Genomic DNA, 54,880 nt, shown 5'->3' with positions numbered 1-54,880 from the left:
GAGTGTGTGCAATCAGCTTACACCTGAAACCGGGTTGGGGGCCAAATTCTCATATCGTACAGTCATCGCGATGCAGGCTTTGGGATATGATACTGCCTTGCCGGGAAGCTATACGGACAAGGTCTGCGCCGACCCCCGCATAAAGTCCTTACGCGACCGTATCACAGTCGAAGCAGATGATAGTTTGTCAGAGACGCAGGCGCAGCTGGCTTTGCTGCGCCGTGACGGTATCCGCCGCGAGGCAACGCATGACCTGTTGACCCCGATGTCGCTGCCGGACCGAGAGGACCGCGTGCGCGCCAAAGCGGCCAAGCTGATCGGAGCGGAAGAGGCGGACGCGATCTGGTCAATGCTACGCACCGGAGGCCGCGCCCGCGATCTGGCTTCCAAACTGGCGGGTTAAACCACGCGCCAGTGCAGCGGAAAACCGGGATCAAACACGGTGACGGGCCCGTCGTCAGTTTCGATCTTGTCGGGGTACTCGACCGGCGCGCCCTTGGTCAGCGTGATGCTGTCTTCGTTCACAGGCAGGCGATAAAACGCAGGCCCGTTCAGCGAAACGAAGCCTTCCAGTTTGTCCAAAGCGTCTTCACGATCGAACATCTCGGCCACCAGGGACATGGTGTTGGTCGCCGTGAAGCAACCTGCGCAGCCACAGGCCATTTCCTTGTTGTCATCCGTATGCGGTGCGCTGTCGGTTCCAAGGAAAAAACGCGGATCGCCCGAGGTTGCAGCTTTCAACAACTCCAGCCGATGCTCTTCGCGTTTGGCAACAGGCAGGCAGTAGTAATGCGGTTTGATCCCACCGACCAGAATGTGGTTGCGGTTGATGATCAGGTGATGCGCAGTGATCGTCGCGCCCAAGTCCGCCTCATTGGCTTTGACATACTGAACACCGTCGCGGGTGGTGATATGTTCCATCACGACACGCAGGCCTGGAGTGGTCCTGCGGATTGGGTCCAGAACGCGGTCGATGAACACGGCCTCGCGGTCGAAGATGTCGATCTCGGCATCCGTCACTTCGCCATGCACGCACAGGGGCAGGCCGATTTCGGCCATTCTCTCAAGCACGGGTCGAACATTGTCGAAGTTCCTTACGCCGGAATGCGAATTGGTCGTGGCCCCGGCAGGATAAAGTTTGACCGCCTTGACCAGTCCGCTCGCATGGGCGGCGGCCAGATCGTCTGGGTCCGTATCCTCGGTCAGATAGAGGGTCATCAGCGGTTCAAACGTCATCCCTTCGGGCAACGCCGTCATAATGCGGTCCCGATAGGCGGCGGCGTCTGCGCCGGTCACAACCGGAGGCACCAGATTGGGCATTATGATCGCGCGGCCAAAATGGCGCGCGGTTTCGGGCAGGACGGCCTGCAGCATGGCGCCATCGCGCAAGTGCAGATGCCAGTCGTCGGGGCGGCGGATCGTAAGGGTATCGGTCATGGCTTTCCGCTAGCATAGCCGCTGGCAAAGACCAACCACGACCGAGCCTCGTGGTGAAAAAACTTGTCAACCAACCCGAACGTCGTAGCTCTGACGTGGCGCGAGGTCTTGACGCACAGGTCCGCGCGTGACCTGTTTGTCCGCTAAGTAGAGAGGGTTCCATGACGCAACCAAATTCAATCGATGCCGTGCAGCAGATGTTGGGAGCCCAGGGCTATGTCTGCGGACGCGCCCTTGCGACTGTTGTGTTTTTGGCGCTGAAACTGGGCCGACCGCTGTTTCTGGAAGGCGAAGCGGGTGTTGGGAAAACCGAGATCGCCAAAGCCCTTGCCTCCGGCCTGAATCGTCGCCTGATCCGACTGCAATGCTATGAAGGTCTCGATGCGTCCTCGGCCGTCTACGAATGGAATTTTCCGGCGCAGATGGTTGCAATCCGAACGGCTGAGGCGTCGGGTGGGGCAGATCGGGGCGCATTGCAGTCCGAATTGTTCTCGGACGAATACTTGATTGAACGCCCGTTGCTGCAAGCCATGCGGCCTGACGAACACGGCGCACCGGTTCTGCTAATCGATGAACTGGACCGAACGGATGAACCTTTTGAAGCCTTCCTGCTTGAGGCTCTCAGCGATTTTCAGGTTACTATCCCGGAACTGGGTACGATCAAAGCACCTGAGCCGCCCGTTGTCGTCGTCACGTCAAACCGCACGCGCGAGGTGCATGACGCCCTCAAACGCCGCTGCCTTTATCATTGGGTCGACTACCCGGATTTCGAGCGCGAGATTGAAATCCTGCACGCCCGTGCACCAGAAGCAGCCGATGCACTCAGCCGTGAAGTGGTGGCTTTTGTTCAACGTTTACGCACCGAGGATCTGTTCAAGAAACCCGGCGTGGCTGAAACCATTGACTGGGCCAAGTGTTTGCTGGCGCTGGATGTGATGAACCTGAGCCCAGAGGTGATCGGCGACACGCTGGGTGCAATCCTGAAGTACCAGGACGACATTCAGAAACTGCAGGGGTCCGAGGCAAAGCGCATTCTCGACGAGGCCAAGGCCACCCTCGAACCAGCCTGATGCTTCATCTTTTCCCAAATACTCCGGGGGTATGGGGGCAGAGCCCCCATGGTTGCTGATGGCCGAGCAACTGCCACTGGATATCCCGGATAACCCAAAGCTGGCGCAGAATATCACCCATTTTGCCCGTGCGCTCAGAAAGGCGGGGCTGCCAATCGGCCCGGGGCGCGTGATTGATGCGATCCACGCGGTGCAGGTGGCAGGGTTTACCGAGAAACGAGATTTTTACTGGACACTGCACGCCTGTTTCGTGAACCGCCCGGAACACCGCACGGTATTTGCGCAAGTTTTCCGAATGTACTGGCGCGATCCGCGATACATGGAACATATGATGGCCATGATGCTGCCCGCCATTCGTGGCGTTCAGGAAGAGCGCAAGGCCGATGCTGGTGAAAAACGCGCTGCCGAGGCGCTGCTGGACGGTGTCGAACAAGAATTGCCTGAACCAGCCGCGCAAGATGAAGGTGAATCCGAAATCGAGATTGACGCCACTCAGACGGCATCATCAGAGGATCGTCTGCGCAATCTGGATTTCGAACAGATGAGCACGGCTGAAATCGCGCAAGCCAAACGTGTTTTGGCGCGAATGACCCTGCCGGTCAAACCCATCGAGTCGCGCCGGGGGCAGGCCAGCCATCTGGGGCACCGTATCGACCGCGCCCGCACATTGCGTGCAGCGATGCGACAAGGCGGCGAGCTGCGTGACATCGCCAAGCTTCAGCCCAAGCCGCGCTGGCCCAATCTTATCGCGCTTTGTGATATTTCTGGATCGATGAGCCAATACAGCCGGATCATCTTGCATTTCCTGCACACGGTGTCCAACGCCAAGGGTGCGGGTTGGGCCAAGGTTCATGCTTTCACCTTTGGCACGCGCCTGACCAACATCACCCGCCACCTGCATCAACGGGATGTGGATGCAGCACTTGCCGCTGCCGGAGCCGAGGCGCAGGACTGGGAAGGGGGCACGCGCATCGGGGACTGCTTGCACCAGTTCAACCGCGACTGGTCTCGCCGCGTCATGGGGCAAGGGGCGGTTGTTCTGCTGATCACCGACGGACTGGAACGAGGCGACCCGGAGACCCTACAGAAAGAGATTGAGCGCTTGCACCTGTCTTCAAGACGCCTGATCTGGCTGAATCCGCTTTTGCGTTGGGATGGGTTCGCTCCTAAAGCGCAAGGGGTGGCTGCAATGCTGCCGCATGTCGACAGTTTCCGGGCAGGGCATTCGATTGCATCGCTCGAAGATTTGGCCGCCGTGATCTCACACCCCGACGACCAGGGGCAGAAAGCCCGGCTGATGGCCGCGCTTTCCGGTTAAACGCTTACGAAAGCTGCTCTGCGTTGCACTTGCGTGCCATTTCCATGGCCTTGTACGTGCCGGTAAGGTCGACTGTGAACGCATACGCTGTCTCGGGGAACACGATCATCACCTTTTTCTTGGCGAGGTCATCCGCAAATTGGGGATCGTCCGACAGGACATACCCGCCTGAATAGCCCTTTGTGATGTTGCCTTTCATACCGGTGGCTTCACCCAGATAAATATTGTCCCCAATCAGGATAGCGACTTCTTGCGTTTCGCCCCGTTTGATATCGGTGTCGGCTTTGGTGAACACACCGACATAGCCAACACCGCGGTCTTCGGTCAGACCCATCTGAACGACGTTTTCCGCATCGTCCACAGCTTCGATCAGGCAGGATTTCTTCTCATTGTCGATAAAGACTTTCCAGCCTTCAACCTCACCATAGCGTTCGAACGTATCAGCCCACGCTGCGGTCGAGGCCAACATGCCAACCGCCGCGCCCAGTGTAAGAAAAAGTTTCAACTGCTTGTCTCCGATCTATGAATTTCTGGATATGCATTCCGGTCAAACTACCGGTTGTGGGCGCAGGCTAAAGCTCTGATCGCTAACAATCAATGCTATGATTTATTGAATGCCGTGAAGGTGTTCGTGGCTTCAAAAGGGGCCAAATATAGACGTTTTGGCAAGGCAGCCGCGCTTTTCATCCCGGCAATCCTGCTTATGTTGGAAACGGACAACATCTGGAGGGTCTGATGGAGCGATTCGACAACAGCCCGGAAACGGCTTTGGACTGGCACCGCAGCGGGCGGGGCGCGGCCCTGGCGACGGTTGTCGAAACCTGGGGCAGCGCGCCTCGGCGCGTTGGGTCGCAACTGGTGATCGGTGGCGACGGGCGGATCGAAGGATCGGTTTCCGGTGGCTGCGTGGAAGGCGCGGTGATCGTCGAAGCACTTGAAGCCTTGGACGAAGGCGAAGCCCGGCTGTTGGAATTTGGCGTCAGCGATGATGATGCCTTTGCCGTGGGGCTGGCCTGCGGCGGAACGATCCGTGTTCTGGTCGAACCCATTGGGAATGTCCTGCCCGAGCGCATGCTGGCAGAACTCGTCGCGGCCCGCGCCACGCGCGCGCCCGTGGCGTATGAGGTAAACACAAATACCGGACACAGGGCCTTGCGTCGCAACGCCTATGCCGATCGGTTGCGTATGGACCGGTCGGGTTTCGAAGAGGATGGCGAGACCTTTGTGGCCGTTCACAATCCGCCTTTGCGGTTGATCGTTGTGGGGGCCGTCCATATCGCACAGGCCCTTGTGACCATGGCGCGCATTGCGGGCTATGATCCGGCGATCATTGATCCACGCGATGCATTTGCATCCAGCGCACGCTTTCCGGGGGAAACGATCCTGACCGATTGGCCGGATGAAGCGGTCGCCAGGCTGGGGCTGGATGCGCGGACCGCTATCGTCTTGCTGACCCATGATCCCAAGCTGGACGACCCGGCGCTGCAAGCGGCACTTGACGCGGGTGTCTTCTATATTGGCGCTCTGGGCTCGACACGCACCCATGCCAAGCGCGTTGATCGCATGAAAGCCGCAGGTTTCACCGAGTCGCAGATCTCCAGAATTCACGGCCCCATCGGCCTGGATATTGGTGCTGCCGGGCCCTCGGAAATCGCTGTCGCCATTCTGGCTGAGATGACAGCGGTTCTTCGGGGCAAAGCATGAGGTTTGGCCCGGTTCCCGTTTCGCAGGCAGAAGGGGCCATCCTGGCGCATTCGGTGACAGCAGGTGGGCGTAAGCTGCGCAAAGGTTTGGCATTACAGGCCGAGCATATCGCGCAACTGGCGCAATCCGGGCTGAGCGAAGTGATCGTCGCGCGTCTCGAACCTGGTGATTGCCACGAAGACGAAGCCGCGCGTGCCTTGGCGGCAGCTCTTGCGCCTGATGCCGCTGTGGCCAACCTGCGCGTGACCGAGGCGTTTACCGGTCGGGTCAACCTTTTGGCGGATGGACCGGGGGTGGCCGTGCTGGATGTCGCGGCGCTTGAGCGGTTCAACGAAGTCAATCCGATGATCACAGTGGCCACGGTACCGCAGCATCAGCAGATGGGGCCAGGCGGTATGGTGGCGACCATCAAGGTCATCTCTTACGCCGTGCCCGAAGAGGATGTTCGACGTGCTGCCACATTGGCTCAGCGCGCAATCCGTCTGGCGCGTCCGGTTCACCAAACAGCCGGGCTGATCGTAACGGACATTCAGGGTGGTCCGTCGAATGAAAAAGGGATTGCCGCTATTCGCGGTCGGGTCGAGTTGCTGGATATGGAGCTTTGTGATGTGCGGACCGTCCCGCACCGGGTCGAAGCTCTGGCCGAAGCGGTCTCGCAAAGCGATGGTGATGTGCTGATGATCCTGACAGGATCGGCGACGTCGGACACTGAAGATGTGGCGCCCTCGGCTGTGCGTTTGGCCGGCGGGCAGGTGGATCGCTTTGGGATGCCGGTGGATCCGGGAAACCTGCTGTTTTTGGGGGCCTTGCAGGATCGCCCGGTCATTGGATTGCCAGGCTGCGCGCGCTCTCCGGCGTTGAACGGCGCCGATTGGGTTCTGTCCCGTGTTGCGTGTGGAATTGAAACAAACGGAGCTGACATTGCGGCGATGGGTGTTGGTGGGCTGCTCAAGGAAATCCCGACCAGGCCGCAGCCACGTGCCAAACGCAAAAACTGACATCTTGTTCGTGCGCGAACCGCATCGCGGTTTCAGGGTTTCCTCAGCTTTGGTAAAACCCCGGGCTGCCAATATGCCCCCGTGTCCTCCCGCGCTTTTTGGTACTGTTCCACACGTGTCCGGGCCTCTTTACCGCTGGTCTCAAATAGATGCCCCAGTAGACACTCCAGAACCGCCATCGCGCCGGAAAAGCTTGAGAATGGGTGCAACGTGCGGGTGCTGACAGGCAGGACCACATCCGGTTCGACCCCCGGCGCGATCACCTCACTATCCGACAACAGCACGATGCGCATGGATCGATCGCGGGCAAAGCGCATCGATTGGATCGTATCGGCCGAGTAGGGATGGACGGTGATGGCAAACAGGCAATCCTCAGCCGTGGCTTCGACCAAATCGTCAATGGCTGACCCCATGTGACGGGGCACCAGCTGCAACCCGGGATGCGCCATGCGGCCTGCATAGTGAAAGTAATAGGCCAGCGCGTGGCTGGACCGGGTCGCGGTCACGTAACAGCGCCGCGCGGAAACCATGTACCCGATGGCTTGTTGCGTCAGATGCGGATCCATCAAGCGCAGGGATCGCGAAACGACGTTCGTCTCGTTCTGAGCGAACTTGGCCTGTGCCAGAAGGAACGGGTCTTGCCCCGCCGGATTCTCCAACCAGCTTTGCCCCAGCCGGTCTTCACTGTCTGTCGTCAGTGCGCGGCGAAACGGTTGGCGAAACGCATCGAAGCTGTCAAAGCCCATGCGTTGCGCAAGCCGGACCAACACGTTTGAACTGATGCCGATCCTGTCGGCGGTTTGGCGGATCGGGTTCAGTCCAAAGTCACCGGGATGGTCGACGATATACTTCGCCGCGACCTGCATTTGCGTCGGCATCTGATCGATCTCGCGCCTTAATTGATCTGTAAGTGCCGTGAGGGTAGGGGTCATGCGCAAAATAAAACATATGTTTTCTACTGCGTAAATTGAAAACGAATGATGCGAGGTCTAGCTGCAAGTCAGGAAGAGGAACGCATGATGACAACCAACTCCGCTGAAGACAAAAACACCCCCTATATCCTGGTCGCGCCAAATGGCGCGCGGCGGACGGCAGCGGATCATCCTGCCATTCCGGTTACGATGGACGAAATCGTCGAAACCGCGCGGGCCTGCCAACGTGCAGGTGCGCACGGGGTTCATGTTCATGTACGGGACGCGAATGGTCAGCATTCTCTGGACGCCGGATCGTATCGCGAAACGGTGGCCGAGTTGCATCATGTCGTGCCAGCGCTGGATGTTCAAATCACAACCGAAGCGGCGTGGGTATTCGATGTTCCCGCGCAACTTGCCTGCTTGGAGCAGGTGCAACCGGACTGGGCGTCGATTTCGATACGAGAGATTGCGCGCGACCCGGATCTAGCGCCTCGGGTCTATGCTCTCTGCGCCGATCAGGGGACGCGGGTGCAGCATATTCTGTACGATTCAGAAGACGCGCGGCTGTTGGACCAATGGCAGCGGGATGGCATTGTGCAGGCAAATCAGACAGACCGATTGCTGGTTCTGGGACGTTATAGCGAAGGTCAGCAATCGGTACCGGCAGATCTGGATGCCTTCCCGGATTGTCCAAACCGCTGGATGATCTGCGCGTTCGGCACACAGGAACACGCCTGTCTGGCCGAAGCTGCGCGGCGCGGGGGCGATGTGCGGGTCGGATTTGAAAACAGCCTGACGGGGCCGGATGGCACGCCTTGGGCGGATAATGCGGCCTCGGTCGCGGCTTTGGTTGAATTGCTTGGAAAGGCCAAGACATGAGTCACGTATTCCCGCGCCACACCAAATCAAACCTGCCCGTCGCGGCAGGTGGGGATGGCTGTTATCTGATCGACGCGCAAGGCAAGCGGTACCTGGACTGCGGTGACGCGGCCGTGTCTTGCCTGGGACATTCCAACGACGCAGTGATCCGCGCCGTGCAAGAGCAGGTCGAACAGATCGCCTTCGCCCATAGCGGCTTCATGACGTCTGAACCGGCCGAAGCACTGGCGGATCTGTTGATCCAGCACGCGCCCGGCGATTTGGATCGCGTTTATTTTGTATCGGGCGGATCGGAGGCAACCGAGGCGGCAATCAAACTGGCGCGTCAGTACTTTCTTGAAATAGGTCAGCCTGAGCGGCGGCATGTCATCGCGCGCAAACAAAGCTATCACGGCAACACGCTGGGCGCTTTGTCCGCCGGGGGCAACGCCTGGAGACGGGCTCAGTTTGCGCCGATGCTGATCGAGATGACCCATATATCGGCGTGTTATGAATACGCCGAAAAACCCGAAGGCGAGAGCAGCTTTGACTATGGTCAACGCGTTGCCAACGAGCTTGAGGCCGAAATCCTGCGTCTGGGGCCGGACACGGTTATGGCTTTCATGGCAGAGCCAGTTGTTGGCGCAACTCTTGGCGCAGTTCCTGCGGTTGAGGGTTACTTCAATCGTATCCGGGAAATCTGCGATCAATATGGGGTGCTATTGATCCTGGATGAGGTGATGTGCGGTATGGGGCGCACCGGCCACCTGTTTGCTTGCAATCAAGACGGTATAGCGCCGGATATTCTGTGCATCGCCAAAGGGTTGGGGGCCGGATATCAACCGATCGGAGCTATGCTTTGCACCGGCGCTATCTATGATGCAATTCGGGATGGCTCCGGGTTTTTTCAACATGGGCACACCTACATCGGCCATCCAGTTGCCACGGCTGCGGCGCTCGCGGTCGTCCGTGAGCTGACGGATCGGGATTTGCCAGCCCGCGCCGGGGTCATGGGAGACAAAGTGCAATCGGCCCTGGAGGCCGAGATTGGACAGCACCCGAATGTCGGCGATCTGCGCGGGCGTGGCTTGTTCCGGGGGATCGAGCTGGTGTCGGATCGGGGCACCAAAGCACCGTTCGATCCGTCCATGGGCATCGCCGGCAAGGTGAAAAAGGCTGCGATGGCCGAAGGCTTGATCTGTTATCCCATGGCAGGCACGCGGGATGGCCGCAACGGAGATCACATCCTGCTGGCACCTCCGTTTATTGTCGAAGACGCGCAGATTGACGAGCTTGTCGGCAAACTGGAACGGGCGTTGAACGCCGTCATCTAACGGCTGCAGAAACGAAAAGGCTCTCGCCATTCCAGCGAGAGCCTGAGATCTTGCAGCCCTTGTTTGGCTTATTTCTGTGGAAGCGGGCCGATCATCATGATCATCTGACGGCCTTCCATCTTAGGCATGTTTTCGATCTTACCAAGGTCTTTGATGTCCTCAGCAACACGTTCCAGCAATTCGCGGCCCAAGTTCTGGTGCGCCATTTCGCGGCCACGGAAGCGCAGGGTAACTTTGACCTTGTCGCCGTTCTCCAGAAACTTGAACACATTACGCATCTTCACGTCATAGTCATGCGTGTCGGTGTTCGGTCGGAATTTGACCTCTTTCACCTCGATGACTTTTTGCTTTTTGCGGGCTTCGCTTTCACGCTTTTGTTGTTCGTATTTATATTTGCCGAAGTCCATGATCTTGCAGACCGGAGGGTTCGCATTGGGCGAAATCTCAACCAGATCAAGACCGGCATCTGCGGCCATTTGCATGGCTTTGGCGGGATGAACCACCCCGACATTTTCACCTTCGGCGCCAATCAGGCGAATTTCGGGGGCACGGATCTTATCATTGACGCGCGGGCCGGTGTCACGTTGAGGCGGCGCGTTGTGAGGTCTGCGAGCTATGGGTTCATTCCTTTGATGATTGCAGAATTTCGAGCCCGGAATTTAAACCGGGCTGCGCCGCACTTCAAGCGGCATAAATACAGGTTCCTGCGAAAAAACTTGTTTTATCGGGCGTTTTTCGCGTTCGGAGCGTGAAAGCCCCGAACGCGAAGAGGTGTTAACCGACAAAGGCCTTTTCGATCACGAATTCCTTAGGATCGGAGTTCGCCCCTTCGCGCAGGCTGAACCCTTCAAGGATTTCCTTGATATCCAGGTTGAACGCCAGCGATCCGCAGACCATCGCGCGGTCGGTCTCGGGTTTGATGCCACCTTCAATGCCCAGATCACCAAACACAGTGCCATCCTGAAGCAGGGTGGTGATGCGACCCATCTTGGGGCTCTCTTCCCGGGTGGTCGTCGGGTAATAGCGGATTTTGTCAGCGAAGCCTTCACCGATCAGCTCGGCCAGCAACTCGTCCTGAAGGATACTGTCGATCAGCTGACGGCCATATTCCAGTTCCGCCACTTCGCGGCAGGTATGGGTGATGATGATCTCGTCATAATCCTCGTACGTCTGCGGTTCCCGCAGCAGCGAGGCAAAAGGCGCGAAACCGGTGCCGGTGGCAAAGAACCACAGGCGCTTGCCTGGCAGCAGGGCGTCATGAACCAGCGTGCCAACAGGTTTGGGGCGCAAAATGATCTGGTCGCCCGGTTTGATGTGTTGCAGTTTCGAGGTCAACGGGCCGTCCTGCACCTTGATCGAATAGAACTCCAACTCTTCGTCCCAAGACGGTGACGCGATCGAATAGGCACGCAACAAGGGCTTGCCGTTGTCACCCAGCAGGCCGATCATCACGAACTCACCCGAGCGGAATCGCAGCGAGGCAGGGCGCGAGACCTTGAAAGAGAACAGGCTGTCGGTCCAGTGCTTCACCTCGGTGACGGTCTGGGCATCTGGCAGAACGGGGGCCTTGACGGCGGTTGCTTCACTCACGGATTTCATCTCTGTCATCGTTTCACTGCCGGTCAGCTAAACCGACATCTCCGTTTAATCTTTGATCCAAGTCAGGAAAAGTGGACAGATTGCCCCCTCTGTATCACAAGCTGGCGAGTGCGGCCTTATCCACGCAGGCGGGCCTGATAGTTGTTGTCTTGCCAATTGGCGCGAGCCAACCACTGATCTTCGGGCTGACGGTCTGCAAGAGTATGATCGATTTCGACCTCGTCGAACCCGCTGCGGCGGGCCATGGCGTACTGGTCAGCCAATACATGGCCCCGGGCGCGCAGGCGACCGGTATAGCCTTTCAGGCGCAGAACGCGCGCGATTGTAAAGCCGCGTCCATCGGCCGAGGACGGGAAGTCCACGCGTACCATCTTGGCATTGCCCAGACGGTCAATCAGCTCATCGGGGTCAGTGTCCGAAGCCACGTCCAGCGCGACCACGTCATTGGCGGCATCATCCAGAGTGACAAAGCCGTCGGTCCAGTCATCGGGCGAAAAGCCCTCGTCCGTTACGATTACGTTCATGTTTTCTCTCCGATGCGCACCATCTTGCCATCGACAAAATGGATGCCGCATTCTTCCTTGTTCTGATCGCGCCAGCGTCCGGCGCGGGGGTCTTCGCCCTCTTTGACCGGCGAGGTGCAGGGCGCACACCCGATCGAAGGGTATCCTTTGGCCACCAGCGGATGCCGGGGCAAATTGTTTTCTTCCATATAGGCGCGCACATCCTCGGGTGCCCAATGGGCCAACGGGTTGACCTTTATCCGGCCCGTTCCGTCTTCGACTTCAAAAAAATCGAGCGCGGCGCGCGTGCCTGACTGGAACCGTTTGCGCCCTGTAATCCAGCCACAATAGCCCGAAAGAGCTTGCTGCAGTGGAAAGGTCTTGCGCAGGTTGCAGCACGCGTCTGTGTCCCGCATGCGAAGTGCACCATAGGGGTCGTCGCGCTGAACATCCTCGTCATCGGCATGGATGATCTGGACGTTTCTAAGACCGAGACGCTCGCTGACGTCCTGCTGGTATTCCAGTGTCTCAGCAAACAGCATCTGCGTGTCCACAAACAGAACCGGGGTCATCTTGTCGACAACCGCTGCCATGTGCAGCAGCACGACGGATTCCGCACCAAAGCTGGAGACGAGGGCAAGCTCCTCGATCTCATCCAGCGCACCATGCATAACATCATGGGCGCTGTGGTGGCGAAACCGGTCGTTCAGCGCGTCGACCCGTTCGGTCAACGCACGCCGGTCCGCCCCCAGTTCCGTCTGGATCAGATCAAGCGGCATTGGCCTGTGCCTCGGGGTAAAGCGCCGCTTTGAACGGAGCCATGCCGACGCGGCGGTATGCTTCCAGGAAGGTTTCTTCAGCGCTCTCACGCTGTTCCAGGTAGGTGTCTACGATGCGTTCCACGGCGGGCACGATCTCATCATAGGCAAAGCCGGGGCCGGTGCGGTCGCCGATGGCAGCCGTCTCTGTCGCGTCGCCGCCCAGAGTGATCTGGTAGTTCTCGACGCCGGCCCGATCCAGACCCAGAATGCCGATATGGCCCACATGGTGGTGACCACAAGCGTTGATGCAGCCCGAGATCTTGATCTTCAGGTGGCCGATATCATGCTCAAGCTTCATATCTTCAAAGCGTGTCGCAATTTCCTGAGCGACCGGGATCGAACGCGCCGTGGCCAGCGCGCAGTAATCCATGCCGGGGCAGGCGATGATGTCGCTGATCAGGCCGATATTGGCGGTCGCCAATTCGTATTCCTTCAACTTGGCGTGGATCGCGGGCAAGTCCGATTTGTGGACATGCGGCAGGATCACGTTCTGCTCATGGCTGATGCGCAGCTCGTCATAGGCGAACTCTTCAGCCAGATCGGCCATCACGCGCATCTGTTCAGCTGTCGCATCACCCGGTGTCTGGCCATGCTTTTTGATCGAGATCGTGACAATCGCATGGTCTGCGTTCTTATGCGGCGCGATGTTGGTGTCGACCCATGAGCGGAAGACCGGATCGTTGGTATATGCACTTTCGAACGACGCAACCGAACCTTCGCGGAAGGCGGGCGGGGCGAAGTGGCCCTTGATCTCTTCCAGCAGGTTCATGTCGGCACCTTTGAACTGCGGGCGAACCTGCAAAAAGCGCTCGTTGACCTTGGCGCGGATCGTGTCGATGCCGTTTTCGTGCACGGTGATCTTGATACGCGCTTTGTATTTATTGTCACGGCGGCCGATCTGGTTCCACACGGAAACGGTGGCTTCGAGGTAAGCCAGCAGGTCGTCAAAGGCGACGAATTCGGACAGTTCCTTGCCGATCATCGGCGTACGGCCCAGACCACCGCCAACAATCACGCGCGCGCCCAGAACGCCGTCGCGCTCGATCAGTTGAAGGCCGATGTCATGGGCTTTGATCACGGCGCGGTCGTTTTCCGAACCGGTGATGGCAATCTTGAATTTGCGCGGCATGAACTGGAACTCCGGGTGGTCGGTGGACCACTGACGCAGCAGTTCGGCATAAGGGCGCGGATCGGCGACCTCATCCGCGGCGGCACCGGCGAAGTGGTCGGCGGTCACGTTACGGATGGTGTTGCCCGAGGTCTGAATGGCGTGCATGCCAACCTCGGCTAGCGCGTCCAGCATATCCGGTACATCGTTCAGTTTCGGCCAGTTGTACTGGATGTTCTGACGGGTGGTGAAGTGGCCATAGCCCTTGTCCCACTTCTCGGCCAGCAGCGCCAGTTGGCGCATTTGCGCGCTGGAGAGCGTGCCATAGGGGATAGCGACCCGCAACATGTAAGCGTGCAGCTGCAGATACAGGCCGTTCATCAGGCGCAGTGGTTTGAATTCGTCTTCGGTCAGCGATCCGTCTATGCGGCGCTCAACCTGCGCACGGAACTGCGCGTTACGTTCTGCCAAAAATGCTGTGTCGAACTCGGAGTAGCGATACATGATTAGCTGTCCTTAGTTGCAGCCCCGAACCGGGGCCTTGAAGGGGAGAGAGAAGGGCCAGAGATCAGGCCCGGGGCTGCGGGGAAGTTTCCTGTTTGCCGTGGGCATAGTTGGACGGACCAGTCCGGCGGAAATCTTCCCGAAAATGGGCTGGCTCAGGGCCGTTGTCGCCGGCGACGGCGTCAGCCAGATAGGCGCCGACAATCTTACTTGCCTGACGTGCGGCATCCAGCAGACGTACCTGAGCGTGCGCTTCGTCGGTGATCAGTTCCGCTTCGGACAGATCGCGCGACCAGCGGTCATCTTCGGTTTGATAAACTACATCACCTTCCAACAAATCATTTGCGGTGACGACTTTGGGGGTAAAAGCGCGGGCCATCAGGCAAGCTCCTTATTGAATTCGGTCACAGCCTGCGCCGCTTCGCGCGGGGCAAGGCCATAGAAAGTCAGAGCCGGGCCGTCCATTTCGGCGGCGGCCAGATCGGTGGGCAGCTGGTCCAATGTGGTGGCCAGAATGCGTTGGTTCGGGCGCGAGGCGTTTTCGACCAGGGTGACGGGTGTGGCGCGATCCGCGCCGTGCATGATCAGACGGCCCTGAATGAACCGGGCGGACTTCTTGCCCATGTAGATCGCAGCAACCGATCCTTCGCGCGCCAGCGCTGTCCAGTCGTGGTCGGCAAAGCCTTTCATGTCGTGCCCCGTCAGAAACCGCACGGAAGAGTTGCGGCCCCTGCGGGTCAGGCTTTGGCCAATGCTTGCAACCGCCGCCGAAGCGGCCGTGATTCCGGGGACGATCTGCCACGAAATGCCTGCGGCCTCGACAGCTTGGATTTCTTCGTCCAGACGGCCAAAGACGGTGGGATCCCCTGACTTGAGCCGCACGACATGGTTGCCCTTAAGGGCATATTCCACCAAAAGAGCATCGATATCGCTTTGCTTCCAGGATGGACCAAACCCAGCCTTGCCAACATCAACCAGATTGGCGTTCTGACCTGCAAGATCCAGCACCGCTGCGCTGATCAGGCGGTCATGGAGTACGATGTCTGCCTGCTCGAACGCGATGAGCGCCTTGAGTGTCAGCAGATCGGGATCACCGGGACCAGCGCCGACAAAATCGACATGTCCTTTGGGTCTGAATGTATGCAAGTCCTGCATCGGATCGCCTTGGGTGTAGTTTGACTTACCTTGCAATATAGGAAATATTCCCACCAAAGCGCCATATGGGCGCTCAAATAAGAACATTCGTTCCAATTGGATCGAAAAGTGGAACGAAGACCTCGAATTGGAAGGAAAACTGGAATGTCGGTGCGAATAGACGAAACGGATCGGAAAATTCTAGCCGAGTTGCAACGCGATGCGGGTCAGTCACTGGATGAAATTGCGGCCCGTGTGGGCAGTTCAAAGACCCCGGTCTGGAATCGCATCCGCAAGCTCAAGGGGGCGGGTATCATTGGGCAGCAAACGGTTCTGTTGGATGCCGAAGCGCTTGGGTTCGAGGCGACATTCTTTGTATTGATCCGCACATCGGAACACGAGGCCGAGTGGCAACACAAGTTCCTGAAAGCGTTGCGCGATCACCCCGAAGTGCAAGAGGCCCACAGGTTGGCGGGCGACATCGACTATATCCTCAAAGTCAGGGTCAAGAATGCCCGTGCCTATGACGTGTTCTATCAATCTCTGATCTCAGAGGTGCGGGTGCACAACGTGACGGCGCTTTTGTCGATGGAGGAAATCAAATCCACCACAATGCTGCCGTTAAACGCATTGGTAGAGAAGGCGTAACGAGGCGTAGGCGGTAACGCGTCCTCAGATATGTACCAGAACCTGATCCAAGCCATGAAAGTGATAGCTGTCCGAATACGTCGGAGGCGCAGCCAGCCGCAAATTTGGACAGGTGTCGAACAGGATAGGTAGGGCGATACGCATTTCTAACCGCGCCAAAGGTGCGCCGACGCAAAAATGTATGCCGCCGCCAAAGCTTGTGTTCACATCGATGGATCGTGCGGGGCGGAATGTGTTCGGTTCATTCCAGACAGTGGGATCGCGGTTGGCACCCCCCAGCAACAGGGCAACCTGATCGCCGCGTTTGAACGTATGACCAAAAATCTCCACTTCCTCATAGGCGTAGCGCGTGAACATGTGCAGGGGTGGATCATAGCGCAGGATTTCTTCGATAGTTGCGTCAATTTTGTCTGGCCGCAAAACGCTGGGGCCGGTGTGTGTTTCCAGCAGGGTTTTGAGCCCGTTTCCCAACGAATGAACCGTCGCCTCATGACCGGCGTTCAGCAGTAGAATACAGGTTGCAACCAACTCATCGCGGGACAGTTTCTCGCCTTCCTCTTCAGCAGAAATCAATCGTGTGATCAGATCGTCACGCGGGTCACGCCGCCGCTGGTCGATATAACGTTCCAGGAACGCGGTAAATTCCTGTGCCGATTGCGCGGCCTCGTCTTCGGTGTCTCGTGTCCTGTTGGCTTGGTACATGGCAACCATATCATGTGACCAACGCAACAAGTCCGGGGCCATGTCTTCGGGTACACCCAGCAGGCGACAGATGGTGATCACCGGGACCTGTGTGCAGTAGGCGTGCAACAGGTCAAACGGCTCTTGCGGAAAATCCCGGATCAGATCGTGACAGAGGGTTTCGATCGAGGGTTGCAGAGCGGAAATCGCCCGCGATGTGAAGGCCCGCATAACCAGCGCCCTCAGGCGCGTGTGCCGTGGTGGCTCGGCTTCAAGCAGCGAATGGGCCTCGACAGACAACCATGGGGCCAGATGCGCGGGGCCTTGCGTTGCGTGCTCGGGGGGAACTTCGCGCCCGAACCGGCGATCTTTCAGCAAGGTGCGGACGGCATGGCAGGACACAGCAGCAACCATGCCGTAATCAGCCCAATAAAACAGGTCCCCGGCTTGTCGGGCTGTGTCGTAGAACGGATAGGGGTTCTGGACGAACCCGGGGTCTGAAGGAGATTGTGAGAGTGACTTCATGCGACGCACACTTGCCACGCGACGCATTGAATGCAAGACCCTGTATATGCACAGGGTTTCGATCATTGTCGGTTTTCTGCTTGCCGTCGGGGTGTTGTCCGGACTCGTCTGGTCCTATGGCTATCGTCAGGCGCTGTCTCAGCTGAGCGAAAAGGCCGAGGCTGATCTTGAACTGGCGGCCGACCGGCTCAGTACACAAATGCAAGTGTATCAAGAGCTTGCAGTGCTGATGGCAACCCATCCGATTCTGCATGAATTGGATCGGCAAGCCAACATACGCCAAGCTCAGGCGATGTTGTTGGACGTTGCAGACAAGACTGCGGCAGTCAACATGATCTACTTGGACCAAAATGGGCAGGTCTTGGTTTCGGCGCAGCCGGTGCCGCAGCGAAACATGGCCGGGCACCCCGCTTTCCGTCGTGCGATGCAGGGGGCCTTAGGCAGTGCGCATGAGGTTACACCTGTCGGAGATGATCGGATCTACTCCTACGCAGCACCTGCTTTCGGCCCATTTGGCCGGATCAAAGGCGTAGTGATGGTCGTTGCCGACGTTCAGGATGTCGAGCAGACGTGGCGCGGCAGCACCGAGGCGGTCTTCTTTGTCGATGCAGATGGTGTTGTCTTTATTTCGAACAGATCGGACCTGCTGTTCTGGTCTCGGGAGGAAGGAGAGGCAGGACTTACACCGCCAAATGGCGCGACCGTCAATTTTGCGTCGAAACGGGTCGGTGGGCACGAGCTATGGCGATTGAACTGGGGGCGCTATCTGCCGCGCGATGCTCTGCACCTTACGCTCGATTTGCCGGTGATCGATATGACCGCTGAGGTTTTGGTAGACGTGGCGCCAGCCCTGCAACTTGCGCGGCTTCAGGCGGCGGCAGTTGCGGCGATCTGTTTGGCTTTCGGTGCAATGCTTTTTCTTGCGATGGAGCGGCGGCGGACGTTGGCAGAAGCCAATGCCGTTCTTGAAAGTCGAGTGGCCAAACGAACCCTTGACCTGACCGTTGCAAATACCAGCTTGCACAAGGAAGTCGCGGAACGTCAGGAAGCCGAAGCGGCGCTGCGGCGGGCGCAGGCGGATTTGGTTCAGGCCGGAAAACTCAGCGCGCTTGGGCAGATGTCGGCAGGGATCAGCCACGAACTGAACCAGCCACTTATGGCGATCCGGCAGTTTGCGGATAATGGCGCGGCTTTCGTGGAACGCGGAAAGCCCGAAAAGGCCGCGGAAAATTTGGGCCGTATTTCCGAAATGGCTGCGCGCATGGCGCGCATCATCAAGAACCTGCGGGCCTTTGCCCGCAACGAAAGCGAACCGATGGGGCGTGTGGATTTGGTGCAAGTTCTGAATACGGCCGTTGAATTGACCGACGCTCGGTTGCGCGCAGAAAATGTTGCGATGGATTGGCAGCCACCCAACGAACCGGTCTACGCATGGGGCGGCGAAGTGAGGTTGGAACAGGTCTTTGTGAATCTGATCAACAACGCCGCAGATGCGATGAGCCAGCAAGATGAACGCCTTATTCAAGTTGTGATCAACACTGGGGACAGGCTTTCAGTCGCCGTGCGAGATATCGGCCCTGGCATCGAGAACACGGAAAAGCTTTTTGAGCCGTTTTACACCACCAAGGCCGTGGGCTCGTCCGAAGGAATGGGGCTGGGGCTTTCGATTTCTTACGGTCTGGTCCAGAGTTTTGGTGGGAACATTCGCGGGACCAATGCGCCAACAGGTGCGATGTTCACTGTGGAGTTGGAATACTATCGGGAAGACGAGGCGGCATGACCCGAAAAGTTCTTTTGGTCGACGATGACGCAGCCGTTCGCGAGGCTTTGGCACAAACGCTTGAACTGGCAGATTTTCAGCCGACAACTGCAGGCTCTTTTGTGGCGGCCAAGGATCATATCCGAGCGGATTTTCCCGGTGTCATAATCTCGGACATCCGAATGCCGGGCCGGGATGGGTTCCATCTTTTGACCTATGCAAGAGAGGTTGATCCCGATCTTCCCGTCATTCTTCTGACCGGTGAAGGGGATATTCCCATGGCTGTTGACGCGATGGGTAAGGGCGCGTTCGACTTTCTGGAAAAACCCTGCGCGGCGTCTGATTTGTTGGATGTGTTGGAGCGTGCTTTTGCAGCCCGATCCGAGGTCATTGAGCAGAGAGCTGTGAAATCCGAACTCGAACGTGGAGACCCGGCCGCGCGCTTGCTGTTTGGCCTGTCGCCGCAGGCGGAGGCATTGCGTGAAAGGGTTCGAACTGTTGCGCCCACAGGGGCCGAAGTTCTGGTGACTGGCCCGCCAGGCAGCGGGATTTCAAAAGTGGCCGAAGTTGTTCATCTTATGTCGTCGATGGGGCAGGGGCCGTTTGTGAAACGCCCGGCCTCGACGCTCAGCCCCGAAGATCTGACCCGCAGTTGCGAGGATGCAGCGGGTGGGTCGCTGTTTCTTGACGAAGTTTCGGCCATGCCGCAGGCCACGCAATTTGCGGCCCTTGAGCTGATCGAACGTGGGCCGGGAGGGCGGATCATCGCTGGTACCACCGCTGATCTGTCTGACTTAAGCTCCGAAGGCCGTTTTAATGCCGATCTATTCTATAGGCTGGATGTGATGCGCGTGCGTATTCCATCCCTGGCGGAGCGGCCTGACGATATTCCCGTTGTCTTTCGTCATTATGTCGCACAGGCGGCTGAACAGGCTGGAATCCCTGTTCCCGAGATATCCTCGGAACATCTGGCAGCATTGATGGCCAGCGACTGGCCGGGGAATGCGCGGTCGCTTATGTCCGCTGCCATGCGTTTTGTGTTGGGGATGCCGGAAGAGGTCGCACAGGCTACGGATCTGGGTCTTAGTGAACAGATGGCGCGGGTCGAACGATCGCTGCTGATCGCAGCGCTGGGGCGGCACAACGGAAAGGCGTCAGACGCGGCAAAGGCGCTGAAGCTTCCGCGCAAAACATTTTATGACAAGCTGGCCCGTTATCAAATCCGCCCAGAGGATTATCGCAGGTAATTCGCCCGGCGAACTTACGCTGCACATTGATTCGCATGATTGATTCGCAAATTGTGCGGAAACCCGCACAATCAGCAATTTTTTGTGTGCGGATTTTCGCACGTCGAAGAAAAGGTGATTCTTCTCCTTGTGTTTGGTGTGGTGTAAAGCGCTGGTAATAAACACTTAAAACAACTGAATCGGCTTTTGGAGGGAAAAGTTGTGTGCTTACGGCTGAGTCGCTTCACTGCACGCCATACGGTGCCTGTCTGGCGCTGATCGCTTGTATTTAGGAAGTCTGGGAGGAAAACAGATGAAGATTTTGACAACAGCCGCAACGGCTCTGGCGCTGACAGTCACCGCAACTGCGGGTATGGCAGCCTGTGACGACGGTGAAATTGTTGTGAAGTTCGCGCATGTGACGAACACCGACAAACATCCCAAAGGCATCGCCGCCTCGCTGCTGGAGCAGCGCGTCAATGACGAGATGAACGGCGTGATGTGCATGGAGGTCTATCCGAACTCGACCCTCTATAATGACGACAAGGTGCTTGAGGCGATGCTGCAAGGCGACGTTCAACTGGCCGCGCCGTCTCTGTCGAAGTTCGAGAAGTTCACCAAGCAATTCCGCCTGTTCGACCTGCCGTTCATGTTCAAGAACATTGATGCCGTGGACGCATTCCAAGCGTCGGCCGATGGTCAGGCAATGAAAGACAGCATGCAGCGCCGCGGCCTGCAGGGTCTGGCCTTCTGGCACAACGGCATGAAGCAGATGTCGGCCAACAAGCCGTTGGAAGATCCCTCGGACGCAAACGGCCTGAAGTTCCGTGTTCAGTCCTCGGACGTGTTGGTTGCGCAGATGGAAGCGATCGGAGGCAGCCCGCAGAAAATGGCGTTCTCGGAAGTTTACGGTGCGTTGCAACAAGGCGTTGTGGACGGGCAGGAGAACACCTGGTCGAACATCTATGGCAAGAAGTTCTTCGAAGTTCAGGACGGCATCACTGAGACCAACCATGGTATTATCGACTACCTTGTTGTGACCTCGGTTGACTGGCTGGACAGCCTGGATCCGGCGGTGCGTGACCAGTTCATGACCATTCTGACCGAAGTGACCGAAACCCGGAACAAAGAAGCCTTTACCGTCAACGAAGCGGCCAAAGCGTCGATTACAGACGCGGGTGGTATCATTCGTGAACTGAACCCTGAACAGCGTCAGGCCTGGGTCGACGCAATGAAGCCGGTTTGGGACCAGTTCTCTGGTGATGTGGGTCAGGACAAGATCGACGCCGCACAGGCCATCAACGCCGGTTTCTAAACCGGTCAGAGGCCGCGCGTCCGGGGACTGGGGAGTATTTGACGCGATGGCCGGGCGGGCTGATCAGGCCCGCCCCACACTCTCTCATCACAAAAATGCGGGGACAGAAAGATGTCTGGTGCGAATTCCGGCCAAGGCGGGCTGGTCGACCATATCGAAGAAACCCTGATTGCGTTGCTGTTGGGCCTGATGACGGTCGTGACATTTGCCAACGTGATTGCGCGGTTTGTTTTTAACTCAAATATCCTGTGGGCGCTGGAACTGACGGTGTTCACCTTCGGGTGGCTGGTGCTGTTGGGTGCGTCTTATGCGGTGAAAAAACATGCGCATCTGGGCGTGGATGCCATTCTGAACATGCTGGCCCCGGCGCCGCGCCGCATTCTGGCGCTTATTGCAGTGGGCTGCTGTCTGGTGTTTTCGCTGCTTCTGCTGAAAGGGGCTTATGACTATTGGGCTGTGTTCGCCGATTTGCCGCCCACGTCGGGGCGCTGGTTCCCTACCGGGTTCAATGTCGACGCCCGCAGTCAGAGTTTTTACGAGGTCGACGACATCCCGATGGTTGCGCCTTTGCGGTTCCTGGAAGACCTGATCAACTACGGTGAGTACTACGAAAAACTGCCCAAGGTCGTGCCGTATCTGGTTCTGCCAGTTTCGATGCTGCTGTTGGTGATCCGGTTCGCGCAGGTCGCCGTTCAAATCTGGCGCGGTGAAACGGATCGCCTTGTCGCCAGCCACGAAGTCGAGGACGAGATCGAAGAAGTCCGCGCTCAGCAGGGAGAGCATGACTGATGGACGTTGTACTTCTTTTCTCGATGGTCATCGGCCTGCTGCTGATCGGTGTTCCGATTGCGGTTGCGCTTGGCCTCAGCTCGACCCTGTTTCTGCTGATCTATTCGGACAGTTCGTTGGCCTCGGTCGCGGGCACGTTGTTCGAGGCGTTCGAGGGGCACTTTACCCTGCTGGCGATCCCGTTCTTCATCCTGGCCTCGTCTTTCATGACAACAGGCGGCGTGGCGCGCCGGATCATCCGGTTCTCGATTGCCTGTGTGGGGCACTTGCCCGGTGGTCTGGCAATTGCTGGCGTGTTTGCCTGTATGCTGTTTGCAGCACTTTCGGGATCGTCCCCAGCAACCGTTGTGGCCATTGGTTCCATTGTCATCGCCGGGATGCGTCAGGTTGGGTATTCCAAGGAATTCGCCGCTGGTGTGATCTGTAACGCCGGTACTTTGGGCATCCTGATCCCACCGTCCATCGTGATGGTTGTCTATGCGGCAGCCGTTGAGGTCTCGGTTGGGCGAATGTTCCTGGCGGGTGTCATTCCGGGCCTGATGGCTGGTCTGATGCTGATGATCACCATCTACGTCATGGCCAAGGTCAAGAATCTGCCCAAGGGTGACTGGAAAGGCTGGGGAGAGGTCTTTACCTCGGCCCGTGAGGCCGGTTGGGGCCTGTTCCTGATCGTCATCATTCTGGGTGGTATCTATGGGGGTATCTTTACCCCGACTGAGGCCGCTGCCGTCGCTGCTGTCTATGCGTTCTTCATTGCCAGCTTTGTCTACAAAGACATGGGCCCGCTCAGCACCGAAGACGGTCAGCCCAACGCGTCACTGCTTAAAAAGCCCTATGCGCTGGTTACGGCATTCTTTCACCCAGACACCAAACACACACTGTTTGAGGCGGGTAAGCTGACGGTCACGCTGCTGTTCGTCATTGCCAACGCGTTGATCCTCAAGCACGTGCTGACGGACGAGCAAGTGCCACAGCACATTGCAAGCGCCATGCTTTCAGCGGGTCTGGGACCGGTCACTTTCCTGATTGTAGTCAACGTCATCCTGCTGATTGGCGGTCAGTTCATGGAACCCTCGGGTCTGCTGGTCATCGTGGCTCCGCTGGTGTTCCCGATTGCCATCGAATTGGGCATCGATCCGATCCATCTGGGTATCATCATGGTGGTGAACATGGAAATCGGGATGATCACGCCTCCGGTCGGTCTGAACCTGTTTGTGACCTCGGGCGTTGCGGGAATGCCGATGATGAGTGTCGTGAAGGCGGCGCTGCCGTTCCTGGCCGTACTCTTCGTCTTCCTGATCATGGTGACGTACATACCTTGGATATCGACCTTCCTGCCCAACACCTTCATGGGGCCGGAAATCATTACCAATTAGATGGTCTGACAATGAACACAGCCGGGTGGTTTCGACTGCCCGGCTTTTTCGTGTCTTGAAACCATATATTGGGTACTTATCTGAGGTTTCAGAGGACGACCTCCCCATTTTGGGACATCTTTCGGGACGACCCGAACAGATACGAGGTTCTCTTGTGCCCTGGATCTTTCTTCTTTTTGCCGGCCTGTTGGAAATCGTCTGGGCCGTAGCCATGAAGCAATCGGCTGGTTTCACCCGATTGTGGCCGACGGCTTTGATGGGCGTTTCGATGATTGGCTCCTTTGGCCTTCTGGCACTTGCGATGCGCGACCTGCCATTGGGCACCGCTTACACGATCTGGACCGGGATCGGCGCGGTGGGGGCGTTCAGCGTGGGTATCTTGTTTCTGGGCGAAGCCCTGACACCCGCACGGATTGCAGCGGCGATACTGATCGTGACCGGTCTTGTCGTGATGAAGCTGGCCTGAGCCCGTAATTGACCATGCCCTTGGTCTTCGGCAGTCTGCGCGAAACTCAAGACATGGAGCCCGGAATGCTGACCGAGATCGACAAGCGCCTGCTACGCGTGGCTTATGAAGAGGCCAAAGCCGGATTTGACGAGGGCGGATGCCCCATTGGGTCCGTTCTGGCACGGGGCGGCGAGGTTGTCTCGCAAGGTCGCAATCAGCGTGTGCAGGGGGGTGATCCCATCGCGCATGGGGAAATGGATACCTTACGCAAAGCAGGGCGGCAGAAAACCTATCGCGACACGGTGCTCTATACCTCGCTGTCGCCCTGCATGATGTGTTCCGGCACTATCGTTCAATTCGGCATTCCGCGCGTTGTGATCGGTGACACGCAGAATTTCGGAGGCAATGAAGACTTCCTGCGTGAGCGCGGGGTCGAGGTTGTCATTGCCGACGACCCCGACTGTATCGCTTTGATGCAGCGGTTTATCGAAGAAAAGCCCGAGCTTTGGGCCGAAGATATTGCGGAATGAAGTCTGGGGTCAGGCGCTTTCCAGCGCCTGAATGATGCCTGAGAAATCCGCAGCCTTCAGGCTGGCACCACCGACCAGAGCGCCGTCCACATTCGAGACTGCAAAAATGTCGGCCGCATTGCTGGGTTTGACGGACCCGCCATACAGCAGTCGCACCGACCGGCCTACACCTTCGCCAAAACGACGTTCCAGCCGCGTGCGCATGAAGTCGTGAACCTCGCCGATCTCTTCCAGGGTCGGAACCTTGCCGGTTCCTATCGCCCAGATCGGCTCATACGCGACGATCAGATTCTCGCCGGTAGACTGATCCGGGATCGAACCAGACATCTGGCCGCCAATGATATCGAGCGTGTTGGCTGCCTCTCGCTGTTCCAGACTTTCGCCGACGCAAATGATCGCCTTGAGACCCGCATCCATTGCCGCTCGCGCCTTGGCACGAACATCCTCGTCATGCTCACTGTGATCCACGCGCCGTTCCGAATGGCCCAGAATGACCGAAGTCGCGCCGGCATCCAGAAGCATATCCGCGCTGATATCACCTGTGTGCGCACCTGAATGTTCTAAGTGACAATCCTGCCCGCCAACCGAAATCTCGGTGCCTGCCACTGAGTCCGCGGCGCGGCTGAGCAAGGTGGCGGGGGGGCAGATCAGAATATCGACCGAGGCTTGGGGGTGGCTTTGCGACAGCGTTTCTAGCTCACTCAGCGCTGCGCCGGTTCCGTTCATTTTCCAGTTTCCAGCCGCCAGCTTCCGCCGCATACCCGTATCTCCCTGATCATTCGATGATTTAAGGATGCGGATAGCATTGTCTGCAGGATCTTACAATTCCGCCTGCCGACCTCGCTAGGGTCAGCACAAGAACGATGATCTAGCTTTGCTGGGCGATGTTTTCGTCGAACTTGATCGATTCACCGCATCCACAGGAATCAACAACATTCGGGTTTTTGAATTTGAACCCCGATTCCAACAGTGACACTTCATAGTCGATCTCGGTCCCAAACAGGAACATCTGCGCCATTGGCGCGATCATTATGCACGCGCCGTCCTGTTCAACCACCTCATCATGCGGATCTGACTGATCGACATATTCCATGGTGTATTCCATGCCTGCGCAGCCGCCTTTTTTGACACCGATGCGCAGGCCAGCGTGTCCGCCTGAACTCATCAGGCGGGTGATCTGCTCTGCGGCCTTGGGCGTCATGGTCACAGCCTGTTTGCCGGGAATGCCGAACATGTAAGTCTCCGTTGTCGCGCGTCCCTTCTAACTTAGGGTCCAAGTCCCTCAGGCTCAAGATGGTGAGGGATAAAGCGTGCTGTTCATTTGAAAGGTGCAAGAAGTGCCATGCGACCTTGCTTTGGATTAGAAAGCGGGTTTAGCTGTTCTTGCGTATGTAAGGCCCAGTGCTGACACATGTGCAACTTGGGTGGGAAAGGTTATATAAATGAATGTTTTACGAAAGTTTTCTAAACCAGTTTTTCTGTGCGGGACAGTAGCCGCTTTTGTTGCATGTTTTGTGCCGGTTGATGCACAGGCTGCATCTGATGCCGAAAGGCACCCAGTCAATTGTGCGACCGCCGAAGGCGATTTGCGTGCCATTGCGGCGGAAAAGAAACACGCTGAAGACAAACAGTTGGAAAGCGTGGCTGCGATTACACCTGCCGGGGCGCTGTTGGGTCTGGTCACCGGAACCGAGCAGAAACACCTTCAGATGTTGTCTGGCGACTACATCAAACAGCTGGATGCGCGTGCCGCAGAGATCAAGGAAACCTGCAATCTAAACTAACAGCGTTTTCAGATGAGTAAGGCGCGACGGGTGCTGGTTTTACATAAAGCCCAGTTCAAGACGCGCTTCGTCCGACATCATCTCCATACCCCAGGGCGGTTCCCAGGTCAGCTCGACATCAACCTCTTTGACACCTGCAACGGGCTCAATGGCTTCGACGATCCAGCCGGGCATATCGCCGGCCACCGGGCATCCGGGCGCAGTAAGGGTCATGATCACCTTGACTGAGTTATCCGCAGAAATATCAACCGTGTAGATCAGGCCAAGGTCGTAGATATTGACCGGAATTTCCGGGTCATAGACCGTGCGGCACGCCTCAACCACGAGGTCGTACAACGGGTGTTCAATCGTTGACGGCGCTATCAGCGGGGTGCCTTCAAACTGTTCGCTCGGGTGAGTCATCTTTGCCTCGGGTCAGTTGCCTGAGTGATTATATAGGGAATAGCTGCGACAGCGTCCAGTAGGGGAGTGGCGCTCGAACGAGCGCCACAGCGATTCAATCGTTGATATCATGCTTGAAAGTTTTGACCTGACCATGCGGTAGGGCAAAGAGTTTGCGCAAGACAAGCCAGGCGATCAGCGACAGTACCGCAAAAACCAGCGCAAGGACATGAAGCGACAGTGTCAGACCCGGAATGATCAGGACAAGACCTGTGATTGCAGCGCCAATCGCGAAGCCAAGAAAGATGAATCCTGGCAGAGCAATCTCGAGAATCCCCAGTGCCAGCGCGGCGGCCAGCCAGATCCACCAAGTCAGCCAAAAGGGATCAGCCATTATTTTCCTCCTTTGAGCATTTTGAACGCGTCACCAAAGGCTTCAAGTGCGTTTGCCGGAACTACGATGGTCTGCTTTCCGGAACCATTACCCAGCGCATTAAGGGCTTCGACTTGTTTCAAAGCAACCTGATATTGGGCGGCCTCGATACCGTTGTCTTGAATGGCTTTGGCGACAACGCCAGTGGCGTAAGCTTCGGCTTCGGCCTGAATGCGACGGGCTTTGGCGGTTTGTTCTGCGGCGTAAAGTTCGGCATCAGCTTGCAGCTCAACAGAGCGCTTCTGACCTTCGGCTTCGGTCACCTGCGCACGGCGGGCGCGTTCCGCGTTCAGCTGTTGCAGCATGGCATCGCGGGTCGCCTGATCCAGATTCACATCCAGAATTTCGGCGCGGGTCACTTCGATACCCCAATCGTCAACGGCGGTTTCAACGCTTTCCTGAATGCGTTCAATCAGTTGTGCCCGGTTAGACTGTACTTCGTCCAGGTCCATCTTGCCGATCTCGGCGCGGACGATACCGGCCACGGTGGTTGCAATCGCACCATCGACGTCGCGGATTCTGTAAACCGTCTTTTCCGGCTCAAGAATGCGATAGAAGACCGAGGTGTCGATCTGCACCAGCACGTTGTCCTTGGTGATCGCGTCTTGTGTCGCATTGGGCAGCTGGCGTTCAAGGATCGAGATTTTGTGGCGTGCAACATCCAGAAACGGAACGATGAAGTTGATGCCGGGGCCAAGCACCGAGTGCAGGCGGCCAAAACGTTCAACGACGTATTTCTCAGATTGCGGCACAATCTTGATGCCTTTGAGGATAACGATAATCACCAGCACAGCGGCCAGCAGGTAAATGATGTTTGACGAAATCAATCCGATAATCTGATCTTCGGTCATTCTGTCCTCTTATTATTGTGTACTATGGTATACATGTGGGAATTGAGTCGCCCGATTTCAACTCAGGTATGGCGGGAAAGCCGCTAAATGCAAACGTCCCAATATGGGAATTCGACATTGAACTGAACTGCTGTGACCGCTTTGCATCCTGACTTGTTTGCGGTATCGGGCGGGGATGAAACTGATTATCGATACAGATCCCGGCATCGACGATGCCATGGCCATCGCTTACGCCGCCGCTGCGTCTGAGTTTAACCTGATCGGGCTGACCACGGTGTTTGGCAACACACATGTTCATCAATCCAGCCGTAACGCTCGGTTTCTGTTGGATAAGCTGGGTCTCGACCTTCCGGTTGCCGAAGGTGCCTCATACCCATTAGGGGCAGATACTCATGCCCCGTCGGAACATGTTCACGGCCCCGAAGGTTTTGGTGATCTGACCGAAATCCCCGAGATTGGACAAAACCACGCGCTGCCAGCAGCTGAGTTTCTGGTTGAAATGGCACGAACCCACAAGGGTGAACTGGTGGTCTGTGCTGTGGGTCCATTGACTAATATCGCGAATGCAATGCGTCTGGACCCAGAGTTTGCAGATAATCTGCGCCAACTGGTGATCATGGGGGGCGCAGTCTATTGCCCGGGCAACATCACCCAACACGCTGAAGCCAATATCTATCACGACGCCCTCGCAGCCGAGGAGGTCTTTTCCACACCGCCCAACACTGTTCTGGTCGGATTGGACGTGACGCTGAAGACGCTTTACGAAACAGCGGATTTCGAAGCCCTGGCGCAGAGGTCACCGGACATGGGATCATTTCTGCGCGACATCTCCCGCTTCTATCTGAAATTTTACAAAGAGATTGGGGGGCTGGAAGGCTGCGGCCTGCACGATTCAACCGCCGTGATCGCGTGTTCCCATCAGGCCATGTTCAACATGGTCGAAACAGGGCTGCGGGTTGTCACCGACGGCGACATGATGGGGGCGACACAACCAGATCCCGAACGACCCACGATCCGGGTGTGCTGCGACGTGGACGAGGCAGGGGTTGTTCGTCTGTTCACCGATCGCGTTGCCTCGTTGCCCTGACGGGTTGCAAAGACGGATCGGATCGGGCAAAGCCTGCCCGGTTCGGCGATCCGAGGCGATGACATGACCCAGAAATTCTCATTTGAGCTAAAGGCCACAGACGGCAAGGCACGCACCGGTGTGATCAGCACACCGCGCGGAGAGGTGCGGACGCCGGCCTTCATGCCGGTCGGGACAGCCGCCACGGTCAAAGCGATGATGCCGGAAAGCGTACGCGCCACGGGGGCGGATATTCTTTTGGGCAACACCTATCACCTGATGCTGCGCCCAACTGCGGAACGGATTGACCGTTTGGGCGGGTTGCACAAGTTCATGAACTGGGAACGCCCCATTCTGACCGACTCGGGCGGGTTTCAGGTCATGTCGCTGGCCGGGCTGCGGAAGCTGACTGAAAAAGGCGTGACGTTCAAATCTCATATCGACGGGTCAAAACACGAACTGACTCCGGAACGGTCGATGGAGATTCAGCGACTGTTGGGCTCGGACATTGTCATGTGTTTCGACGAGTGCCCCGCGTTGCCAGCCGACCGAGACCGGATTGCCGAGTCCATGCGCCTGTCGATGCGTTGGGCAGAACGGTCTCGTGAAGCATTCGGGGATCGTCCGGGTCACGCCCTGTTTGGCATTATGCAGGGCGGTCTTGAACAAGATTTGCGCGAAGAAAGTGCCGAAGCACTTAAATCCATTGGATTTGAAGGCTACGCGGTGGGTGGGCTGGCCGTGGGCGAAGGGCAGGAGGCCATGTTCTCTTGCCTCGATTATGCCCCCGAATGTCTGCCGATGGACAAGCCGCGATATTTGATGGGGGTTGGCAAGCCTGACGACATCGTTGGGGCAGTCGCTCGCGGTATCGACATGATGGATTGCGTTTTGCCGTCCCGCTCGGGGCGTACTGGTCAGGTGTTTACCCGTTATGGCGTGGTAAACATTAAGAACGCGCGCCATTCTGACGATCCGCGCCCGCTGGACGAACAGTGTTCGTGTCCTGCCTGCTCGAACTATTCGCGCGCCTATCTGCACCATGTATTCCGCGCCAACGAGATGATCTCGGGCATGTTGCTGACCTGGCATAATCTTCACTATTTTCAGGAAATCATGCAGGGCATGCGCGATGCGATTGCCGCGGGCACCTTCGATGCCTGGCAGGCCGAGTTCCACGCGCAACGTGCCCAAGGCGATATCGAGCCCTTGTAGCCTTTCCATTCGGGTGACAATTGAGTGGTTTTCCAGTAAACTTGGGTCACTTCAAGCAATACTATTTTAGTTCGTGACCCGGAGATTTTTCATGTTTCGCCTTTTTCTGGGCGCCGCGCTTTTGAGCGCGACACCCGCTATTTCAGATGTCTGGACCTTCGAAACGCCGTCCGAAAATATTCAGTGCTCAGTCGGGGAAAGCGCGTCGTCCTCGGATATCCAGTGCACGATCATAGAGAAATCCGGACCACCTGCGATGCCGCGCCCCGCGAATTGTCAATCAGACTGGGGGCATGATTTTCTAATGTTCGACACTGGCCCGGTAGAGATATTGTGCCAGCCACTGAACCGAAACAAAGACGGATTTGACCGCGCGGAATACGGTGTCACAGGTCAGTTTGGAGGATTCACCTGCAGTTCTTCAACGAAAGGTCTGGAATGTCGCAACTTGGACGGTCACGGGTTTTTCTTGTCTCGTGCAGTACAGCGGGTGTTCTGACCTTTGAATTGCGCGTTGCCTATGCTTGTCGTGCTAATTTCGGTGGATATGTTCGCGGGACGCCTTGCAGTCGGTCAAACCTCGGTTCATTCTGAATGGCGATACATGGCGGTAAGGTTGAAAAAGGGCGATGAGGCCCCACCTTTATCGTCCAAGACAGGAGACGGCCAAGTGTTGCCTCGATGAGGGACAGGAGCCGTCTTGCCAACGATAAGGATAGAGCATGCAAGAGCCTCTGAATTCCTCATACCCCGTCCTGCCGCTGCGCGATATTGTGGTGTTCCCGCATATGATCGTGCCGCTTTTCGTGGGCCGTGACAAATCGGTCCGCGCACTGGAAGAGGTGATGCAGGATGACAAGCAAATTCTGTTGTCCAGCCAGATCGACCCTGGCGTTGATGATCCCGATGAAGATGGGATATATCGCGCGGGCGTGTTGGCCAATGTGCTGCAACTGCTGAAGCTGCCCGATGGCACCGTGAAGGTGCTGGTCGAAGGGCAGGCGCGTGTGCAGATCACCGAGTTTCTTGAAAACGACCAGTTTTTCGAGGCTAGAGCTGAGTATCTGACCGAAATTCCCGGTGATGTCACCACGACGGAAGCCCTGTTACGAACCGTCACGGATGAGTTCGAGCGCTATGCCAAAGTGCGCAAGAACATTCCTGAAGAAGCCCTGACCGCCGTAGGTGAAACCACCGAGCCCGCAAAGTTGGCTGACCTTGTGTCGGGTCATCTGGGTATTGAGGTCGAGCAAAAGCAGGAACTGCTGGAAACCCTCAGCGTCAGCGAGCGGCTTGAGAAAGTCTATGGCCTGATGCAGGGCGAAATGTCGGTTCTGCAGGTCGAGAAAAAGATAAAGACCCGCGTTAAATCCCAGATGGAGAAGACCCAGCGCGAGTATTACCTGAATGAGCAAATGAAAGCCATTCAGCAGGAACTGGGCGATGGCGAGGACGGCAAGAACGAAGTTGCCGAGCTGGAAGAGAAAATCGCCGAAACCAAGCTGTCCAAAGAGGCCCGTGAAAAGGCCGAAGGCGAACTGAAGAAGCTGCGCAACATGTCACCGATGTCAGCCGAAGCGACGGTGGTGCGCAACTATCTCGACTGGATTCTGGCGCTGCCCTGGGGCACCAAATCCCGCGTCAAAAAGGATCTGGGTAAGGCGCAGGAAATCCTCGACGACGACCATTACGGCCTTGAAAAGGTCAAGGAACGGATCGTCGAATACCTCGCCGTTCAGCAGCGTTCGAAAAAGCTGAAAGGCCCGATCTTGTGCCTTGTTGGCCCTCCGGGTGTGGGTAAGACCAGCTTGGGTAAATCGGTTGCGAAAGCCACTGGGCGCGAGTTCATTCGAATCTCGCTGGGTGGCGTGCGTGACGAATCCGAGATTCGTGGCCACCGTCGGACCTATATTGGTTCGATGCCGGGTAAGATCATCCAGGCGCTGAAAAAGGCAAAAACCACGAACCCGCTGATCTTGTTGGATGAGATCGATAAGATGGGGCAGGACTTCCGTGGTGACCCGGCGTCGGCAATGCTTGAGGTGTTGGATCCAGAGCAGAACAACACGTTTATGGACCACTACTTGGAGGTTGAATACGACCTGTCAAATGTGATGTTCCTGACCACGTCGAACAGCTATAACATGCCTGGGCCTCTGCTGGACCGGATGGAGATCATCCCACTGGCCGGTTACACCGAGGACGAAAAGAGCGAGATCGCAAAACAGCACCTGATCAGCAAGCAGGTCAAGAACCATGGTCTGAAAGCCAAGGAATTTGACCTGACGGATGAAGCGCTGCAAAAGATTATCCGCACCTATACCCGTGAAGCGGGCGTTCGGAACCTTGAACGTGAGATCGCCAAGGTGGCACGGAAATCGCTGACCAAGATCATCAAGAAAGAGGCGGACTCGGTCACGGTAACGCCGGATAATCTGGATGATTTCCTGGGTGTGCCAAAGTTCCGCTATGGTCTGGCTGAGCAGGACGATCAGATCGGCGTCGTTACTGGTCTGGCCTGGACATCCGTGGGTGGCGATCTGCTGCATATCGAGGCGTTGAAACTGCCCGGCAAGGGGCGGATGAAGACCACAGGTAAGCTGGGCGATGTGATGAAGGAATCCATTGATGCGGCCTCGTCTTACGTTCGGTCGATTTCGCCAAAGATCGGGGTCAAGCCGCCGAAATTTGATAATCTGGATATCCACGTGCACGTGCCGGATGGCGCGACCCCCAAGGATGGTCCGTCGGCTGGTTTGGCGATGGTGACATCGATTGTCTCGGTTCTGACCGGCATTCCTGTGCGCAAGGACATCGCCATGACCGGAGAGGTCTCGCTGCGCGGTAACGCAATGCCGATTGGTGGTTTGAAAGAGAAACTGCTGGCGGCTTTGCGTGGTGGTATTAAGACTGTCCTGATCCCGGAAGAGAACGAAAAGGATCTGGCGGAAATCCCTGACAATGTGAAGGAAGGGTTGGAGATCATCCCTGTGAAGCATGTCTCGGAAGTTTTGGAGCAGGCGCTGGTGCGCAAGCCCGAGCCGATCGAGTGGGATGAAGCGGCAGAAGAAGCTGCAGCTGCGGCTGCTGCTTCGGTAAAACCTGCTGATGCATCAGCCACTGCGCACTAAGAAGCGTAATATGAATTCCGGAAGAGGCAGAGCATTGCTCTGCCTTTTTTTTATAGCCCTATGACAGGTTGTTTAGGATCAAGTATTTCTTCTTCCGCTATGTATTTCATGAATTTTTCGTCCGACAGCGCCGAACGTATGGCCAAGGCGAAGATGATTGCGGAAAACAAGACGCAAAGCAGAATGTCCCACCCAAACGGGATCTGTTTCAAAGACCCGGTACCGAATTGACCCAGAAATGAGATCAAACCAAGCCCGGCAAAATAAGGCATCAGCCAAATGGCTTCTGTCAGGTCCATTTCGTCCAACCGCCCTCGGAACCGGATGAGCAGCAGAATTTTTCCGACGATCAGGGCGATGCCAAGTCGCCAGACCGTGTCCCATCCGCTCCAATAGACGATCAGAGTTGCGATGGCGAATGCGGTCAACGCCACCAGACGCACCGCTGGAATGCGGATCGATCTGGGTTGGTCTGGCAGCAGGTCCCTTAGGCAAACGACGGCGATGGGACCAACGGCGAAGGACAAGACAATTGCCGCTCCGTTCAGGGCAATGACCGTGGTGAAGGGAATGGTCAGCAAGAACAATGTTCCGATCAGAAAATTTAATGCCAGAGCCCATACAGGAACCCCGAATGAAGACAGGGTTTGCAGACGTTTTGGCAGAAATCCGTTCTGAGAAAGGGCGAGGGCAATCCGGGCATTCGACCCCGTCGCGACCAAACCGTTGCCAAAGGGGCCAACGACGGATCCCACATTCAAAAGGCTGAGGAACCAAACCAGTCCGACGGACATGATCACGGCATCCAAAGGGCCTTCGCCCCCAAAGCTTAATTGCGCCCAGCCTTTGGCCAGCAAAGAAGGGTCCAGCGCGCCGATGAAGGCCACTTGCAGGCCAAGGTAAATTGCGGCGCACATGATGATCGACAGGATCAAAGCTGCGGGGATGGCGAACTTCGGATTGCGTACTTCACCCGCCATATCGACCACATGGCGAAATCCTATGAACGAGAAAATGACACCTCCGGTCGAAACGGCAGCCATGATTCCCTGCAACCCGTAAGGGGCAAACCCGTCCGGTTGGGTGAAATTGTCAGCGTTGAAACGGTTGGCAATCAGTAGAACAGACAGAACCACCGGAATGGCGATTTTGGCCCAGGTCAGCGCTGCATTCACATGTGTGAAGAACTTGACCCCAAGCGCGTTGACCGCAACAAAAAGCAACATGAAGACAAGTGCCACAAAGATACCTGCACCGGTCAGATCGCCCGTATCGGCAGCGTGCAGCCAGGGGGCGTAGGGCGCAAGGTATTTCAGCATCGCCTCCACTTCGATGGGGGCGGTGGTGTTATAACCAATCCATGCAGTCCAGCCCATGGCCATTGATACGATATTGCCGTGTGAAAACTGAGGAACCCGGGCAATCCCCCCGGAAATGGGCAACATGGCTGAGATTTCCGCGAATGTAATCGCCAAAATGAACATCGCACCAGCGCCGATCAGCCAAGAAAGAATGGCCGCGGGCCCAGCGTGCTGCACCGCCAGAAGAGGGCCGAACAACCAGCCTGAACCGATGATTCCTCCAACCGAAATGAAGGTCAGTCCGATCAGGCCGATGTCCCGCTTTAGCTCTGCCATGATGACCCCAGACTCTGCAATCGGTCCAAGACTTGGCCGATAGAACACGATAGTCACCGAGGTTGCGCGCTGGCAAGCCCCTCAATTTCAAGCGTAATCTTCGAAAGGGAGTGGTGGGTGATAAGAGATTTGAACTCCTGACATCTTCGATGTGAACGAAGCGCTCTACCACTGAGCTAATCACCCATGGGACGTGTTGATATCTGTCCAGCGGAACGGCTGCAAGCGAATTAGGCTTTGATCTGCACGTAAAAATCGAAGCGCAGAACAAAAACCTGGATTCTGACAAAAAACTTCAAAACGCCGCTTGACGCTGCCCGACCGTAGCCATAATACACCCAAACGTTCAGCAATGAACATGCAGCGGGCGGTTGTAGCTCAGATGGTTAGAGTACCGGCCTGTCACGCCGGGGGTCGCGGGTTCGAGCCCCGTCAACCGCGCCACCGCTGCCAACCTTGGTCCAGGATAAAGGCCACGAAAATAGATGCGCGGTTGTAGCTCAGATGGTTAGAGTACCGGCCTGTCACGCCGGGGGTCGCGGGTTCGAGCCCCGTCAACCGCGCCATTTTTCTTTTAATTTTCCGATTTGGCCAAAAACGATCTCAACGGAATTGCCTATTGAGCAACCATGGTTTGATTTGGTCGGCGAAAACCTGTACGTTCACTAATTGTTCTAACTTTTCTGTTGGAGACTCAGGCAAGCTCGCCTATCTCTAAACCACTTGTTTGTTGGGGGCCGGAAATGGCTGAGCTGAAGAATATCGAGGTGCGTGGCGCGCGCGAGCATAACCTCAAAGGCATTGATGTCGATATCCCGCGGGATCAGCTGGTGGTGATCACCGGACTGTCCGGTTCGGGCAAGTCCTCGCTGGCGTTTGACACCATTTATGCCGAAGGTCAGCGCCGCTATGTTGAAAGCCTGTCAGCTTATGCGCGGCAGTTCCTAGACATGATGGAAAAACCCGATGTGGATCACATCAGCGGTCTGAGCCCGGCGATTTCCATCGAACAGAAAACGACGTCCAAAAACCCGCGTTCGACAGTTGGCACGGTTACAGAGATTTACGACTATTTGCGCCTGCTGTTCGCGCGCGCCGGAACCCCCTACAGCCCCGCGACAGGACAACCGATCGAAGCCCAACAGGTGCAGGACATGGTTGACCGGATCATGACGATGGAAGACGGCACGCGGGGTTATCTGTTGGCACCCATCGTGCGCGACCGCAAGGGTGAATACAAAAAAGAGTTCCTGGAGCTGCGCAAGCAGGGGTTCCAGCGGGTCAAGGTGGACGGCGCATTCTATGAGTTGGATGAACCACCGACACTGGACAAGAAATTCCGCCACGATATCGATGTGGTGGTTGATCGCCTGGTTGTGCGAGAGGGCTTGGAGACCCGCCTGGCCGACAGCCTGCGCACCGCATTGGATCTGGCGGACGGCATTGCAATTCTGGAAACTGCACCGCGTGAGGGCGATCCGGAGCGTATCACCTTCAGCGAGAATTTTGCCTGCCCGGTCAGCGGTTTCACCATCCCCGAGATTGAACCGCGCCTGTTTTCCTTCAACGCGCCATTCGGGGCCTGCCCGGATTGTGATGGGTTGGGAGTCGAGTTGTTCTTTGATGAGCGTCTCGTTGTGCCGGATCAGACGCTGAAGCTTTATGACGGGGCCTTGGCGCCTTGGCGCAAGGGCAAGTCGCCGTATTTCCTTCAGACCATCGAATCCATCGCAAGGCACTTTGAGTTCGATAAGAACACGCCTTGGAAAGACTTGCCCAAGAACGTGCAGCAGGTGTTCCTGCGAGGCTCAGGCGATGAGGAAATACAGTTCCGCTATGATGAAGGCGGGCGGGTGTATCAAGTGACTCGCAGTTTCGAAGGCGTGATCCCGAATATGGAGCGTCGCTATCGCGAAACTGACAGCGCGTGGATTCGAGAAGAGTTCGAACGGTATCAGAACAATCGCCCATGCGGCACATGCGAGGGGTATCGTCTGCGGCCCGAGGCGCTGGCGGTCAAGATTGCCGGTCTGCATGTCGGGCAAGTGGTGCGGATGTCGATCCGTGAAGCTTTGGCCTGGATCGAAGATGCCCCGAACCACCTGAGTGCGCAGAAAAATGAAATCGCGCGCGCCATTCTGAAAGAGATTCGCGAACGCCTTGGTTTCCTGAATAATGTTGGTTTGGAGTACCTTACGCTGTCCCGTTCAAGTGGAACGCTGTCCGGCGGTGAAAGTCAGCGTATTCGTTTGGCCAGCCAGATCGGTTCGGGTCTGACGGGCGTTCTGTATGTGTTGGACGAGCCCTCAATCGGCTTGCATCAGCGCGATAATGACCGGTTGCTTGACACGCTTAAGAACCTGCGGGATCAGGGCAACACCGTGATTGTTGTCGAACATGACGAGGAAGCGATCCGCGAAGCCGATTATGTGTTCGACATTGGCCCCGGTGCCGGCGTGCATGGGGGACAGGTTGTCAGTCATGGTACGCCTGCCGTCATCACGGCGGATGCGGCCTCGATCACCGGGCAATATTTGGCGGGAACGCGTGAAATCGCGGTTCCGGCAGAGCGGCGCAAGGGCAAGAAACAGAAAGTGACCGTGGTGAAGGCCACCGGGAACAATCTGAAAAATGTCACGGCCGAATTTCCCTTGGGCAAATTCGTTTGTGTGACAGGGGTGTCTGGTGGCGGCAAGTCCACACTGACCATTGAGACGCTGTTCAAAACCGCTTCGATGCGTTTGAACGGTGCCCGTCAAACTCCGGCGCCTTGTGAGACGATCAAGGGATTGGAACATTTGGATAAGGTCATCGATATCGACCAGCGCCCGATCGGGCGGACTCCGCGTTCGAATCCAGCAACTTACACCGGGGCTTTCACTCCGATTCGGGACTGGTTTGCCGGACTACCTGAGGCGAAAGCACGAGGGTACAAACCAGGGCGGTTTAGCTTTAACGTCAAGGGTGGCCGATGCGAAGCATGTCAGGGTGACGGTGTCATCAAGATCGAAATGCACTTTCTGCCCGATGTCTATGTTACCTGCGAGACCTGCAAAGGCGCGCGCTACAATCGCGAGACGCTTGAGATCAAGTTCAAGGGCAAGTCCATCGCCGATGTGCTTGATATGACTGTGGAAGATGCCCAAGAGTTCTTCAAGGCCGTGCCGTCGATCCGGGACAAGATGGATGCTTTGGCCCGCGTTGGGCTGGGTTACATCAAGGTTGGTCAGCAGGCTACCACGCTTTCTGGTGGCGAAGCACAACGTGTGAAACTGTCCAAGGAATTGTCGAAACGTTCAACGGGACGGACGCTTTACATCCTGGACGAGCCAACCACGGGTCTGCATTTTGAAGACGTGCGCAAGCTGTTGGAAGTGCTGCATGAACTGGTCGATCAGGGAAACACGGTTGTTGTGATCGAGCACAATCTGGACGTTGTGAAAACCGCGGATCATATCATCGACATTGGTCCCGAGGGCGGCGATGGCGGCGGTGAGATTGTGGCCACGGGGACGCCCGAAGATGTCGCCACCGCCGAGCGCAGCCATACCGGTCGTTATCTGAAATCGATGTTGGAAAACGCGCGCGTCGCGGCAGAATAGCTGCTGCGACGCCAGTTCAGTTCAGAATATCGGCAACCGCACCAATCAGATTCAGGACTTTGCGTGTGTCAGGGTCAACCCGGTATACATAGTCACCCGCGCGGATATAGGAATAGTTCCGGTTCAGCCCATAGTGATACGGGTTGTCGACCCAGCGATAATCGTTGCGGATGAAATCACCATTCCGATAGATCTTTTTCGCTTGTCCCGGTGGCACGCAAGGAATGGACTTTTTGGCCAAACCCGGCGGACAATGCCCGTTTTTGTTCTTGGCTACGGCTGAAACAGGTGCAATCGCCATGGCCGCAAGCATTGCAGTGGTCACCAGGTATTTTGTCATGCCGCTTTCCTTTGCGAAAAGGCTAAAGACGCCTCGGAACATGACGGGTTAGATGGCCCCTTACCGATCGTCTGTCAAACGACTGGGCAAAAGGCTGCCGAATTGCCTATTCACGCCCGCGTTTTTCGAAGCGTGGCAGCATCGCGCTAAAGTCACGGCCCAATCCGTCTTCTTTTTCAACAAATTGCTCATACAGAGAAGTCGCGACCTGACCCATCGGTGTATCCGCATCAGCGCTGTCGGCGGCTTGCTGGCTGAGACGCAGGTCCTTTAGCATAAGCTCAGCAGCAAATCCGGGCGTGTAGTCATTGTCGGCAGGGCTTTGCGGGCCAACGCCGGGGGCGGGGCAATAGGCGTTCATCGTCCAGCTATAGCCTGACGATGTGCTGACGACGTCGAACATCTTTTGACGGTCCAGTCCCAGCTTGTCCGCCAGTGCAAAAGCTTCACAGGTGGCAATCATCGTGACGCCGAGGATCATGTTGTTGCAGATTTTGGCGGCTTGGCCAGCTCCGGCCTTGCCACAATGAACCGCTTTTTGCCCCATGATATCGAACAGGGGTGCTGCTTTGGCGAATGCGTCTTCTGATCCGCCAGCCATGAACGTTAGCGTGCCTGCCGACGCACCGCCGATACCGCCTGAAACAGGCGCGTCCACAGACAGAAGCCCGGAACCGATGGCCTGTTCGGCCACGGCGCGCGCGCTGTCCACGTCAACTGTCGAGCAGTCGATCAGCACGGCCCCTTTCGACATGGCAGGAATGACCTGATCTGTAACGGCCCTCAGGATAGCCCCGTTTGGCAACATGGTGATAACGGCATCTGCCCCCGTGACGGCATCAGTTGCCGTTTCGACCTGTGTTACACCCTCCACTGTGACGCCTGCCGTATCAAATCCCAGAACCTGATGCCCGGCCTTTGCCAGGTTGGCCGCCATGGGCGCGCCCATATTTCCCAGCCCTATGAAACCGATCTGCATCTCTTAGTCCTCCTTGAAAGTCAGGGTATCCGCGCCCAGTGGCTGAAGCATTTTTGAGACGGCCGCCAACGGGACGTCCATATCGGGAAACTGCCAGTTTGGGCTGCGGTCTTTATCAATAATCTGTGCGCGAATGCCTTCCAGAAAATCACCGTGTTCCATCGCCCGATGGGTGAAACGGTATTCCAATTCCAGAGCACGCCGTATGGTCAATGCGGGGCCGCGCAGACGGTGCAACACCTCAACAGTACAGGCCGTGGAAAGGGGGGCGTTCTTTCCCAGCGTCGTCAGATTCGTCTTCGAAAACTCCTGGTCACTGTTGCGCAGGCTTGCCACGATGTCGCCCAGCGTTTCGCCCGAGAAATGCCGATCGATGTCGGCCTGCAACCCGGCCAATTCTCCGACGGGTGGGGTTTCAGCGTGCTGGGAAATCAGGTCCGCGTTGCCAGAGGCTTCAAGCATCTCGATCAGATCAGACCAGTGCGATTGCGGAATGTAGTGGTCTGCAAACCCTGCCAGAATCGCATCTGCAGGACCCATTCGGAACCCTGTCGTTCCCAGAAACTCGCCCAACCGACCGGGGGCGAGCGCCAGCATCAGTGAGCCGCCCACATCCGGCACCAGACCGATCGAGCATTCGGGCATGGCGATTTTGGAATTTTCTCCGACCACGCGATGGCTGCCGTGGCACCCGATGCCGACACCGCCGCCCATGGTAAAGCCCTGAAGGAAACTGATGACTGGTTTGGGGTACTCGAAGATCATCGCATTCAGGCGGTATTCGTCGCGCCAGAATGTCTGTCCGTAGGCATAGTCGCCCTTGGTGCCGGTTTCATAGAGTTCGGCGATATCACCGCCTGCGCAGAAGGCTTTTTCCCCTTCGGCGTCCAGAATGATCAGGTCAACGGCATCGTCTTCGCGCCAGTTGCGCATCACCGTGTCGATAGCCATGCACATCTCGTAACTCATCGCGTTCAGAGCATGTGGGCGGGTCAGGGTGATGCGTCCGGCCCGACCCGTGGTGCGGATTTCGATGTCTGACATTGGGGCCTCAGCGATTGGCGAGCATTTGGCGCGAAACGATCACGCGCATGATCTCATTGGTGCCTTCCAGTATCTGGTGCACGCGAAGATCGCGCACAAGCTTTTCGATGCCGTAATCCGCAAGATAGCCATACCCCCCATGCAGTTGCAGGCATTGATCCACCACTTTCGAACCGGTTTCGGTCACAAATTTTTTTGCCATGGCGCAGAACTTCGTGGCATCGGGTGCGCCCTGATCCAGTTTCCACGCCGCCTGACGCAAGAATGTGCGCGCGGCCTGCAATTCGATTTCCATGTCTGCCAGACGGAACTGCAGGGCTTGAAACCGATCAATGGATTGGCCAAATGCCTTACGCTCGGACATGTATTGCAATGTCATATCTAGCCCGGCCTGAGCAGCCCCGAGCGAACAGGCCGAAATGTTGAGCCGCCCGCCATCCAGCCCCATCATGGCATATTTGAACCCGTCGCCTTCGGTGCCCACAAGGTTGCCCGCGGGAATTTTGCAGTCGTCGAACTGGACCTGCGCAGTGGGCTGGCTTTTCCAGCCCATTTTCTGTTCCAGCGCTCCAAAGCTCAGACCCGGCGTGCCGTCCTCGACATAAACGGTCGAAATGCCTTTGGGACCATCCTGACCCGTACGCACCATGCAGACATAGGCATCGGAATAGCCACCGCCAGAGATGAACGCCTTGGTGCCGTTCAAGGTATATCCTTCGTTGGTGCGTTCAGCGCGGGTTTTCAATGCCGCTGCGTCAGAGCCGGAACCGGGTTCAGTCAGGCAATAGCTCAGAACCGTGTTCAGACTCAGAACATCGGGCATGATGCGCGCTTTGAGGTCGTCATCCGCGAAATTGTCTAACATTTTGGCGCACATGTTGTGGATCGACAGGAAGGCCGCGACCGAAGGGCAGGCCATCGAAAGGGCCTCAAAAACCAGAGTGGCGTCGAGGCGGGTCAGGTTCGAACCACCGCTGTCCTCGGATACATACAAAGCTCCAAAGCCAAGCTCACCGATCTGTGGCCATAAGGTTTTGGGAATGGTGCCATCGGTTTCCCACTGCCGCGCAAAGGGTGCAATGTTTTCCTGCCCAAATGCGTGCGCCATGTCGAAAATGGCTGTTTGTTCCTCGCTGAGTGCGAAATCCATGGCGCTCCCTCCCGTCGGCAATGAATTGAACGGTTGTTTATTTCCGAATTCTTACAGAAATTTTGCAGGTTCAACAATGGGTCGCAAAACGGGTAAATCAGTCTAAAGATCCGCGTGAAATTCTTCAATCAAGTGGCGCACGACTGCTTGCCCTGGATCATCGCCTCGCGCGACGGCCTCGGCGTGGACACGGCGCTGACGCGTGGCTGAGGTGCCGTTCTCGGCGATCTGCCGCAACCGTGCAAGTTCAGTCATCGTGCCGAGCGCCTCGGTGTCTTCCGCCAATAACCCCATAAGGTCGCCAATCAGCTCGGACATGGGTTTAACCGAGCGGTCGCCGAAATCAATCAGGCCTTCGCCTACGCCATAGCGCTGCGCACGCCAACGGTTTTCTCCGATGAGGAAACGATCATATTGCCTCCAACGAAGGTTGCGGTCTTTCAGCCGGCACAGCATGCGGGTCAGCGCCTGAACGAGGGCAGCCAGAGACAATGTGTGCTCTAGCCGAGGCTGTACGTCCATGATCCGTGTTTCAAGCGTGGGGAAGCGATGCGACGGGCGCAGGTCCCACCAGATTTTGGTCGTGTCCTCGATCACGCCCAGTTCGACAAGAATACCGGTGGTGCGTTCATATTCAGCCCAACTGCCGAAAACGGGAGGAAGGCCGGTGCGTGGCAGGTTGTCGAACACTGTCAGGCGATAAGAGGACAGGCCAGTATCTTCGCCGCTCCAAAAGGGTGAGGATGTGGACAGCGCCAGCAGATGGGGCAAGAAGTAAGACAGCTGTGGCATCAGATCGGCGCGCAGGGCAGGATCCTCGACCCCCACGTGCACATGCATGCCGCAGATCAACATCCGTCTCGCCACGCCCCCCAAGGCGTGTTGCAACGCGTCATACCGTTCCTTGCGGGTGTAATGTTGATCCTTCCAGTTGGCAAAGGGATGGCAGGACACAGCGATCGGGGACAGGTTGTATTCGGCAGCCCGTTTTGACACGCAGGATCGCAGGCGTCTCAGGTCTTCCCGCGCCGAGGCGATGGTTGTGTGCGGGCGTGTGCCGACTTCAATCTGACATTGCAGAAACTCGGGGCTGACCTGACCTTCGAAATCATTCTGACAGGCGGTCATCAGCGCTTCGGGCGCTTCGGATAATTGCAGGCTGTCGCGATCTACCAGAAGATATTCTTCTTCAATGCCCAGTGTGAATTCCTGCTGCATAGCGCCCTCTTTGTCTGACGTGGGCCTCAGTGAATACGGAAATTTTCATTTTGCCAAGGGTTTGCCGGGCTTGTCCTTGCACTGGTGCGGGCCGCAATTGTAAGGAACGGGACAGCACAGAACGTGGAGCCAACGCCGTGAAACCCAGAAAATTCCCGAAGATCAACGCTGCTCTGGATGAGTTGGGTGTGAAACTGGTCGATACGGTCACGGAACAGGATGAGCGCGCGCGGCTTGAGGCATATGAGGCCTCAGGGGGCCTGACGCGCCCCGTTTATGCTTTGTCGCCGGGGATGGAGGGGTTCGATATCTCGCAACTGGTGGCGGAATATGATCGTCTCAAAGGGGATTTGCAGGCGTTGAAAGACCCTGGGCGCAACCAGACAGGCTATTGCTCAGGCAACGGCTATTATGACAGCCCGGACGCGGATGCCTTGTATCTGATGATCCGCCGCTTTCAGCCCAAGCGCGTGATCGAGGTGGGGTGTGGGAACTCAACCCGTGTAACGCGGCAAGCGATTATTGACGGTGGGTTGGACACAACGATTACCGCCATTGATCCATACCCCCGCGCGGATATTGCTCATGTTGTAGATCGCTTCGAACAAAAACGTCTTGAAGAGGCCGACCCATCGCTCTTTGCTGAGCTTGAAGCCGGAGACGTTCTGTTCATCGATTCAAGCCATGTCGTACGGATGAGTAACGACGTCGCCCATCTGTTCTGCCGCATCATTCCGGCGTTGAGACCCGGCGTGGTCATCCATGTGCACGATGTTTTTCTACCCTACGAGTATCCCAAGCGGTTCTTCTATGACTGCCCGGGCTGGGGCGAGCAGTACATGCTGCATGCATTGCTGCAATCTGGCGCGTATTCAATGCTTTGGCCGGGATACTACCTGCAACAGGACCGCCCGGATGCAGTAAAGGCATTGCCGTTTCTCGCCGACGGGCGCGCGCAAAGCATCTGGGTTCAGCTCAAAGAAAATTGATCTCAGAATGATCCGCGGCGGCAAAAGGTCCGTATCCCCTTCCATAACACGCTGGAGAGGAGAATACAGCTATGTTCCGTCGTACATTCATGGGTGCAGCCGCCGCACTTGCTTTTGCCATGCCGCTCAAGGCGCAGGCTGCAGACATCGTTGACACCGCCGTTGCCGCCGGTTCGTTCAACACTTTGGTTGCCGCCGTTCAGGCCGCTGGTCTGGTTGATACCTTGAAGGGGGACGGACCGTTTACCGTCTTTGCTCCTACCGATGAGGCATTCGCAGCCTTGCCCGAAGGTACCGTGGAGTCTCTGCTCCTGCCTGAAAACAAAGACCAGCTTGTCTCGATCCTGACGTACCACGTGGTTCCGGCCAAGGTTATGTCTGGTGACATCGCTGGCAAGCGCGCCAAGGTTCTGACCGTTCAGGGCGAACGTTTGAGCGTCAATGCGAAAAACGGTGTAAAAGTGAACGATGCCAAGGTTGTGCAGGCCGATATTGAAGCCAGCAACGGTGTGATTCACGTGGTCGACGCGGTTATCCTGCCAGAATAAGCCCCCCTTCAAAAACACCAAAGCCCCGGCCAGTGACCGGGGCTTTTGCATTTTCAACCAGCAAGTCAGACCAGACGAACCTGTGTTCCAACCTGAACAAGTGGATACAGTTCTTCGACATGTTGGTTGTACAGGCCGATGCACCCGGACGAACTCTGGCGACCGATCTTACGCGTGTCCTGTGTACCGTGGACCAGGTAAGCTGGCCAACCCAGGTACATAGCGCGGGTTCCCAGCGGGTTGCCCGGATCACCGCCCTCCATCCGGAGTGGCAGCGAAGGATCCCGTTCGCGCATCGATGCCGTTGGCGTCCAGCTTGGGAATTCAGTTTTACGCACGACTTTCGTGTAACCGCGTTTCGTGAGCTCTTCGCTCATTGGGACTGAGCTTGGGTACAGTTTGTAAGTGCCGTCGGGGGCCCAAAAGTGCACAGCACGGCTGGTGATATCGGCCAACAGACAACCGACACCCAGTTCGTCAAAATGATCCTGCCAGTTTTGTTGCGAGAATGACGATACATTGCGCCGTACCGGCAGCTGCGTGCTGATTGCGTCTTCCGTTTCCGGGAAGGCATCCACGCTTTGAGCCCGAACAAGGGCAGGGGTCGTCATCAAGGATGCAACGCCCAGCAGGGCGGAACGGCGGGTCATACGGGATTGGGACAAGACTGCCTCCGGTAAATTGAATGCGCGATACGTACTTTACGGCAAAAATATTGGCGATGATCCCATTTTTCCAGAGTGCCCGATCTGAATTTCTTGTGAACAGAGGCTTTGTCAGTGAAATCGGCGGAAAAGCGCATAAACCCGGCCCAATTAGAGGCCGGGTTTCAATACTAAGAGCTTAAAAGATCAGTCCATGGCTTTGAAGTTGAACTCGCCACCTTCTTTGATGCCCGACGGCCAGCGCGAGGTTACGGTCTTGGTGCGGGTATAGAACTTGAAGCTGTCCGGGCCGTGCTGGTTCAGATCGCCGAACATCGATTTCTTCCAGCCGCCAAATGTGTGATAGGCCAGCGGAACCGGGATCGGAACGTTTATGCCAACCATGCCGATATTGATCCGGCTGGCAAAGTCACGGGCGGTGTCACCGTCACGGGTGAAGATCGCGGTGCCGTTGCCATATTCATGATCCATCGCCAGCTTCAGTGCTTCTTCGTACGAACCCGCGCGGACCGTTGACAGGACCGGGCCGAAGATTTCCTGTTTGTAGATATCCATATCCGGGGTCACGTTGTCGAACAGGTGCGGGCCGACAAAGAAGCCGTCTTCGTAGCCTTGCAAGCTGAAATCACGGTTATCAACGACCAGCTTGGCGCCTTGTTCGACGCCCGAGTTGATCAGGCCCAAGATACGTTCTTTCGCGGCGGCGGTCACAACCGGGCCCATATCGACATCGTCGCCCGCAGTGTAGGGGCCAACTTTCAGCTTTTCGACACGTGGGATCAGCTTTTCGATCAGCTTGTCTGCTGTTTCTTCACCAACGGGAACCGCGACAGAGATAGCCATGCAACGTTCGCCTGCCGCTCCGAAACCGGCCCCAACCAGAGCGTCAGCCGCCTGATCCAGGTCAGCGTCGGGCATGACGATCATGTGGTTCTTGGCACCACCGAAACACTGTGCTCGCTTACCATTCGCGGTTGCGCGGCTATAGATGTATTGCGCGATCGGGGTAGACCCCACAAAGCTGACGCCCTGAATGATCTCGCTGTCGAGAATGGTGTCGACTGCTTCCTTGTCGCCGTTCACAACCTGAAACACGCCCTTGGGAAGGCCGGCTTCGACAAACAGTTCGGCCAGCATCAGCGGCACCGAGGGGTCACGTTCGGACGGCTTCAGGATCACGGCGTTGCCGCAGGCCAACGCCGGGCCAACGTGCCACAGTGGCATCATGGCAGGGAAGTTGAACGGCATGATCGAACCGACAACGCCCAGAGGCTGACGCATCGAGTACATATCGATACCCGGACCTGCGCTGTCGGTGAACTCACCTTTCAGCATCTGTGGCGCACCAATGCAGTACTCGATCACTTCCAGACCACGCTGCAGGTCACCCTTGGCGTCGGGGATGGTTTTGCCGTGCTCGCGGCTCAGCGCCTCGGCCAGCTTGTCCATGTCGCGGTTCATCAGGCCGACCATGGCCATCATGACGCGCGCGCGCTTTTGAGGGTTGGTCGCTCCCCATGCAGGCTGGGCCGCGGCCGCGGCTTCAATGGCAGCTGTGGTTTCTGCTGCGCTGGCCATCGGGCATTTGTACTGAACTTCGCCCGTTGCCGGGTTGTAAATGTCGTCGAAACGACCGGATGTACCGGCGACCATTTCGCCGTTCAGGAAATGGGTCAGGTCTTGCATCAATAGTTCCTCCGATAGATTTGCGCGCAGAATAGGCTTGCAGAAATCCCGCGAACAGAGGCAATGTCTCAAAGGAGCTTTGCAAAAATGCAAAAGGAAAGAAATGACCCCAAACTGGGACGATATGCGAATCTTTCTGGCCGTCGCGCGGGAAGAAAGCCTGTCTTCTGCTGGTCGTGTCCTGAAAATCGATCCCGCCACTGTTGGGCGTCGCGTGGCCCGGCTGGAATCCACTTTGGATTCGATTCTGTTCACCAAATCGCAGCAGGGCTATGTTTTGACTCCAGCGGGGCAACGGCTTTTGGAACATGGGCTGCACGCCGAAGAGGCGATACGCGCCGCTGCCGGGGCCGTGGCCGGGTCGACAAGATCGCTGAGTGGGCAAATCAGGATCGGCGCACCGGATGGCAGCGCCAATTACCTTTTGCCGCAGGTCTGTGCGAAAATCAGCGATGCGAACCCTGATCTGGACATTCAGATTCTTGCGCTGCCTCGGGTGATCAACCTGTCCCGGCGTGAGGCGGATATGGCGTTGACGGTCAGTGCGCCGACAGCAGGGCGACTGCTGGTCAAGAAAGTCAGCGATTACAAATTGCACATGGTTGCAACCGAAGACTATCTGAGACGGCATGGACCGATCCAATCTGTCACAGACCTGAAGGGGCACAGGTGGATCGGCTACATCCCAGACATGATCTTCGACCGAGAACTGGATTACCTGAACGACATTGGTATTGACCGTGTCGCGCTTGCATCGAACTCGGTCTCGGTTCAATTGCGCCAGGTTACGTTGGGAACGGGCGTTTGTGTCGCCCATGATTTCACGTTGCCGTTTCATCCGGGGCTTCAGAAAATCCTGACGGATCAAGTGAGTTTGACGCGTAGTTTCTATCTTGTTCGGCATGAGGGAGATCAGCGCAACGAACGGTTGAACCGCTTCGCAGATGCCCTGACACGCGGCATTCGCGAGGAAGTGCTTCGTTTGGAAGCAGGGACCGACGCTTGACAGGTCGCAGCAATCGCGCAACGCTTTGGAATAAGTGTCATTATTTCCGGAGGTATTCTTCATGCTTGTACAGGCCATCCTGAAGTCCAAAGCGACAGACGGTGTTGTGACGGTTGCGCCAACGGCGACGGTCTCGGAGGTATCGAAGATTCTTGCGGAGAAGCGGATCGGAACAGTCGTGATTTCCGAAGACGGTGGGGAAACCGCATCCGGCATCCTGTCCGAGCGTGACATTGTCCGCGAACTGGCGGGCAGTGGCAGTGGCTGCCTGAACCAGCCAGTCAAGTCTTACATGACGCAGGAACTTGTCACGACGACCCGTCAGGCGACGGTCGAAGACATCATGTCCCGGATGACCGAAGGGCGGTTTCGACATATGCCGGTGGTGGAAGACGGGAAGCTTGTCGGCATTGTCACACTTGGCGATGTCGTGAAGGCACAGTTGGCCGAACTGGCCATGGAAAAAGATGCTTTGGAAGGCATGATAATGGGGCACTAACGGCAAGGGTTGCCGCAGCAATCACTTGCACCTGCAGCAAAGTTATGTTTGCTTGCGCAGAAATTTTGTTGCGCAGGAGGGCGCGATGCGGGTTGGTTTGTATCCTGGAACCTTTGATCCCATCACAATGGGACATATCGATATCATCCGTCGAGCGGCAGCTTTGGTGGATAAATTGGTCATTGGCGTCGCCATCAACCGGGACAAGGGCCCTCTGTTTTCGTTGGAAGAGCGCGTGGCCATGATCGAAGCCGAATGCGCCCAACTTTCGGAGCAGACTGGAACCGAGATCATCGCGCATCCCTTTGAAAACCTGCTGATTGATTGTGCACGCGACGTTGGGGCGCAGATCATTGTGCGTGGCTTGCGTGCGGTCGCTGATTTCGAATACGAATTTCAGATGGTTGGCATGAACCGTGCTTTGGACGATTCGATTGAAACCGTCTTTTTGATGGCGGAGGCCCGGCATCAGGCGATTGCCTCGAAGCTGGTCAAGGAAATTGCCCGATTGAACGGGGACGTGTCGAAATTCGTCACGCCCCGCGTCAACACCGCATTGAAAGAACGGCTAGGCTAGGCAGCCCATCGCGGCGGCTGTGTCCAGCATCCGGTTCGAGAAGCCCCATTCATTGTCATACCAGGCCAGTACGCGTACCAGCGTGCCATCAGTGACTTTAGTTTCGGCCAACGACACAGTCGAACTGTGCGGGTCGTGGTTGAAATCTATGGACACCAACGGGCGGCTTTCCGCGGCCAACACGCCGGGGATTTTGGCAGCGGCATCGATGAACAACTGGTTTACTTCTTCTTCAGTGGTAGGGCGCGAAACTTCGGCCACCAAATCGACGACCGAGACATTCGGGGTCGGGACCCGGATCGCCTGACCCGTCAGCTTGCCTTGCAGTTGCGGCAGAACCAGACCGACGGCTGCGGCCGCGCCGGTTGTGGTGGGGATCATCGACAACGCAGCAGCGCGCGACAGGTAAGGGTCTTTTCCGACCAGATCCTGTACCGGCTGGCTGGCGGTATATGCGTGAACTGTGGTCATGTTGCCGTGCTTGATGCCAAGCCCAGCATCCAGGGCGGCCGCGACTGGCGAAAGACAGTTGGTGGTGCAGGATGCGTTCGATACAACCAGATCTTCGGCGGTCAGTTCATGATCGTTTACGCCAAACACGACGGTTTTCACGTTACCGTCGCCGCGGGCCGGGGCCGAGATCAGAACCTTTTTTGATCCGTTCTTGAAGTGACGCTCAGCGGCTTCACGGGTGCGGAACACACCGGTGCATTCCAGAACGACATCAATATCAGACCAGGGCAGATCCTCGGGGTTACGTTCACTGGTCAGTCGGATCGGTCTAAGGCCCACATCCAGACCTGCATCGCTGAGTGTTACCGGGTTGGGATAACGGCCATGCACGCTGTCGAACTCGAACAGATGTGCGTTCATGTCCGGCTTGCCCAGATCGTTGATGGCCACGATCTCTACGTCCGTGCGGCCACTTTCCATCACAGCGCGCAAAACCCCGCGCCCAATCCGTCCAAATCCGTTGATCGCGAGTTTCAAGGTCATGGTCTGCTCCGTCGAAATATCTCTATAAGATGAGTTAGCGCTAACAACTCCAGATCAACAAAAGAGTCAAGAAAAACCTCAATTAGCGCCAGAAGGCGAGCCAGTCCAAAAATTCGTAAAGCTTCTTGGCAAGGAATAGCAGGTGATCGCCGTTATACAGGGTCATGTCCAGCATCACGCCCCCAAGCAGAAGGACGCCGAGCCAGATGGCGATTTGATTGGTCATGGCCGTTCCGAACAAAAATACCCGCCCAGATAACCTGAGCGGGCATTAAGGTACAAGCGAAGTCCGAAGGGTCAGTTAAGACGGCCCATCGCAACAGCAACGTCGGCCATGCGGACCGAGAAGCCCCATTCATTGTCGTACCAGGCCAGAACGCGGACCATGCGGTCGTCGACCACGCGGGTCTGATCCGGTGCGAATATCGAGCTTTCTTCGGTATGATTGAAGTCGGTCGACACCAGCGGTGCGGGCTCATATCCCAGAACGCGCTGCATCGGGCCCTTGGCGGCCTCTTCAACGATGGCGTTAATTTCCGCTGTCGACGTGTCACGCGAGGCGCGGAAGGTCAGATCCACAGCCGAGACATTCGGGGTAGGGACGCGGATTGCGGAACCGTCCAGACGGCCCTTCAGATTCGGCAGAACCTCACCCAGTGCTTTGGCCGCACCGGTCGAGGTCGGGATCATCGACATCGCTGCAGCGCGTGCGCGGTAAAGGTCGCTGTGGCGACGATCCAGCGTGGGCTGGTCTCCGGTATAGGCGTGGATGGTGGTCATGATGCCGTGTTCGATACCGACACCTTCGTCCAGCACCTTGGCCAGCGGGGCCAGGCAGTTGGTGGTGCAAGAGCCGTTCGACACCATGTTGTCATTGGCAGTCAGAGTGTTGTGGTTCACGCCGAAGACGATGGTTTTGTCGACATTCTTACCAGGGGCCGACAGCAAAACCTTGCCTGCGCCTCGCTCAAGATGGGTTTTCGCCTTGGTCCCGTCATTGAATTTACCAGTGCATTCCAGAACGACGTCGCAGCCTTCCCAGTCCAGCTCGGTCATGTCGTAGGTTGAGAACATCTGCATCGGGCCACGGCCCAGATCCATGGTGTTGCCATCAACGGAAACTTCGCGAGGGAAACGCCCGTGAACGCTGTCATACTTCAACAGGTGCGCCGAGGTTTCCAGTGGGCCGGTGGCGTTGACTTTGATCACTTCGATGTCGTTGCGCCCCGAAGCGGCGATGTGCGACAAGGTGCAGCGGCCAATGCGGCCAAAACCATTGATACCGACCTTGATGGTCATTTGATGTCTCCTGATGCGCTTGCGTTGAGGGCCATATAGCTGCGAAACGGGAATCTCAAAAGGGCAAAAGAGGTATATTTTTAAGGTGTTAGCGCAAACCTCACGCGATTGCGCTAACGCTTGCGCTAGCTGAGAGATCAGGTAGGGTCCGGGTGCGACAGGTGACGGGAAAGGACACGCGATGAGCGGACTGTTGGCCCTATTGGACGATGTGGCTGGGATCGCAAAGGTGGCGGCAGCCTCGGTCGACGATGTGGTTGCGGCGGCGGGCAAGGCCGGGGCGAAAACAGCGGGTGTTATCATTGATGACGCAGCGGTCACTCCGAAATACGTTCAGGGATTTGCGCCCGCGCGCGAATTGCCGATCATTTGGCGCATCGCGCGAGGGTCGGTGTTCAACAAGATCGTATTGCTGCTGCCGGTGGCTCTGTTGCTGGCCAATTTCGCGCCATGGCTGATCACCCCTTTGCTGATGCTTGGTGGGTCATATCTTTGCTTTGAAGGGGCTGAGAAGATATTTCATGTCTTATTCCCGCACGGCAGTCACGCCATCGAAAAAGACATGGACGTCCGGGACCCCGGACACCTCGAGGAACAAAAGGTCAAGGGTGCGATCAAAACGGACTTTATTCTATCGGCTGAGATCATGACGATTGCCTTAGCCGCGATTGAGGCCCCCAATTTGTGGATGCAGGCCGCGACGCTGGCCGTCGTCGGAATCGGGGTTACGGTGGCCGTTTATGGTTCGGTTGCACTGATCGTGAAAATGGATGACGTGGGGCTGTATCTTGCACAGAACGCGCCAACACCGATTGGTCGCGGCCTTGGCCGTGGTCTGGTCAAGGCGATGCCCGGCGTAATGAAAACGCTGTCAATTGTCGGAACCGCAGCGATGCTGTGGGTGGGTGGATCGATCATCATCCACGGATTGGAAGTGCTGGGCTTTGGATGGCTGGGCCATCATATCTACGACTGGGCTAACGCAATCGGGCATTCGGTGTCCGAGCAGTGGGCCGGGGCGGTTAAATGGATGTCCAAGGCCACCATGGATGGCGTGTTTGGTCTGGCCTGGGGGCTGGTGTTGATCCCGGTTGCGACCCGGATCATTTCACCACTGTTAAACAAGAAGGCGAAACATTGAGTTGACCTGTTATCGTCTGTGCACGACGATCAATGGCCCGCTTATTCGAATAGTCGGCACGCGCGGATTAAACGGCAGATCCTCAATTCTATCTGCTTTGAGTGTTGCGGCCGACGAAGTCCCATTCGATGAATCGGAGCTGTATGGTTTCTTGCATTTTCGTATTGATACCGCGTTAAAGGCGCAGAAGCGTAGTAATTGGTTCGGGGGACGCTTCTACAACGCTTTGGTGGGGCAATCGGCCACTTATGTTCCGCTATCTGGAACACATCTTCGCCAGGCGTTGTCTTGCCTCGGTTTGCAAGCCTCTGAGAAAGTGGTGGTGCAAGGACGGTATGAGTTGCGTTAGGATTACGCTCTGAAGGCCTATGACGCACTCAAGCTTGGGGTTAACGCTGAACCCAAATGAAAAGGGCGGCCATGGCCGCCCTTTGCTCGATCAACTGGGTCTGTATTACAGAGCCAGCAGGTCTTTTACCTTGGCAACGGTTGCCTCGGCGGTGATGCCGAAATGCTTGTAAAGCTCGCCCGCCGGGGCCGAGGCACCAAAGCTTGACATGCCGATAAACCCAGCCTTGGCCTCACGCCCGCGTTCGCCCAGCAACCAGCGATCCCAGCCTCCGGCTCGGACAGCGGCTTCGATACCAACGCGGACAGGACCGGCGGGCAGAACGCGCTTACGATAAGCTTCATCCTGCTGCGCGAACAGTTCCATGCAGGGCATGGAAACGACGCGGGTTCCGATGCCTTCCGCTTCAAGCGTTGCTTTGGCTTCCATGGCCAAAGACACCTCGGACCCGGTGGCGATCAGGATGGCCTGACGCTTGCCTTCAGCTTCGGCCAGAACATACGCACCCTTAGCGACAAGGTTCTTGGTTTTGTGCTGGGTCCGTACGGTCGGCACGCCCTGACGGGTCAGCGACAGGACCGATGGGCTGTCTTTGAAGGTCAAAGCCAGTTCCCACGCTTCGGCGGTTTCAATCGTGTCGGCGGGGCGGAACACAAAGGTGTTCGGCGTCGCGCGTGAAATTGCCAGGTGTTCGACCGGCTGGTGGGTCGGGCCGTCTTCGCCCAGACCGATGGAGTCATGGGTCATCACAAAGACAGAAGGCACTTTCATCAGCGCCGCCAGACGCATCGACGGGCGGGCATAGTCGGTGAAGGCCATGAATGTACCGCCATAGGGGCGGATGCCGCCATGCAGCGCCATGCCGTTCATCGCAGCGGCCATACCGTGTTCGCGGATCCCATAGTGGATGTAACGGCCCTTGCGGTTTTCCGGCAGAAACACGCCCATATCGGCTGATTTGGTGTTGTTCGATCCGGTCAGGTCAGCGGAACCGCCGACGGTTTCGGTCATGATCGGGTTGACGACGTTCAGAACCTTTTCAGACGAGGCGCGGGTGGCCAGCTTCGGCTGGTCTTCCGACATCTGCTTTTTGAACGCGCGAATGGCACCGGCCAGTTTCTTGGGGGCTTCAAACGCATAAGCGCGGTTGAACTCGGCCTGCTTGCGTTCAGACAATTGTGCGAAACGCTCTTCCCAGGCGGCACGCTCGACAGCACCGCGGGCGCCGATGGCTTCCCAAGCGGACTTCACGCTGGCAGGCACTTCGAACGCGTCATGAGGCCAGTCATAGGCTTCTTTTGCCGCCTTCAGTTGATCCTGATCTGTCAGCGCGCCATGGCCTTTCGACGTATCTTGCGCTGCGTGACCCAGTGCAATGTGGCTTTCACACGCGATCATGGTCGGCTTGCTGGATTTCTTCGCGTCGATAATAGCCGCGTCAATGGCTTTTGGATCGTGGCCGTCAACCTCAATCACATGCCAGCCCGAGGCCGCAAAACGGCGGACCTGATCGGTGCGGTCTGCAATATCAACGGTGCCGTCGATGGTGATATTGTTGTTGTCCCAAAAGACGACCAATTTGCTCAACTCGTGACGACCAGCAAGCGTGATCGCCTCTTGGCTGACGCCTTCCATCAGGCAGCCGTCGCCTGCAATGACGTAGGTATAGTGATCGACAACTTTCTTGCCGTAATG

General features: G+C 56.9%; 55 protein-coding genes and 3 tRNA genes (2 of these 58 only partly in view). 29 read left to right on the top strand and 29 right to left on the bottom strand.

Going from position 1 to position 54,880, the window contains the following annotated elements; all coding sequences use genetic code 11:
• Window positions 1–403: the final stretch of an MmgE/PrpD family protein gene (locus tag ALB80_RS08020; RefSeq protein ID WP_050603526.1), read on the top strand. 890 nt of this gene lie to the left of the window's left edge; only the last 403 of its 1,293 coding nucleotides appear in the window; its start codon lies beyond the left edge, outside the window; it ends in the stop codon at window positions 401–403.
• Here ALB80_RS08020 and pyrC read toward each other — a convergent pair.
• Entirely contained in the window at window positions 400–1,437 is a 1,038-nt protein-coding gene (gene pyrC / locus ALB80_RS08015) for a dihydroorotase (RefSeq protein ID WP_050603525.1), read from the bottom strand. The two genes, ALB80_RS08020 and pyrC, sit on opposite strands and share 4 nt — an antisense overlap.
• 161 nt (window positions 1,438–1,598) lie before the next feature.
• On the opposite strand from pyrC, the gene ALB80_RS08010 reads away from it, so the two are divergent.
• Together ALB80_RS08010 and ALB80_RS08005 are read left to right on the top strand one after the other, a co-directional pair.
• Complete coding sequence (locus tag ALB80_RS08010) at window positions 1,599–2,507, top strand: MoxR family ATPase (RefSeq protein ID WP_050603524.1); 909 nt, start codon at window positions 1,599–1,601, stop codon at window positions 2,505–2,507.
• Window positions 2,508–2,565: 58 nt separating this feature from the next.
• On the top strand, window positions 2,566–3,825 hold the full coding sequence (locus ALB80_RS08005) for a VWA domain-containing protein (protein ID WP_050603523.1): 1,260 nt from the start codon (window positions 2,566–2,568) through the stop codon (window positions 3,823–3,825).
• 4 nt (window positions 3,826–3,829) lie between these two features.
• On the opposite strand, the gene ALB80_RS08000 is transcribed toward ALB80_RS08005, so the two are convergent.
• Window positions 3,830–4,330 (bottom strand): hypothetical protein, encoded by a 501-nt coding sequence (locus ALB80_RS08000; protein ID WP_050603522.1) that lies wholly within the window; start codon window positions 4,328–4,330, stop codon window positions 3,830–3,832.
• 230 nt (window positions 4,331–4,560) lie between these two features.
• Here ALB80_RS08000 and ALB80_RS07995 point away from each other — a divergent pair, with 230 nt between their 5' ends.
• Complete coding sequence (locus ALB80_RS07995) at window positions 4,561–5,529, top strand: XdhC family protein (RefSeq protein ID WP_050603521.1); 969 nt, start codon at window positions 4,561–4,563, stop codon at window positions 5,527–5,529.
• Entirely contained in the window at window positions 5,526–6,527 is a 1,002-nt protein-coding gene (locus tag ALB80_RS07990; protein WP_050603520.1) for a molybdopterin-binding protein, read from the top strand. Before ALB80_RS07995 ends, ALB80_RS07990 begins: the two co-directional genes overlap by 4 nt.
• Window positions 6,528–6,559: 32 nt before the next feature.
• Here the strand turns inward: ALB80_RS07990 and ALB80_RS07985 are convergent, their stop codons facing one another.
• A complete protein-coding gene (locus tag ALB80_RS07985) occupies window positions 6,560–7,459 on the bottom strand; it encodes a MurR/RpiR family transcriptional regulator (protein ID WP_050603519.1) in 900 nt (299 codons plus the stop codon).
• A gap of 84 nt (window positions 7,460–7,543) precedes the next feature.
• On the opposite strand from ALB80_RS07985, the gene ALB80_RS07980 reads away from it, so the two are divergent.
• Both ALB80_RS07980 and ALB80_RS07975 read left to right on the top strand, forming a co-directional pair.
• Window positions 7,544–8,320, top strand: coding sequence for a 3-keto-5-aminohexanoate cleavage protein (locus tag ALB80_RS07980; RefSeq protein ID WP_253276834.1), 777 nt, complete (start codon window positions 7,544–7,546; stop codon window positions 8,318–8,320).
• Window positions 8,317–9,633: an aspartate aminotransferase family protein gene (locus ALB80_RS07975; RefSeq protein ID WP_050603518.1), complete on the top strand. Its 1,317-nt coding sequence runs from the start codon at window positions 8,317–8,319 to the stop codon at window positions 9,631–9,633. The genes ALB80_RS07980 and ALB80_RS07975 overlap by 4 nt, the downstream gene beginning before the upstream one ends.
• Before the next feature lie 68 nt (window positions 9,634–9,701).
• On the opposite strand, the gene infC is transcribed toward ALB80_RS07975, so the two are convergent.
• The 7 genes from infC to cobA form a co-directional block, all read right to left on the bottom strand.
• Window positions 9,702–10,250, bottom strand: coding sequence for a translation initiation factor IF-3 (infC, locus tag ALB80_RS07970; RefSeq protein ID WP_083445231.1), 549 nt, complete (start codon window positions 10,248–10,250; stop codon window positions 9,702–9,704).
• A gap of 157 nt (window positions 10,251–10,407) precedes the next feature.
• A complete protein-coding gene (locus tag ALB80_RS07960) occupies window positions 10,408–11,241 on the bottom strand; it encodes a ferredoxin--NADP reductase (protein ID WP_050603517.1) in 834 nt (277 codons plus the stop codon).
• Window positions 11,242–11,348: 107 nt separating this feature from the next.
• Window positions 11,349–11,756, bottom strand: coding sequence for a DUF934 domain-containing protein (locus ALB80_RS07955; protein WP_050603516.1), 408 nt, complete (start codon window positions 11,754–11,756; stop codon window positions 11,349–11,351).
• Window positions 11,753–12,514: a phosphoadenylyl-sulfate reductase gene (locus tag ALB80_RS07950; RefSeq protein ID WP_050603515.1), complete on the bottom strand. Its 762-nt coding sequence runs from the start codon at window positions 12,512–12,514 to the stop codon at window positions 11,753–11,755. The genes ALB80_RS07955 and ALB80_RS07950 overlap by 4 nt, the downstream gene beginning before the upstream one ends.
• Window positions 12,504–14,168 (bottom strand): nitrite/sulfite reductase, encoded by a 1,665-nt coding sequence (locus tag ALB80_RS07945; RefSeq protein WP_050603514.1) that lies wholly within the window; start codon window positions 14,166–14,168, stop codon window positions 12,504–12,506. Before ALB80_RS07945 ends, ALB80_RS07950 begins: the two co-directional genes overlap by 11 nt.
• Window positions 14,169–14,232: 64 nt before the next feature.
• A complete protein-coding gene (locus tag ALB80_RS07940) occupies window positions 14,233–14,547 on the bottom strand; it encodes a DUF2849 domain-containing protein (protein ID WP_050603513.1) in 315 nt (104 codons plus the stop codon).
• The gene (gene cobA / locus ALB80_RS07935; protein WP_050603512.1) at window positions 14,547–15,323 is read right to left on the bottom strand and encodes a uroporphyrinogen-III C-methyltransferase; all 777 of its coding nucleotides are present in this window, start codon (window positions 15,321–15,323) and stop codon (window positions 14,547–14,549) included. Before cobA ends, ALB80_RS07940 begins: the two co-directional genes overlap by 1 nt.
• Before the next feature lie 144 nt (window positions 15,324–15,467).
• Here cobA and ALB80_RS07930 point away from each other — a divergent pair, with 144 nt between their 5' ends.
• Window positions 15,468–15,950 (top strand): Lrp/AsnC family transcriptional regulator, encoded by a 483-nt coding sequence (locus tag ALB80_RS07930; protein ID WP_050603511.1) that lies wholly within the window; start codon window positions 15,468–15,470, stop codon window positions 15,948–15,950.
• A gap of 24 nt (window positions 15,951–15,974) precedes the next feature.
• On the opposite strand, the gene ALB80_RS07925 is transcribed toward ALB80_RS07930, so the two are convergent.
• Window positions 15,975–17,156, bottom strand: coding sequence for a cytochrome P450 (locus ALB80_RS07925; RefSeq protein WP_050603510.1), 1,182 nt, complete (start codon window positions 17,154–17,156; stop codon window positions 15,975–15,977).
• Between ALB80_RS07925 and ALB80_RS07920 the strand changes: the two genes are divergently transcribed.
• From ALB80_RS07920 to ALB80_RS07890, 7 genes are all read left to right on the top strand, one after another.
• Window positions 17,155–18,936, top strand: a complete 1,782-nt coding sequence (locus ALB80_RS07920) for an ATP-binding protein (RefSeq protein ID WP_050603509.1) — start codon at window positions 17,155–17,157, stop codon at window positions 18,934–18,936. The two genes, ALB80_RS07925 and ALB80_RS07920, sit on opposite strands and share 2 nt — an antisense overlap.
• Window positions 18,933–20,162, top strand: a complete 1,230-nt coding sequence (locus ALB80_RS07915) for a sigma-54 dependent transcriptional regulator (protein WP_050603508.1) — start codon at window positions 18,933–18,935, stop codon at window positions 20,160–20,162. The genes ALB80_RS07920 and ALB80_RS07915 overlap by 4 nt, the downstream gene beginning before the upstream one ends.
• A 292-nt stretch (window positions 20,163–20,454) precedes the next feature.
• Window positions 20,455–21,456, top strand: coding sequence for a DctP family TRAP transporter solute-binding subunit (locus tag ALB80_RS07910; RefSeq protein ID WP_050603507.1), 1,002 nt, complete (start codon window positions 20,455–20,457; stop codon window positions 21,454–21,456).
• Window positions 21,457–21,567: 111 nt separating this feature from the next.
• Complete coding sequence (locus tag ALB80_RS07905; protein ID WP_050603506.1) at window positions 21,568–22,245, top strand: TRAP transporter small permease; 678 nt, start codon at window positions 21,568–21,570, stop codon at window positions 22,243–22,245.
• Window positions 22,245–23,621, top strand: a complete 1,377-nt coding sequence (locus ALB80_RS07900) for a TRAP transporter large permease (RefSeq protein WP_050603505.1) — start codon at window positions 22,245–22,247, stop codon at window positions 23,619–23,621. Before ALB80_RS07905 ends, ALB80_RS07900 begins: the two co-directional genes overlap by 1 nt.
• 154 nt (window positions 23,622–23,775) lie before the next feature.
• Complete coding sequence (locus ALB80_RS07895; RefSeq protein WP_050603504.1) at window positions 23,776–24,087, top strand: multidrug efflux SMR transporter; 312 nt, start codon at window positions 23,776–23,778, stop codon at window positions 24,085–24,087.
• A 14-nt stretch (window positions 24,088–24,101) separates the two neighbouring features.
• Window positions 24,102–24,599 (top strand): nucleoside deaminase, encoded by a 498-nt coding sequence (locus ALB80_RS07890; RefSeq protein ID WP_253276841.1) that lies wholly within the window; start codon window positions 24,102–24,104, stop codon window positions 24,597–24,599.
• 9 nt (window positions 24,600–24,608) lie between these two features.
• Here the strand turns inward: ALB80_RS07890 and tpiA are convergent, their stop codons facing one another.
• Together tpiA and ALB80_RS07880 are read right to left on the bottom strand one after the other, a co-directional pair.
• Window positions 24,609–25,358 (bottom strand): triose-phosphate isomerase, encoded by a 750-nt coding sequence (tpiA, locus tag ALB80_RS07885; protein ID WP_050603503.1) that lies wholly within the window; start codon window positions 25,356–25,358, stop codon window positions 24,609–24,611.
• A 109-nt stretch (window positions 25,359–25,467) separates the two neighbouring features.
• A complete protein-coding gene (locus tag ALB80_RS07880) occupies window positions 25,468–25,833 on the bottom strand; it encodes an iron-sulfur cluster assembly accessory protein (protein ID WP_050603502.1) in 366 nt (121 codons plus the stop codon).
• Window positions 25,834–26,041: 208 nt separating this feature from the next.
• On the opposite strand from ALB80_RS07880, the gene ALB80_RS07875 reads away from it, so the two are divergent.
• Window positions 26,042–26,383, top strand: a complete 342-nt coding sequence (locus tag ALB80_RS07875; protein ID WP_050603501.1) for a hypothetical protein — start codon at window positions 26,042–26,044, stop codon at window positions 26,381–26,383.
• Window positions 26,384–26,422: 39 nt separating this feature from the next.
• Here the strand turns inward: ALB80_RS07875 and ALB80_RS07870 are convergent, their stop codons facing one another.
• The 3 genes from ALB80_RS07870 to ALB80_RS07860 form a co-directional block, all read right to left on the bottom strand.
• Entirely contained in the window at window positions 26,423–26,785 is a 363-nt protein-coding gene (locus ALB80_RS07870; protein ID WP_050603500.1) for an SUF system Fe-S cluster assembly protein, read from the bottom strand.
• Window positions 26,786–26,879: 94 nt separating this feature from the next.
• Entirely contained in the window at window positions 26,880–27,158 is a 279-nt protein-coding gene (locus ALB80_RS07865) for an NfeD family protein (RefSeq protein WP_050603499.1), read from the bottom strand.
• Window positions 27,158–28,048, bottom strand: coding sequence for an SPFH domain-containing protein (locus ALB80_RS07860; protein ID WP_050603498.1), 891 nt, complete (start codon window positions 28,046–28,048; stop codon window positions 27,158–27,160). The genes ALB80_RS07865 and ALB80_RS07860 overlap by 1 nt, the downstream gene beginning before the upstream one ends.
• Window positions 28,049–28,223: 175 nt before the next feature.
• On the opposite strand from ALB80_RS07860, the gene ALB80_RS07855 reads away from it, so the two are divergent.
• The 4 genes from ALB80_RS07855 (at window position 28,224) to lon (ending at window position 33,460) form a co-directional block, all read left to right on the top strand.
• A complete protein-coding gene (locus ALB80_RS07855) occupies window positions 28,224–29,135 on the top strand; it encodes a nucleoside hydrolase (protein WP_050603497.1) in 912 nt (303 codons plus the stop codon).
• 63 nt (window positions 29,136–29,198) lie between these two features.
• Complete coding sequence (gene tgt, locus ALB80_RS07850; protein WP_050603496.1) at window positions 29,199–30,329, top strand: tRNA guanosine(34) transglycosylase Tgt; 1,131 nt, start codon at window positions 29,199–29,201, stop codon at window positions 30,327–30,329.
• A 91-nt stretch (window positions 30,330–30,420) separates the two neighbouring features.
• Complete coding sequence (locus tag ALB80_RS07845; RefSeq protein ID WP_050603495.1) at window positions 30,421–30,828, top strand: DUF6636 domain-containing protein; 408 nt, start codon at window positions 30,421–30,423, stop codon at window positions 30,826–30,828.
• A 223-nt stretch (window positions 30,829–31,051) separates the two neighbouring features.
• The gene (gene lon / locus ALB80_RS07840; protein ID WP_050603494.1) at window positions 31,052–33,460 is read left to right on the top strand and encodes an endopeptidase La; all 2,409 of its coding nucleotides are present in this window, start codon (window positions 31,052–31,054) and stop codon (window positions 33,458–33,460) included.
• Window positions 33,461–33,510: 50 nt separating this feature from the next.
• Here lon and ALB80_RS07835 read toward each other — a convergent pair whose 3' ends face one another.
• Both ALB80_RS07835 and ALB80_RS07830 read right to left on the bottom strand, forming a co-directional pair.
• Window positions 33,511–35,097, bottom strand: a complete 1,587-nt coding sequence (locus ALB80_RS07835) for an APC family permease (RefSeq protein WP_050603493.1) — start codon at window positions 35,095–35,097, stop codon at window positions 33,511–33,513.
• A gap of 111 nt (window positions 35,098–35,208) precedes the next feature.
• Window positions 35,209–35,283 (bottom strand) — tRNA-Val (locus ALB80_RS07830).
• A 181-nt stretch (window positions 35,284–35,464) separates the two neighbouring features.
• On the opposite strand from ALB80_RS07830, the gene ALB80_RS07825 reads away from it, so the two are divergent.
• The 3 genes from ALB80_RS07825 (at window position 35,465) to uvrA (ending at window position 38,699) form a co-directional block, all read left to right on the top strand.
• Window positions 35,465–35,541: transfer RNA gene (locus ALB80_RS07825), tRNA-Asp, on the top strand.
• Window positions 35,542–35,586: 45 nt separating this feature from the next.
• Window positions 35,587–35,663, top strand: a tRNA-Asp gene (locus ALB80_RS07820).
• A 177-nt stretch (window positions 35,664–35,840) separates the two neighbouring features.
• Window positions 35,841–38,699, top strand: coding sequence for an excinuclease ABC subunit UvrA (gene uvrA, locus ALB80_RS07815; RefSeq protein WP_050603492.1), 2,859 nt, complete (start codon window positions 35,841–35,843; stop codon window positions 38,697–38,699).
• A 16-nt stretch (window positions 38,700–38,715) separates the two neighbouring features.
• Here uvrA and ALB80_RS07810 read toward each other — a convergent pair whose 3' ends face one another.
• From ALB80_RS07810 to ALB80_RS07790, 5 genes are all read right to left on the bottom strand, one after another.
• Window positions 38,716–39,039 (bottom strand): hypothetical protein, encoded by a 324-nt coding sequence (locus tag ALB80_RS07810; protein ID WP_083445230.1) that lies wholly within the window; start codon window positions 39,037–39,039, stop codon window positions 38,716–38,718.
• 106 nt (window positions 39,040–39,145) lie between these two features.
• Window positions 39,146–40,018: a 3-hydroxyisobutyrate dehydrogenase gene (gene mmsB / locus ALB80_RS07805; RefSeq protein ID WP_050603491.1), complete on the bottom strand. Its 873-nt coding sequence runs from the start codon at window positions 40,016–40,018 to the stop codon at window positions 39,146–39,148.
• Between the two features lie 3 nt (window positions 40,019–40,021).
• Window positions 40,022–41,062: an enoyl-CoA hydratase/isomerase family protein gene (locus ALB80_RS07800; RefSeq protein ID WP_050603490.1), complete on the bottom strand. Its 1,041-nt coding sequence runs from the start codon at window positions 41,060–41,062 to the stop codon at window positions 40,022–40,024.
• Window positions 41,063–41,069: 7 nt separating this feature from the next.
• The gene (locus ALB80_RS07795; protein ID WP_050603489.1) at window positions 41,070–42,212 is read right to left on the bottom strand and encodes an acyl-CoA dehydrogenase family protein; all 1,143 of its coding nucleotides are present in this window, start codon (window positions 42,210–42,212) and stop codon (window positions 41,070–41,072) included.
• 102 nt (window positions 42,213–42,314) lie between these two features.
• Window positions 42,315–43,430: a carboxylate-amine ligase gene (locus ALB80_RS07790; RefSeq protein WP_050603488.1), complete on the bottom strand. Its 1,116-nt coding sequence runs from the start codon at window positions 43,428–43,430 to the stop codon at window positions 42,315–42,317.
• Window positions 43,431–43,567: 137 nt separating this feature from the next.
• Here ALB80_RS07790 and ALB80_RS07785 point away from each other — a divergent pair, with 137 nt between their 5' ends.
• The gene (locus tag ALB80_RS07785; protein ID WP_050603487.1) at window positions 43,568–44,419 is read left to right on the top strand and encodes a class I SAM-dependent methyltransferase; all 852 of its coding nucleotides are present in this window, start codon (window positions 43,568–43,570) and stop codon (window positions 44,417–44,419) included.
• Window positions 44,420–44,490: 71 nt separating this feature from the next.
• A complete protein-coding gene (locus ALB80_RS07780; protein ID WP_050603486.1) occupies window positions 44,491–44,967 on the top strand; it encodes a fasciclin domain-containing protein in 477 nt (158 codons plus the stop codon).
• A gap of 65 nt (window positions 44,968–45,032) precedes the next feature.
• Here the strand turns inward: ALB80_RS07780 and ALB80_RS07775 are convergent, their stop codons facing one another.
• Together ALB80_RS07775 and ALB80_RS07770 are read right to left on the bottom strand one after the other, a co-directional pair.
• A complete protein-coding gene (locus ALB80_RS07775) occupies window positions 45,033–45,617 on the bottom strand; it encodes a L,D-transpeptidase (RefSeq protein ID WP_172677875.1) in 585 nt (194 codons plus the stop codon).
• A 201-nt stretch (window positions 45,618–45,818) separates the two neighbouring features.
• The gene (locus tag ALB80_RS07770) at window positions 45,819–47,318 is read right to left on the bottom strand and encodes a CoA-acylating methylmalonate-semialdehyde dehydrogenase (protein ID WP_050603484.1); all 1,500 of its coding nucleotides are present in this window, start codon (window positions 47,316–47,318) and stop codon (window positions 45,819–45,821) included.
• A 103-nt stretch (window positions 47,319–47,421) separates the two neighbouring features.
• On the opposite strand from ALB80_RS07770, the gene ALB80_RS07765 reads away from it, so the two are divergent.
• From ALB80_RS07765 to coaD, 3 genes are all read left to right on the top strand, one after another.
• Complete coding sequence (locus tag ALB80_RS07765) at window positions 47,422–48,324, top strand: LysR family transcriptional regulator (protein WP_050603483.1); 903 nt, start codon at window positions 47,422–47,424, stop codon at window positions 48,322–48,324.
• A gap of 61 nt (window positions 48,325–48,385) precedes the next feature.
• The gene (locus ALB80_RS07760; RefSeq protein WP_050603482.1) at window positions 48,386–48,823 is read left to right on the top strand and encodes a CBS domain-containing protein; all 438 of its coding nucleotides are present in this window, start codon (window positions 48,386–48,388) and stop codon (window positions 48,821–48,823) included.
• Between the two features lie 85 nt (window positions 48,824–48,908).
• Entirely contained in the window at window positions 48,909–49,400 is a 492-nt protein-coding gene (gene coaD, locus ALB80_RS07755; protein WP_050603665.1) for a pantetheine-phosphate adenylyltransferase, read from the top strand.
• Here the strand turns inward: coaD and gap (ALB80_RS07750) are convergent.
• From gap (ALB80_RS07750) to gap (ALB80_RS07740), 3 genes are all read right to left on the bottom strand, one after another.
• Entirely contained in the window at window positions 49,392–50,396 is a 1,005-nt protein-coding gene (gene gap, locus ALB80_RS07750; RefSeq protein ID WP_050603481.1) for a type I glyceraldehyde-3-phosphate dehydrogenase, read from the bottom strand. The genes coaD and gap (ALB80_RS07750) overlap by 9 nt on opposite strands.
• A gap of 82 nt (window positions 50,397–50,478) precedes the next feature.
• Entirely contained in the window at window positions 50,479–50,622 is a 144-nt protein-coding gene (locus ALB80_RS22385; protein WP_050603480.1) for a hypothetical protein, read from the bottom strand.
• 71 nt (window positions 50,623–50,693) lie between these two features.
• Entirely contained in the window at window positions 50,694–51,695 is a 1,002-nt protein-coding gene (gene gap, locus ALB80_RS07740) for a type I glyceraldehyde-3-phosphate dehydrogenase (protein ID WP_050603479.1), read from the bottom strand.
• 181 nt (window positions 51,696–51,876) lie between these two features.
• On the opposite strand from gap (ALB80_RS07740), the gene ALB80_RS07735 reads away from it, so the two are divergent.
• Window positions 51,877–52,836 carry a DUF808 domain-containing protein gene (locus ALB80_RS07735; protein WP_050603478.1) on the top strand — a complete coding sequence of 320 codons (960 nt, stop codon included), beginning with the start codon at window positions 51,877–51,879 and terminating at the stop codon, window positions 52,834–52,836.
• A 454-nt stretch (window positions 52,837–53,290) separates the two neighbouring features.
• Here ALB80_RS07735 and tkt read toward each other — a convergent pair whose 3' ends face one another.
• On the bottom strand, window positions 53,291–54,880 hold the 3' portion of the coding sequence (tkt, locus tag ALB80_RS07730) for a transketolase (RefSeq protein WP_050603664.1). The gene runs 435 nt beyond the window's last position; only the last 1,590 of its 2,025 coding nucleotides appear in the window; the start codon falls outside the window, past its right edge — the gene reads right to left on this strand; it ends in the stop codon at window positions 53,291–53,293.

This window comes from Ruegeria sp. 6PALISEP08 (genome assembly GCF_001238295.1).
Classification (GTDB): Bacteria; Pseudomonadota; Alphaproteobacteria; order Rhodobacterales; family Rhodobacteraceae; genus Ruegeria.
The sequence above is the reverse complement of the archived record's forward strand: the minus strand, read 5'-3'. Positions and strand labels throughout refer to the sequence as shown.

What these genes read in the sequence shown, in the direction of transcription:
- lon (WP_050603494.1), top strand. Translation starts at nt 31,052, where the DNA reads ATGCAAGAGCCTCTGAATTCCTCATACCCCGTCCTGCCGCTGCGCGAT.
- gap (WP_050603479.1), bottom strand. Translation starts at nt 51,695, where the DNA reads ATGACCATCAAGGTCGGTATCAATGGTTTTGGCCGCATTGGCCGCTGC.
- ALB80_RS07760 (WP_050603482.1), top strand. Translation starts at nt 48,386, where the DNA reads ATGCTTGTACAGGCCATCCTGAAGTCCAAAGCGACAGACGGTGTTGTG.
- ALB80_RS07995 (WP_050603521.1), top strand. Translation starts at nt 4,561, where the DNA reads ATGGAGCGATTCGACAACAGCCCGGAAACGGCTTTGGACTGGCACCGC.
- ALB80_RS07780 (WP_050603486.1), top strand. Translation starts at nt 44,491, where the DNA reads ATGTTCCGTCGTACATTCATGGGTGCAGCCGCCGCACTTGCTTTTGCC.
- ALB80_RS07910 (WP_050603507.1), top strand. Translation starts at nt 20,455, where the DNA reads ATGAAGATTTTGACAACAGCCGCAACGGCTCTGGCGCTGACAGTCACC.
- ALB80_RS07875 (WP_050603501.1), top strand. Translation starts at nt 26,042, where the DNA reads ATGAATGTTTTACGAAAGTTTTCTAAACCAGTTTTTCTGTGCGGGACA.
- ALB80_RS07890 (WP_253276841.1), top strand. Translation starts at nt 24,102, where the DNA reads ATGCCCTTGGTCTTCGGCAGTCTGCGCGAAACTCAAGACATGGAGCCC.
- ALB80_RS07810 (WP_083445230.1), bottom strand. Translation starts at nt 39,039, where the DNA reads ATGACAAAATACCTGGTGACCACTGCAATGCTTGCGGCCATGGCGATT.
- gap (WP_050603481.1), bottom strand. Translation starts at nt 50,396, where the DNA reads ATGACCTTGAAACTCGCGATCAACGGATTTGGACGGATTGGGCGCGGG.
- ALB80_RS07765 (WP_050603483.1), top strand. Translation starts at nt 47,422, where the DNA reads ATGACCCCAAACTGGGACGATATGCGAATCTTTCTGGCCGTCGCGCGG.
- ALB80_RS07985 (WP_050603519.1), bottom strand. Translation starts at nt 7,459, where the DNA reads ATGACCCCTACCCTCACGGCACTTACAGATCAATTAAGGCGCGAGATC.
- ALB80_RS22385 (WP_050603480.1), bottom strand. Translation starts at nt 50,622, where the DNA reads ATGACCAATCAAATCGCCATCTGGCTCGGCGTCCTTCTGCTTGGGGGC.
- pyrC (WP_050603525.1), bottom strand. Translation starts at nt 1,437, where the DNA reads ATGACCGATACCCTTACGATCCGCCGCCCCGACGACTGGCATCTGCAC.
- ALB80_RS07905 (WP_050603506.1), top strand. Translation starts at nt 21,568, where the DNA reads ATGTCTGGTGCGAATTCCGGCCAAGGCGGGCTGGTCGACCATATCGAA.
- ALB80_RS07955 (WP_050603516.1), bottom strand. Translation starts at nt 11,756, where the DNA reads ATGAACGTAATCGTAACGGACGAGGGCTTTTCGCCCGATGACTGGACC.
- ALB80_RS07790 (WP_050603488.1), bottom strand. Translation starts at nt 43,430, where the DNA reads ATGCAGCAGGAATTCACACTGGGCATTGAAGAAGAATATCTTCTGGTA.
- ALB80_RS07795 (WP_050603489.1), bottom strand. Translation starts at nt 42,212, where the DNA reads ATGGATTTCGCACTCAGCGAGGAACAAACAGCCATTTTCGACATGGCG.
- ALB80_RS07960 (WP_050603517.1), bottom strand. Translation starts at nt 11,241, where the DNA reads ATGACAGAGATGAAATCCGTGAGTGAAGCAACCGCCGTCAAGGCCCCC.
- ALB80_RS07800 (WP_050603490.1), bottom strand. Translation starts at nt 41,062, where the DNA reads ATGTCAGACATCGAAATCCGCACCACGGGTCGGGCCGGACGCATCACC.
- ALB80_RS07930 (WP_050603511.1), top strand. Translation starts at nt 15,468, where the DNA reads ATGTCGGTGCGAATAGACGAAACGGATCGGAAAATTCTAGCCGAGTTG.
- ALB80_RS07950 (WP_050603515.1), bottom strand. Translation starts at nt 12,514, where the DNA reads ATGCCGCTTGATCTGATCCAGACGGAACTGGGGGCGGACCGGCGTGCG.
- tgt (WP_050603496.1), top strand. Translation starts at nt 29,199, where the DNA reads ATGACCCAGAAATTCTCATTTGAGCTAAAGGCCACAGACGGCAAGGCA.
- ALB80_RS08010 (WP_050603524.1), top strand. Translation starts at nt 1,599, where the DNA reads ATGACGCAACCAAATTCAATCGATGCCGTGCAGCAGATGTTGGGAGCC.
- ALB80_RS07855 (WP_050603497.1), top strand. Translation starts at nt 28,224, where the DNA reads ATGAAACTGATTATCGATACAGATCCCGGCATCGACGATGCCATGGCC.
- mmsB (WP_050603491.1), bottom strand. Translation starts at nt 40,018, where the DNA reads ATGCAGATCGGTTTCATAGGGCTGGGAAATATGGGCGCGCCCATGGCG.
- ALB80_RS07900 (WP_050603505.1), top strand. Translation starts at nt 22,245, where the DNA reads ATGGACGTTGTACTTCTTTTCTCGATGGTCATCGGCCTGCTGCTGATC.
- ALB80_RS07865 (WP_050603499.1), bottom strand. Translation starts at nt 27,158, where the DNA reads ATGGCTGATCCCTTTTGGCTGACTTGGTGGATCTGGCTGGCCGCCGCG.
- ALB80_RS07920 (WP_050603509.1), top strand. Translation starts at nt 17,155, where the DNA reads ATGCGACGCACACTTGCCACGCGACGCATTGAATGCAAGACCCTGTAT.
- ALB80_RS07940 (WP_050603513.1), bottom strand. Translation starts at nt 14,547, where the DNA reads ATGGCCCGCGCTTTTACCCCCAAAGTCGTCACCGCAAATGATTTGTTG.
- coaD (WP_050603665.1), top strand. Translation starts at nt 48,909, where the DNA reads ATGCGGGTTGGTTTGTATCCTGGAACCTTTGATCCCATCACAATGGGA.
- ALB80_RS07925 (WP_050603510.1), bottom strand. Translation starts at nt 17,156, where the DNA reads ATGAAGTCACTCTCACAATCTCCTTCAGACCCCGGGTTCGTCCAGAAC.
- cobA (WP_050603512.1), bottom strand. Translation starts at nt 15,323, where the DNA reads ATGCAGGACTTGCATACATTCAGACCCAAAGGACATGTCGATTTTGTC.
- ALB80_RS07835 (WP_050603493.1), bottom strand. Translation starts at nt 35,097, where the DNA reads ATGGCAGAGCTAAAGCGGGACATCGGCCTGATCGGACTGACCTTCATT.
- ALB80_RS08005 (WP_050603523.1), top strand. Translation starts at nt 2,566, where the DNA reads ATGGCCGAGCAACTGCCACTGGATATCCCGGATAACCCAAAGCTGGCG.
- ALB80_RS07860 (WP_050603498.1), bottom strand. Translation starts at nt 28,048, where the DNA reads ATGACCGAAGATCAGATTATCGGATTGATTTCGTCAAACATCATTTAC.
- ALB80_RS07980 (WP_253276834.1), top strand. Translation starts at nt 7,544, where the DNA reads ATGATGACAACCAACTCCGCTGAAGACAAAAACACCCCCTATATCCTG.
- ALB80_RS07870 (WP_050603500.1), bottom strand. Translation starts at nt 26,785, where the DNA reads ATGACTCACCCGAGCGAACAGTTTGAAGGCACCCCGCTGATAGCGCCG.
- ALB80_RS07775 (WP_172677875.1), bottom strand. Translation starts at nt 45,617, where the DNA reads ATGACCCGCCGTTCCGCCCTGCTGGGCGTTGCATCCTTGATGACGACC.
- ALB80_RS07915 (WP_050603508.1), top strand. Translation starts at nt 18,933, where the DNA reads ATGACCCGAAAAGTTCTTTTGGTCGACGATGACGCAGCCGTTCGCGAG.
- ALB80_RS07845 (WP_050603495.1), top strand. Translation starts at nt 30,421, where the DNA reads ATGTTTCGCCTTTTTCTGGGCGCCGCGCTTTTGAGCGCGACACCCGCT.
- ALB80_RS07880 (WP_050603502.1), bottom strand. Translation starts at nt 25,833, where the DNA reads ATGTTCGGCATTCCCGGCAAACAGGCTGTGACCATGACGCCCAAGGCC.
- ALB80_RS07770 (WP_050603484.1), bottom strand. Translation starts at nt 47,318, where the DNA reads ATGCAAGACCTGACCCATTTCCTGAACGGCGAAATGGTCGCCGGTACA.
- tpiA (WP_050603503.1), bottom strand. Translation starts at nt 25,358, where the DNA reads ATGCGGCGGAAGCTGGCGGCTGGAAACTGGAAAATGAACGGAACCGGC.
- uvrA (WP_050603492.1), top strand. Translation starts at nt 35,841, where the DNA reads ATGGCTGAGCTGAAGAATATCGAGGTGCGTGGCGCGCGCGAGCATAAC.
- ALB80_RS07975 (WP_050603518.1), top strand. Translation starts at nt 8,317, where the DNA reads ATGAGTCACGTATTCCCGCGCCACACCAAATCAAACCTGCCCGTCGCG.
- ALB80_RS07990 (WP_050603520.1), top strand. Translation starts at nt 5,526, where the DNA reads ATGAGGTTTGGCCCGGTTCCCGTTTCGCAGGCAGAAGGGGCCATCCTG.
- ALB80_RS07945 (WP_050603514.1), bottom strand. Translation starts at nt 14,168, where the DNA reads ATGTATCGCTACTCCGAGTTCGACACAGCATTTTTGGCAGAACGTAAC.
- ALB80_RS07735 (WP_050603478.1), top strand. Translation starts at nt 51,877, where the DNA reads ATGAGCGGACTGTTGGCCCTATTGGACGATGTGGCTGGGATCGCAAAG.